General features: G+C 36.3%; 51 protein-coding genes (2 of these 51 running past the window's edge). 8 read left to right on the top strand and 43 right to left on the bottom strand.

All coding sequences use genetic code 11. The features are described 5' to 3' along the window. The 6 genes from I6J02_RS08325 to I6J02_RS08300 form a co-directional block, all read left to right on the top strand. Positions 1-521, top strand: the 3' portion of a protein-coding gene (locus tag I6J02_RS08325) for a helix-turn-helix domain-containing protein (RefSeq protein ID WP_236582363.1). The gene continues 346 nt to the left of window position 1, outside the view; the window shows 521 of its 867 coding nt (coding positions 347-867); its start codon lies beyond the left edge, outside the window; the stop codon is at positions 519-521. A 164-nt stretch (positions 522-685) separates the two neighbouring features. Then, positions 686-1,162, top strand: a complete 477-nt coding sequence (locus I6J02_RS08320; RefSeq protein ID WP_236582362.1) for a hypothetical protein — start codon at positions 686-688, stop codon at positions 1,160-1,162. A 172-nt stretch (positions 1,163-1,334) separates the two neighbouring features. Beyond that, positions 1,335-1,862 carry a hypothetical protein gene (locus I6J02_RS08315; protein ID WP_002997970.1) on the top strand — a complete coding sequence of 176 codons (528 nt, stop codon included), beginning with the start codon at positions 1,335-1,337 and terminating at the stop codon, positions 1,860-1,862. 86 nt (positions 1,863-1,948) lie between these two features. Beyond that, a complete protein-coding gene (locus tag I6J02_RS08310; RefSeq protein ID WP_201681262.1) occupies positions 1,949-2,758 on the top strand; it encodes a molecular chaperone in 810 nt (269 codons plus the stop codon). Next, the gene (locus I6J02_RS08305; protein ID WP_201681261.1) at positions 2,742-3,821 is read left to right on the top strand and encodes a hypothetical protein; all 1,080 of its coding nucleotides are present in this window, start codon (positions 2,742-2,744) and stop codon (positions 3,819-3,821) included. Before I6J02_RS08310 ends, I6J02_RS08305 begins: the two co-directional genes overlap by 17 nt. 59 nt (positions 3,822-3,880) lie before the next feature. Continuing rightward, positions 3,881-6,646, top strand: coding sequence for a hypothetical protein (locus I6J02_RS08300; protein WP_236582361.1), 2,766 nt, complete (start codon positions 3,881-3,883; stop codon positions 6,644-6,646). Between the two features lie 149 nt (positions 6,647-6,795). Here I6J02_RS08300 and I6J02_RS08295 read toward each other — a convergent pair whose 3' ends face one another. The 9 genes from I6J02_RS08295 to I6J02_RS08255 all read right to left on the bottom strand — a co-directional run bounded on the left by I6J02_RS08295 (position 6,796) and on the right by I6J02_RS08255 (position 21,990). Then, on the bottom strand, positions 6,796-9,105 hold the full coding sequence (locus I6J02_RS08295; protein WP_201681259.1) for a GH92 family glycosyl hydrolase: 2,310 nt from the start codon (positions 9,103-9,105) through the stop codon (positions 6,796-6,798). 5 nt (positions 9,106-9,110) lie between these two features. After that, entirely contained in the window at positions 9,111-9,836 is a 726-nt protein-coding gene (locus tag I6J02_RS08290) for a basic secretory protein-like protein (protein WP_201681258.1), read from the bottom strand. Beyond that, the gene (locus I6J02_RS08285; protein WP_201681257.1) at positions 9,833-12,187 is read right to left on the bottom strand and encodes a GH92 family glycosyl hydrolase; all 2,355 of its coding nucleotides are present in this window, start codon (positions 12,185-12,187) and stop codon (positions 9,833-9,835) included. The genes I6J02_RS08290 and I6J02_RS08285 overlap by 4 nt, the downstream gene beginning before the upstream one ends. 139 nt (positions 12,188-12,326) lie before the next feature. After that, entirely contained in the window at positions 12,327-14,135 is a 1,809-nt protein-coding gene (locus I6J02_RS08280; protein WP_201681256.1) for a RagB/SusD family nutrient uptake outer membrane protein, read from the bottom strand. Between the two features lie 22 nt (positions 14,136-14,157). Then, positions 14,158-17,262: a SusC/RagA family TonB-linked outer membrane protein gene (locus tag I6J02_RS08275; protein WP_201681255.1), complete on the bottom strand. Its 3,105-nt coding sequence runs from the start codon at positions 17,260-17,262 to the stop codon at positions 14,158-14,160. 38 nt (positions 17,263-17,300) lie between these two features. Then, positions 17,301-17,861 (bottom strand): ATP/GTP-binding protein, encoded by a 561-nt coding sequence (locus tag I6J02_RS08270; protein ID WP_201681254.1) that lies wholly within the window; start codon positions 17,859-17,861, stop codon positions 17,301-17,303. 95 nt (positions 17,862-17,956) lie between these two features. Then, positions 17,957-18,640, bottom strand: coding sequence for a response regulator transcription factor (locus I6J02_RS08265; RefSeq protein ID WP_201681253.1), 684 nt, complete (start codon positions 18,638-18,640; stop codon positions 17,957-17,959). 10 nt (positions 18,641-18,650) lie between these two features. Continuing rightward, complete coding sequence (locus I6J02_RS08260) at positions 18,651-20,066, bottom strand: sensor histidine kinase (RefSeq protein WP_201681252.1); 1,416 nt, start codon at positions 20,064-20,066, stop codon at positions 18,651-18,653. A gap of 130 nt (positions 20,067-20,196) precedes the next feature. After that, positions 20,197-21,990, bottom strand: coding sequence for a polysaccharide biosynthesis protein (locus I6J02_RS08255; protein WP_236582360.1), 1,794 nt, complete (start codon positions 21,988-21,990; stop codon positions 20,197-20,199). Between the two features lie 549 nt (positions 21,991-22,539). Here I6J02_RS08255 and I6J02_RS08250 point away from each other — a divergent pair. Next, entirely contained in the window at positions 22,540-23,331 is a 792-nt protein-coding gene (locus tag I6J02_RS08250) for a tyrosine-protein phosphatase (protein WP_201681250.1), read from the top strand. Between the two features lie 237 nt (positions 23,332-23,568). Continuing rightward, a complete protein-coding gene (locus tag I6J02_RS08245) occupies positions 23,569-26,115 on the top strand; it encodes a prolyl oligopeptidase family serine peptidase (RefSeq protein WP_201681249.1) in 2,547 nt (848 codons plus the stop codon). Positions 26,116-26,338: 223 nt separating this feature from the next. On the opposite strand, the gene I6J02_RS08240 is transcribed toward I6J02_RS08245, so the two are convergent. The 34 genes from I6J02_RS08240 to I6J02_RS08075 form a co-directional block, all read right to left on the bottom strand. Continuing rightward, entirely contained in the window at positions 26,339-26,779 is a 441-nt protein-coding gene (locus I6J02_RS08240) for a hypothetical protein (protein ID WP_201681248.1), read from the bottom strand. 139 nt (positions 26,780-26,918) lie between these two features. Continuing rightward, the gene (locus tag I6J02_RS08235; protein ID WP_201681247.1) at positions 26,919-27,344 is read right to left on the bottom strand and encodes a WxcM-like domain-containing protein; all 426 of its coding nucleotides are present in this window, start codon (positions 27,342-27,344) and stop codon (positions 26,919-26,921) included. A 12-nt stretch (positions 27,345-27,356) separates the two neighbouring features. Continuing rightward, the gene (locus I6J02_RS08230; protein WP_201681246.1) at positions 27,357-28,316 is read right to left on the bottom strand and encodes a UDP-GlcNAc--UDP-phosphate GlcNAc-1-phosphate transferase; all 960 of its coding nucleotides are present in this window, start codon (positions 28,314-28,316) and stop codon (positions 27,357-27,359) included. Positions 28,317-28,336: 20 nt separating this feature from the next. Then, positions 28,337-29,248: an NAD-dependent epimerase/dehydratase family protein gene (locus I6J02_RS08225; protein ID WP_201681245.1), complete on the bottom strand. Its 912-nt coding sequence runs from the start codon at positions 29,246-29,248 to the stop codon at positions 28,337-28,339. Further along, positions 29,245-30,051 (bottom strand): glycosyltransferase, encoded by an 807-nt coding sequence (locus I6J02_RS08220; RefSeq protein ID WP_201681244.1) that lies wholly within the window; start codon positions 30,049-30,051, stop codon positions 29,245-29,247. Before I6J02_RS08220 ends, I6J02_RS08225 begins: the two co-directional genes overlap by 4 nt. A 59-nt stretch (positions 30,052-30,110) precedes the next feature. Next, positions 30,111-31,139, bottom strand: coding sequence for a glycosyltransferase (locus I6J02_RS08215; RefSeq protein ID WP_201681243.1), 1,029 nt, complete (start codon positions 31,137-31,139; stop codon positions 30,111-30,113). Beyond that, complete coding sequence (locus I6J02_RS08210) at positions 31,126-32,916, bottom strand: glycosyl hydrolase family 28-related protein (protein WP_201681242.1); 1,791 nt, start codon at positions 32,914-32,916, stop codon at positions 31,126-31,128. The genes I6J02_RS08215 and I6J02_RS08210 overlap by 14 nt, the downstream gene beginning before the upstream one ends. 132 nt (positions 32,917-33,048) lie before the next feature. After that, the gene (locus tag I6J02_RS08205; RefSeq protein ID WP_201681241.1) at positions 33,049-34,134 is read right to left on the bottom strand and encodes a hypothetical protein; all 1,086 of its coding nucleotides are present in this window, start codon (positions 34,132-34,134) and stop codon (positions 33,049-33,051) included. A 112-nt stretch (positions 34,135-34,246) separates the two neighbouring features. Continuing rightward, positions 34,247-34,993 (bottom strand): hypothetical protein, encoded by a 747-nt coding sequence (locus tag I6J02_RS08200; RefSeq protein ID WP_201681240.1) that lies wholly within the window; start codon positions 34,991-34,993, stop codon positions 34,247-34,249. Positions 34,994-35,223: 230 nt separating this feature from the next. Then, a complete protein-coding gene (locus I6J02_RS08195; protein WP_201681239.1) occupies positions 35,224-36,357 on the bottom strand; it encodes an NAD-dependent epimerase/dehydratase family protein in 1,134 nt (377 codons plus the stop codon). An 8-nt stretch (positions 36,358-36,365) separates the two neighbouring features. Next, complete coding sequence (locus I6J02_RS21890) at positions 36,366-36,965, bottom strand: acyltransferase (RefSeq protein WP_201681238.1); 600 nt, start codon at positions 36,963-36,965, stop codon at positions 36,366-36,368. Then, the gene (locus I6J02_RS08185; RefSeq protein ID WP_236582359.1) at positions 36,966-37,601 is read right to left on the bottom strand and encodes a CatB-related O-acetyltransferase; all 636 of its coding nucleotides are present in this window, start codon (positions 37,599-37,601) and stop codon (positions 36,966-36,968) included. Beyond that, positions 37,591-38,817 (bottom strand): lipopolysaccharide biosynthesis protein, encoded by a 1,227-nt coding sequence (locus I6J02_RS08180; protein WP_201681237.1) that lies wholly within the window; start codon positions 38,815-38,817, stop codon positions 37,591-37,593. The genes I6J02_RS08185 and I6J02_RS08180 overlap by 11 nt, the downstream gene beginning before the upstream one ends. A gap of 1 nt (position 38,818) precedes the next feature. Further along, positions 38,819-40,279 (bottom strand): hypothetical protein, encoded by a 1,461-nt coding sequence (locus tag I6J02_RS08175; RefSeq protein WP_201681236.1) that lies wholly within the window; start codon positions 40,277-40,279, stop codon positions 38,819-38,821. Positions 40,280-40,286: 7 nt separating this feature from the next. Next, a complete protein-coding gene (locus tag I6J02_RS08170; RefSeq protein ID WP_201681235.1) occupies positions 40,287-41,516 on the bottom strand; it encodes an N-acetyl sugar amidotransferase in 1,230 nt (409 codons plus the stop codon). Continuing rightward, positions 41,516-42,175 (bottom strand): imidazole glycerol phosphate synthase subunit HisH, encoded by a 660-nt coding sequence (gene hisH, locus I6J02_RS08165; RefSeq protein ID WP_201681234.1) that lies wholly within the window; start codon positions 42,173-42,175, stop codon positions 41,516-41,518. The genes I6J02_RS08170 and hisH overlap by 1 nt, the downstream gene beginning before the upstream one ends. A gap of 2 nt (positions 42,176-42,177) precedes the next feature. Then, entirely contained in the window at positions 42,178-43,026 is an 849-nt protein-coding gene (gene hisF, locus I6J02_RS08160) for an imidazole glycerol phosphate synthase subunit HisF (protein ID WP_201681233.1), read from the bottom strand. Between the two features lie 5 nt (positions 43,027-43,031). Then, positions 43,032-44,141 carry an N-acetyl sugar amidotransferase gene (locus tag I6J02_RS08155; protein ID WP_201681232.1) on the bottom strand — a complete coding sequence of 370 codons (1,110 nt, stop codon included), beginning with the start codon at positions 44,139-44,141 and terminating at the stop codon, positions 43,032-43,034. Between the two features lie 2 nt (positions 44,142-44,143). Then, positions 44,144-44,842: a cytidylyltransferase domain-containing protein gene (locus I6J02_RS08150; protein WP_201681231.1), complete on the bottom strand. Its 699-nt coding sequence runs from the start codon at positions 44,840-44,842 to the stop codon at positions 44,144-44,146. Continuing rightward, positions 44,839-45,891: a nucleotidyltransferase family protein gene (locus tag I6J02_RS08145; RefSeq protein ID WP_201681230.1), complete on the bottom strand. Its 1,053-nt coding sequence runs from the start codon at positions 45,889-45,891 to the stop codon at positions 44,839-44,841. The genes I6J02_RS08150 and I6J02_RS08145 overlap by 4 nt, the downstream gene beginning before the upstream one ends. Next, complete coding sequence (gene neuC / locus I6J02_RS08140; protein ID WP_201681229.1) at positions 45,888-47,039, bottom strand: UDP-N-acetylglucosamine 2-epimerase; 1,152 nt, start codon at positions 47,037-47,039, stop codon at positions 45,888-45,890. The genes I6J02_RS08145 and neuC overlap by 4 nt, the downstream gene beginning before the upstream one ends. Further along, positions 47,040-48,044, bottom strand: coding sequence for an N-acetylneuraminate synthase (gene neuB, locus I6J02_RS08135; protein WP_201681228.1), 1,005 nt, complete (start codon positions 48,042-48,044; stop codon positions 47,040-47,042). Continuing rightward, entirely contained in the window at positions 48,041-48,664 is a 624-nt protein-coding gene (locus I6J02_RS08130) for an acetyltransferase (protein ID WP_201681227.1), read from the bottom strand. Before I6J02_RS08130 ends, neuB begins: the two co-directional genes overlap by 4 nt. Positions 48,665-48,668: 4 nt before the next feature. Continuing rightward, a complete protein-coding gene (locus I6J02_RS08125; protein ID WP_201681226.1) occupies positions 48,669-49,811 on the bottom strand; it encodes a LegC family aminotransferase in 1,143 nt (380 codons plus the stop codon). A gap of 2 nt (positions 49,812-49,813) precedes the next feature. Next, on the bottom strand, positions 49,814-51,001 hold the full coding sequence (locus tag I6J02_RS08120; RefSeq protein WP_201681225.1) for a UDP-N-acetylglucosamine 4,6-dehydratase: 1,188 nt from the start codon (positions 50,999-51,001) through the stop codon (positions 49,814-49,816). 1 nt (position 51,002) lies between these two features. Next, positions 51,003-51,863, bottom strand: coding sequence for a glucose-1-phosphate thymidylyltransferase RfbA (gene rfbA, locus I6J02_RS08115; RefSeq protein WP_201681224.1), 861 nt, complete (start codon positions 51,861-51,863; stop codon positions 51,003-51,005). Positions 51,864-51,868: 5 nt separating this feature from the next. Beyond that, positions 51,869-52,732 carry a dTDP-4-dehydrorhamnose reductase gene (gene rfbD / locus I6J02_RS08110; protein ID WP_201681223.1) on the bottom strand — a complete coding sequence of 288 codons (864 nt, stop codon included), beginning with the start codon at positions 52,730-52,732 and terminating at the stop codon, positions 51,869-51,871. Further along, a complete protein-coding gene (rfbC, locus tag I6J02_RS08105) occupies positions 52,729-53,277 on the bottom strand; it encodes a dTDP-4-dehydrorhamnose 3,5-epimerase (RefSeq protein ID WP_201681222.1) in 549 nt (182 codons plus the stop codon). The genes rfbD and rfbC overlap by 4 nt, the downstream gene beginning before the upstream one ends. 34 nt (positions 53,278-53,311) lie before the next feature. Further along, on the bottom strand, positions 53,312-53,680 hold the full coding sequence (locus I6J02_RS08100; protein WP_201681221.1) for a four helix bundle protein: 369 nt from the start codon (positions 53,678-53,680) through the stop codon (positions 53,312-53,314). Between the two features lie 58 nt (positions 53,681-53,738). After that, a complete protein-coding gene (gene rfbB, locus I6J02_RS08095) occupies positions 53,739-54,788 on the bottom strand; it encodes a dTDP-glucose 4,6-dehydratase (RefSeq protein WP_201681220.1) in 1,050 nt (349 codons plus the stop codon). A gap of 73 nt (positions 54,789-54,861) precedes the next feature. Beyond that, positions 54,862-55,377, bottom strand: coding sequence for an ArsR family transcriptional regulator (locus tag I6J02_RS08090; RefSeq protein ID WP_201681219.1), 516 nt, complete (start codon positions 55,375-55,377; stop codon positions 54,862-54,864). A gap of 84 nt (positions 55,378-55,461) precedes the next feature. Then, positions 55,462-56,460 (bottom strand): mannose-1-phosphate guanylyltransferase, encoded by a 999-nt coding sequence (locus I6J02_RS08085; RefSeq protein WP_201681218.1) that lies wholly within the window; start codon positions 56,458-56,460, stop codon positions 55,462-55,464. 232 nt (positions 56,461-56,692) lie between these two features. Then, positions 56,693-57,112: an adenylyltransferase/cytidyltransferase family protein gene (locus I6J02_RS08080; RefSeq protein WP_201681217.1), complete on the bottom strand. Its 420-nt coding sequence runs from the start codon at positions 57,110-57,112 to the stop codon at positions 56,693-56,695. An 81-nt stretch (positions 57,113-57,193) separates the two neighbouring features. Then, positions 57,194-57,671, bottom strand: partial view of a nucleotide sugar dehydrogenase gene (locus tag I6J02_RS08075; RefSeq protein ID WP_236582358.1) — the end only. Its footprint extends 806 nt past the window's final position; only the last 478 of its 1,284 coding nucleotides appear in the window; its start codon lies beyond the right edge, outside the window; its stop codon occupies positions 57,194-57,196.

Here is a 57,671-nt window from a genome sequence, read left to right as displayed (position 1 = left end):
TATTTCAGTTGTCTGAGGAAGGAATTTTATATTCTACAAATCTGATTAATCTGCTATATAATATAAGAGATAAATACAAAGAGAAGATATATCAGGATCTTCTGCACAATCTGTTAGAACAGATACTGCTATTGGGGATGATCTATAATCCGCATCATATCGAATATATTCACAGCGAAAATTCTGAAGAATTTCTAAGCAGATATTTCGGGAAATTATTGGAACAACATCTTGCAACAGAGAAATCTGTCAAATTTTATGCGGATCTATTGCAGGTTAGCTCCCGTAAACTTACAGCTGCCACAAGACAGGTCCTGGGTAAAACACCAAAAGAGATTATTCTCGAACATATTACACAGGAAGCGAAGCGTAAATTAACAAACACACATAAAAGTATTAAAGAGATCGCTTATGCACTTGGATATAAAGACGAGAACAATTTCAGTTCTTTGTTTACCAAAGAAGTGGGTTGCTCTCCAAAAATATACCGTCGCCGAAATCAATACCCGCCTAAAGACTAAGATTACTTAAATTAATGATCGTACTCATTAACATATAATTTCACAAGAAATTAATCGGATATTAAAATTCGATTTGTTAAATTTACAATATCACCTATTGAGGAGGCCCTATGAAATGGTTAGTACTTCTGTTCATAATTATAAGTTTAGCAAATACAGAAACTGTGTTTGCACAAGCCCCCAGACCTGTGCAATTAAATATTATCCTTCATGAAGTACAGCACCTATCCGTCAATCCTGAACAATCTACTACTAACCTTGAATATAAAACAGTAAAAGATTATCAGGAGGGTGTTTCCAAAACACAAAACAATCACCTGACAGTACTGAGTACTACTCCTTATATTATAAAAGTACAGGTCATGGAAAATGAGCAACAGGCAGGTAATTCTGCATCTGCATCCTCTCCTTCTCTTGCGCTTTTTGCACAACCTACTAATTCTACATTTCCTGTTCATACCGAGCTGCAGCAACTCAGTACTAAAGATGCTTCTTTAATCAGTAGTGACCACCCAAGTACAGGTACATATTACGATGTAATCTACAAAAGTACAGGACAACAATCTGCTATAGATTTCATCAAAAATAACGAGAAAACCACCTACTCCAACACCATTCTCTACAGCATCGAAAGTAAGTAAATATTCTTTTGTAGAGACCCGTCTACAAATATAGGTGTTACAACAGTTTTTCATATTTCTTTGTTCCTTTTTCATCTTTTTGGATCCATTATTCCATAGTAATTTTGTCATGTCAAAGAAATACAAATAGTTTATTTTCAGAGACATAGCAAATTTTAAACAACAAACGAAAATGAAAAAATTCTTATTGGCACTTGTAGTTACAGGAGCTATGGTAACAGCAGCAAAAGCACAAACAGCAGCAGTAAAAGTTAATGTTATCCTTAACCCAATACAATCTATTTCTCTTGGAGAAGGTGCTTCAAACGACGTTGTAAATTTAGAGTACAAAACGGTTGAAGATTACAAAAACGGAGTATCCAAAACAGTTAACAATCAACTATACGTTACTTCCATCGGTGGAGGTTATAAGATAAAAGCTAAATCATCCGTTAACAATCCAGTAGCGACTACTGCAGCTGAAAAAAACATTGACGGTAGCACTGTAACGGTTAAGATTGAAGGAAAAGGAACAACATATACAAACAATATCCGTGATCTTGTTGCAGGTAAAGATGCTTACCAGTCAACAGCGACCTCAGGAGAGTCATTGAATGTAACATACGCAGCTGCAGGAAACAATGCTTATGTTGACAAAGTTTTAAACAAACAAAAAACTACATACACCGTAAATGTTGTGTATGAAATCACAGCAGAGTAATCTCAGAACATTTATAAATACAAAAAACTACATCTTATTTGGTGTAGTTTTTTGTATTTTAGGGCATTCTATAACATCCTACCACTATGAAAAATCTGCTCATTAGTATACTGCTATTGGTATCTGCGTCATCTGTATTTGCTCAGACAGGTATTACGGTAGGCCCTCCGCGAACTTATTTTGTAGCCGGTCCCGGCCAACAGCAAACACAGCGTATTTCTATCAGCAATCCGAGTAAAGATTATACAATGGAACTGGCCGTTTCTTTTGAAGACTGGCAGTATAGTACATATGGAGACAATCAGACTTTTCCTAAGGGAACATTAGCGACATCATGCGCTGCATGGCTTTCTACACCGGAGATCTACTTTTCACTGAAACCTGAAGAGACTAAAATGATCAATGTCAATATCTCCGTACCGAAGGATTATATAGCGTTAGATACAGTACCTGTACGTACTGCCATGATGTTTGTAACACAGATGAACCCTAAAACCGGTGTTAACAAAGAAGGAGCAAATATTCGTATAGCCCTTCGTTCCGGAATTAAACTTTATCAAGCTTTGCCAGGTAAAAACAATGCGGATATCGAGATTGAAGGACTTAAATACAACAAAGGAGAATTACAGACGCTTGAACTTAACTTCAGCAATACAGGAAATATTTGGGCAGACGGACAAATCGCAGTGGAATTACTTAATCAGGAAAATGGAAAAAAAACGGAGTTACCTTCGTCAAATTTCTTTACCATGCCACGGGATAAGCGCATCTTCCCTATCCCTTTGCCTAAAGAACTCGAAAACGGAACCTATCTTGCTTCAGTGCTTATTAGCTATGGAGAGAAAGATGCTGTAAAAATCGGAGAACTTGAATTCAATTATGAAAAATCAAATTAATTTTCGGTTCGCTCTTATCATGCTTGTTTTCTTTGGTAACATCCCATTCCAAAGTAAGGCACAGCTTCGCTTTGATGTTTACAGTATACAATATCACAATGTAACTTCTTATAACGGATATGACAGCGGAGTAGGAAGTCATACTTTTCATTTTTCGTATAACGGCACAAGCATCAATATCCCAAACTGGTCTGTAACTGCCCGCGTGAAAGCTCCTATTGTTCCGGAAAGTGGGAATAATGTATCCGGCCAACCTTTTCCGGCAGATAAGATCGGATTCAGGTTTACACATGACGATGCACAGTCTGTAAATCTATCCAGCATCGGAGCTAATACTGCCCTTATTCCTTTACAGCAAAGCAATGAGGTTTTTATGATTCGCAATTCCAAAGCGCCGATCTTTTTTCAAAGCCAATATCCCGGATATATGCAATTTCGGCTTAATTACACCCTTCAGATTGCAGGCGGAGATTATCTGGATCTCTTGAAAAATAAAGATCCCTATAATATTATTGTTTACGGACTTCCTGTCCAGTACACTGTTTATAATGAAAAAGGAGAAGCAATATTAAGCAGAGATGTCTATTACAGGATTCAGATCAATAATACCCTTACGGGAGGATCTACAGAACCGGATTACAGTATTTCCATTATGGAGAATGCTAAAAACGGAGTGCTGGAATTTATCTCCTATGCGGATTATAAGAGAGGAGTAACAGCACAATACCCGGATGGCCTCCGCATCAATTCCATCACGGACTTTGAAGTCAATATCAAGGCTTTAGATCCTGAATTTAAAAATGCAGCCAACAATACACTGGATCTTTCAGTTTTGAATATACAATTGCAGCCCTCTACCGATGCCTCCAAAACATACAGCAACCCTATACTCCCCATAAGTACTTCTGCACAAACTTATCTTATAGGGACAGCAAATAAAAGCAAGAAAAAACCACAGTATTTTAATATTCAGTACAATGCATCTTTTGATCAGCAAAAACTTTCTACCATTAAGTCCGGAGCCTACCAAACTTCTATAATATATGTTCTGACTCCAAGATAGTCAGTTGATCTGCCATGAAGCATTTTCTATTTCTCATATCGATTGTATTACTGGGCTGTATGTTTCATTCAGAAGCAAAAGCTCAGCCTCACTACGATATTCAGATTAATACTGCTTCATCGCTGCATGTAGAAGAAGGTGTGGTCCAGCTTTCTGTAGAAGTTATAAATACAGGCTCATCCATTTTCAAAGGTTCCTTAAAAGTCGATGCTCCCGTCAATCTTTCTTTATTGAGTCAGAATACCGTTGAAATTGCCGCAGGCAAAAAAAAATATCTATCCTTTAAATTCAAATGTTCTGGCTTAGCAAAGCTAAATGGCAAAACAATACAGATTACAGCGTATCAACAGGGAAATATAGTTTCGGATCCGGTTCGAATAAAATTAGATGTTGCAGAAAAACGTGCTGTCACGCTGCACAATATGACGGATGTCCAGTTGTTACAACGCGTGGGAGATCTTATTTACGTCAAAGCGCTCCTACGGAATGAAGGAACATCAGACGAAAAGATCAACTTAGTATTTTCATCTCCGGACAGAATAGGCAGCCGTTCATTTCAAACCATTTCCATGGATTTGCCTTCAGGGAAAGATACATTGATTACCTACAGCTTTACCGTTGAAAAGTACATGATGCAATTACCACGGTACAATCTCAATATTAACGGGCTATATCCTTCCAATGATATCTTTGGCAACCTTTCCCTTGTATTTAACAATGTATCTTCTGTGCGAAATTATGACAAGATGTTTCGTCAGGATCCGGATATAAATACCTACTCTCGGAATAATATAGAATGGATAGCTAACAATATAGGTGAGCTTAACAGTATGTATTATCTCCGTTCTGTGGGTGAATATGAACTTTCAAAAGCGAAGTATCTCCGATATAACCTGTACGCTACAACATATGGAAAAATAACCGAAAGACCACAGATTACAAATACCTGGATCAACTTAGAAAAAGATAACAAAGGTATTGTCGTCGGCAATCTGCAGGAAAGCTATGATATGTTTTTTTATGGTCGTGGTGTTAAATTTTATACTGCAGATTCTGCTAAAAACAATTCTTTCGAAGCCGCTGTAGCAGAGAAATCATTTGATCTGTTGGCCAATAAAACCACGGATCAGGGTTATTCGGCCTATGTCCGAACTGTATTAGGCGATCAGCTTCCTGATAAAAAATACTATTCGGGAACTTTATTCTACGATCATTCACCTTATGATAGTACGGAAAGTTTTCTGTTCAGTAATACTTTTGGCTTCTTCAAACAGGCACAAAGGGACAAAATACGACTTGACGCTGATATTGGCGTCGGATTAACCAACCGGCTGCATCCGTTAGTGGGAATGTCAGATGATTCCAGAACTTCTGCAGCTCTGGGACTACGCCTCTTCACAAGACAAAAAGGATTCACGTATTCCAGTGACAATTATATCAGTACAGCTTATTATCCCGGAAACAGAAGAGGAAGCATTCAACTCAATCAGTATATTAACCGGAAACTGGGGAATGTAAGTATTACCGCAGGATACCTTTTTAATAAATACAATCCTAAATATCTAAACCGGAACTTGTTGTTCGATATGGAAGCAATAAATTCGCGTGCAAATATAGACTTTACGATGGCAGTCAATGACCTGCTCACTTACTCTGTCCAACCGAATTATACAACTGAAAGCGGGAATAGCTTTATTAACAACAGCTACCCTACATTAAGTATTAAAAGCTGGACATTAAATAATATTTTCTATGTACGTTCCAGAAATTATAAACATACTTTTTATATATCGTTCGAAACTGGTGTGAGCCGGTTAAAAAATATAGAAAATAATGCATGGATTTACAGGGGAAATTTTTCATACAACTATGATGCGTTCAATCTGTACGGAAATTTTCAAAAAGGTAATTTCCATATTTACGATGCTCTTCCTAATTTATCCGGTGTTGATGACCAAAACTACAGAGTATCGATAAGCCCTTCTTATCAAAAACAGTTTTGGAATAAAAAAATGTCTGCTACAGTAGGAGCAATACTAAATATCAGTAGTTATTCCGGAGAGAATTATATAGGCAATGCCTCTCTGCAATATAGGGTATTGAAGAACACCATTGTAAGCAGTTCATATTACTACTATTATCTCAACAGCAAGAGCAATTTTACAAATGGATACGGCAATATCCAGGTTGGTGTGCGACAGAACCTTCCGTCAGGTGTGTCCTCCACTCTGCAAACTAAAAATGGGGATCTTGAAGTCTTCTGTTTTTATGACAATAATAATAATGGCATTTTTGATACAGGAGACAGCAAAGCTGTTAACTATACTTTATTGATTAATGATCTGATGCTCACTACTGACAGGCAAGGACAGGTCGCCTTCAAAAATATCCCATATGGAGAATTAGCTGTTGTATTCCCTCCGAAAGAAGGTTTTCAGGCAAATAATCAAAAAATTCTGATCAACAGTAGCAAAACAAAGCTATCGGTACCACTTCAGCAAAGTGTACAAATCGAAGGTACTATTCAGCTTGCTTATGATCCGGTACGCAGTATCGCTGTAGATACCGACCTGTTGGGCTATAAAGTTTATGCAAAAGATAACTATGGGCATGTATTTGAGTCCCAAACCGACACCAAAGGATCTTACTCGCTTTTATTGCCTGAGGGGGAATATATCTTCTTTATGGATGAGGCAACTTTTCCTGAAAATATCTATCTGGATCAGAACTCCTATACGATGAAGGTGACAATAGGACAGAAAACAATAGCTCCCGCATTTAACTTACAGATCAAAGCAAAAAATATACAGATAAAGCGATTTTAAAAAATAAAGCGCAGTTGCCTGCGCTCTATTCCGGAATCTACTAAATGAATTAGCTTCATAAATCCCGGATCACCTTATCAATCACCAATTGATTATTTTTCAGCTACAGAACCAAATAGCTGCCTGTGTTCCTCCTTTCACTGCAAGATCTACCATTTAACCGGTTTGTTACTCATCTCGAAAAGAAGTTCACCCCCATTTTTTATGCTTTCATAGGACAGTACAAAATCTTTAATCACAACACCATTAAAAGATACCTTTTTGATATATACATTGTTATCCGATTGGTTTTGTGTGTTAATAACTAATGTTTTCCCATTTTCCAGATTTAACTTAGCGGATTTGACAAGAGGACTGCCAATCCAGTAATTATTATCACCGGGTGATACCGGATAGAAGCCCAATGAACTGAAAATATACCAGGCACTCATCTGACCGCAATCGTCATTACCACCTAATCCCGCTTCTCCGTTTTGATATTGATGACGGATAATCTCCCGTACACGTTTCTGTGTTTTCCAGGGATTTTTTGTAAGATTGTAGAGATAGGCAACATGATGAGAAGGTTCATTACCATGTACATAATTTCCGATGATCCCCTCTCGTGTAATATCTTCTGTCTGTGCAAAATAGTGATCAGGAAGGTGCATGGTAAACAGGGAATCCAGATACGTTTCTATCTTTTGAGTTCCGCCCATTACAGTTATCATTTCCTTTGGCTGATGTGGTACATACAGACTGTAGTTCCATGAATTACCTTCTATAAAACCCTGTCCATGGGTATCCAGAACATCAAATTTGCTTCTGAAGTTTCCTTTGGAATCTTTAGGACGCATAAAGCCTATTGACTTATCGTACAGGTTCCGCCAGGATCCGGCACGTTTCATAAACGTTTCATAAACCTCTTTATTACCCAGTTTATTAGCCAATTGAGCTATACACCAGTCATCATAAGCATATTCTAATGTATTGGATACGGAAGTTCCTGAGACATCATCCGGTACATACCCGAGGTCAATATAAGCTCCGATTCCTTCATATCTTCTGGTATTAGCCGTCTGTACACAGGCTGCTAAAGCTGCCTGTGCATCACCTTTGTATACACCTTTCATTATTGCATCTACAATCACCGATACGGAATGATATCCGCTCATGCACCAATTATCATTGGCATAATGCGACCATATGGGCAACATCTTTAATACACTTTGATCATAGTGTGCCATCATAGAGGCTACCATATCCGAATTGCGGGAAGGATTGATCAGATTCATTAAAGGATGAAATGCCCTGAATGTATCCCATAAAGAGAATGAAGTATAATTAGTGAAGCCTTCTGCTTTATGTATTTCCTGATCAAGACCTTTATATTCACCATTGCTATCCATGTAGACAGTCGGCATCAGGCTGGCATGGTACATCGCTGTATAGAAATTAACAAGATCTTCCTTATTGAGCATATCGACCTCGATTTTTGCGAGTTCCTTTTCCCATTGGTGCTGTCCTTTCTGAACAAGTTGTTCAAAATCCCAGTCCGGAGTTTCTTCGTCCATATTCGCTAAAGCATTCTTCATACTTACCGGGCTTAAAGCGACTTTCATTATGACCTGTTCATTATCATCTGTATCAAAATCCAGATGCATACGAATATTATGTGCTGCCAGATCCGGGAAATTATCCTGTTGATTAAATTTTCTCCAGAATCCGTTATAGACCGGCTTCCCGTCCAGATAACGTGCACCATAGTTTTTGAATGGTTTAGATGTTTTTATAGCAAAGTAAACTGTTCGTGTACGGGCCCATCCATTAGTTTGCCGGTATCCTGTAATGAGGGAATCATTATGTACTTTAACTACTGTCCATACATTCTTGCCTTCATAATTATAAATACCTGCTGTCAGATCAAGGACAAGATGTGATGCATCCGATTTAGGAAAAGTATAGCGATGTACACCTACACGCTCAGTAGTGGTCATCTCAGCCCGGATGCCATGTTTATCCAGCAGTACACTGTAATAATTTGGTTGAGCAATTTCATTCTGATGACTGTAAGGCGAGCGGTATCCGTCCTGAGGCCGTTGTGCAGTCCCGGGATTGAGCTGTAATTTACCTTGTGTTGGCATAACTAATACATCCCCCAGATCAGAATGCCCGGTTCCACTAAAATGTGTATGACTGAAACCGACAATTGTCGGATCATCGTATTGATAGCCGGCACAATATTTATACACATCCCCATTGTATTTCCCGTTTACTGCATAAGGAATTGTATCTGTATCCGGACTGAGCTGTACAGCTCCAAAGGGCACGGTTGCACCGGGAAAAGTATGTCCCATTTTGGCCGTTCCAATCAATGGATTGACATATTGGATAAGGTTTTGCTGTTGTGCCTGACTAACGAATGGAATATGCGCCAAAAGAACAAGAGATAAAAAAGAGACTGTTAACTTTACATTCATAGTGATTAGTTTAATGAGGGATCAGCAGCATAGCGGTCCCAGAGCTGATCCAGATCCTGACCAGTCTGTTGCTTCCAGAAGCTGTCGTTATATTTCTTTGTTCGCATTTTCTGATCCAGTGTTTTAATAATATTCTTCTTTACTCTTCTGTCCAGCCAGTAAAAGAAACGGGCTGTAATGCGATAAGAGTCTGTATATTTCTGTTTTTCATTAAAGTCAGGCAGCTTCCAGTTTGCGGAAGCATTATCAATTCCTTCTGTAAATCTCACATAGTCTGCAATGCCTTCCGTGATCCACCACGGGCCGGCACCATTTGGATACCCCTGTACAATATGCATCACTTCATGTGTCACGACGTCAATATCATTGGGATTTTTCTTAAACCATCCCGGACTATAGCGAACAATGCCTCCGGCAGTAGCCGCTACGCCATTGTAACCCGGATCGATCACAAAAGAAACCTGCTTCCGTGTATGCTTATTATATTTCTTTGCTAATTTCGGATAATTAACAAAATAAGTATCAATAAGTTTTTGTTTTAAGGCCGGATCAAAATCTGCCTGCTTGTTGATCCATATCAGAGAAAATTTCCCTTTATTGAGTGTATCTACTTCAAAAGCCTCTTTCCGGTCATCATCTGTGTGCTGCCAGTTGTTCTGTGCATATACCGTAACATGTCCCGTTCCCATCATTAATAGCAGGCAACACCAGATTCGTTTCATTTTTTTCATTTTTTATTTTTGGTTGATTTCTTTGTTATTGTTTTCCATTCCTCACTCATTGAATACGGAGCGGCAGATGCATCTGTTCCTCTCGAAAGATTAGGTGTAGTACTCATATCAAAATTCAATACTCCGCCCTGTATTAAACCTTGATGACTCAGCCAGTTTTTATTATAAGATTGTCCGTTCAACTCCAGATTATTAATATAAATATGCTGATCAGACGCATTCTTCGCAACAATCTCTACTTTATGCCCATTTTCAAAATGAAGCACAGCCTTTGGGAACAAAGGGGCACCTATTACATATTGATCAGTAGCGGGACATACGGGATAGAATCCTAGTGCTGAAAAGACATACCAGGCTGAGGTCTGGCCGTTATCCTCATCACCACAGTATCCGTCTGGAGTAGCCCTGTACATCCGGTCAAGAACCTGCCTGACCCAATATTGTGCTTTCCAGGGTTGCCCGGCATAATTATACAGATAGATCATATGCTGAATGGGCTGATTGCCATGCGCATACTGTCCCATATCGGCAATCTGCATTTCCCGGATTTCATGAATTGTCCCTCCATAATAGCTGTCATCAAATACAGGTGGTTGTGTGAAAACACTATCCAGCATCTGTACAAAAGTTGCCTTCCCTCCCATCAGATCGATGAGACCTTTGACATCATGAAATACACTCCAGGAGTAATGCCAGCTATTTCCTTCGGTAAAGGCATCTCCCCATTTCAACGGGTTAAAAGGGGATTGAAACTTCCCGTCCTTATTTTTTCCCCGCATCAGATTCGTAGATGGATCAAACAGATTACGATAATTCTGTGCACGATTTGCATACAGATCTATTTCTTTCTGTGGCCGTTTTAATGCTTTTGCGAGTTGATAAATAGCAAAATCATCGTAAGCATATTCCAGAGTCCTTGCTGCATTTTCATTGATTCCCACATCATACGGAACATAGCCCAGCTCATTATAATAGCCCACACCCTTACGACCGACTGCTGTCACCGGACCTTCATTGTTTGCCCCATGCAAAAGCGCTTCATAAAGCGTATTTATATCATATCCCCTCAATCCCTTCATATAGGCATCAGAAACTACAGAAGCTGAGTTGTTTCCAATCATAATGTCTGCATATCCGGGACTACTCCATTCCGGCAGAAAACCACCCTCCAGATAAGCATTTTTCAATCCTTCCTGCATTTCAATATTTATAGAAGGGTACATGAGATTAAGGAACGGATACAATGCCCGGAATGTATCCCAAAATCCTGTTCCGCCATAGAGATAACCCGGCAAAACTTTTCCGTTATAAGGACTGTAATGTATAACTTCCCCCTCCCGGGATATTTCATAGAGCTTATTCGGAAAAAATAAAGTACGGTATAAGGTCGAATAAAAGGTTCGCATCTGATCCATATTCTCTCCTTCTACTGCAATACGGCCAAGTTTCGCATTCCATATATTTCGTCCGTCAGATACCAGCTGATCAAATGACCTGTTGCCCAATTCTTCCAGATTAACCAGGGCCTGCTCTGCGCTGATAAAGGACGATGCGACTTTGACATGAACAGTTTTGGAATGATCCTTAATTTTAAATCCAACAATAGCGCCTGTCTGGTTTGCTGTTGATTTTGTTTTTCCATTGAATCTTGATTTGTCTTCCCAGGTCGAAAAATTATCAAAAGGCTGATCAAACACTAAGACAAAATAGTTTTTAAAATTTGGGAGTTTCCCTCTTGAATATCTAGATGAATATCCGATAATCATATTCTTTTCTGGAATAATTTGTACTTCAGAGCCTCTGTCAAAGGCATCCAACACGACAAATGCACTATCTGTAGGCTGGAAAGTAAATCTAAACATTGCTGCCCGCTCAGTAGGTGTTACTTCTGCTTTGACATTATGATCAGCGAGATATACGGAATAATGATACGGTTTGGCTGACTCCGACTTATGAGAAAACCAGCTTGCTCTTCCTTCCTGATCAAAAACACCCTTTCCGGTTACAGGCATAATGGAAAATTGTCCGTAATCATTCATCCATGGAGAGGGCTGGTGTGTTTGCTTAAGCCCTCTTATTTTATCCGCAGCATATACATACTGCCATCCATCGCCATTTTTACCCGTCTGCGGAGTCCACATATTCATACCCCAGGGCAATCCTATAGCCGGATAAGTATTTCCATTGGAAAGTGATGGTTTCGAATCCGTACCCATCAAAGGGTTTACCAGATCTACGGGCTCTATTGAACGTCCATGGATCTTCTGTGCTACTGCAGGAATCGGATTTAGGCATCCAATTGTCAGAAATATGCCTATGCTTAAACCTGATAGTTTATTCTTTATTTTCATCGGTATATATTAGTCTCGTCATCAATATATCAGAGCAGTATTCCGGCTCTGTAAGGAGATCTTGTCCTATGTCGGTTTATACAAGATCTCCATTCGTAAGTTATGCGTCTAGCTTTCTGCTGTTCAGGTTTAATACCTGTTACCAGCCGGTATTTTGCACCATTTTTTCATTCTTTAAGATTTCTATATTAGGTATCGGAAAAAGGTAATCTCTTTCCTTTTTAAATACTCTTGTTTCAATAAGAGTTTTTGTATAGAAGGCATCTCCGTCTGCATTCAGATTTAATCCGTATACAGCACCTCCATCTGTGTCTTCAGCAATTTTCCATCTTCTCGTATCGAAAAATCTTACATTCTCAAACGCCAGTTCGACCTGTCTTTCTCGGCGTATTGCTTCCCGCATAGCTCCCTGAGAGACCGGAACAGGAATATTAACAGAACCATAGACAGGTACTCCGGCACGCTCCCTGATCAGATTAAGATATTTGAGAATATCCGCATTTGCCGGATCAGATTCATTTAGTGCCTCTGCATAATCCAGGTAAATATTAGCCAATCGGATCAGAAGGGCTCCACGGCTGTTTCCATTTGCAGACACATTCTTCCGAACGGTATATCCTGTTGGTGTTACATCTGAAGTACTTTGCGACCTTCCCGAATTACCGCTATAATTGAATTGAGAAAGTACTGCCGTGCTACTATTTGCCTGATTTAGCCAGTAACTTCCATTGTATGTAATACCAACATAAAATCGCGGCTCTCTGTTTACATAGGCTCCGAATGTAGTTCGGGATGCCACATCATAAGGGGCTTTAAAACTGACAAATCCATCTTTTGTATAGCCGGAAGTTTCATCCGTTATAGATTTTCCGTTATTCATAAAATAAGCATCTACAATTGTTTGAGTTGCTCCCAAAGCTCCTCCCCCCTGTGCACCGGAAGGAAATCCGACATGCTTGGGCGTACGGTCATACTGTGCATTATTACTGCTGTTGGAACGGGCAAAAATCCATTCCTGATTCCAGTCTGTTGTCATTACATTGCGACAGGACAGATATGCAGCAACAAAAGGATCTGCATTGCTCACCTTATAAAGCTGATAGTAATTAGGTACAAATTCGTCAATAAAAGCTTTAGCTGCTGCAGCTGCATCTCTCCACTTTTCCGGATTTGCAGCTGCACTGAACAGCGGAGTACCGTCTGTATTTTTTACTCCGGAAAAAGCGGCATTACCATTAAACAAAGGACTGGCATTCAACAATAAAGCTTCTACTTTATAGGCCTTTACCACACCTTTTGTAATACGCCCATATTCATTGTTACTGGGTTCGTAGGGCAAATCTGTATACGCTTTATCAAGCTCTGACACGATATAAGCTATACAATCATCAAATGGCGTACGAGCCAGCTTCAGATCGGAAATAGGCTTGTTGATATCCAATATCTCCTCTCCCAGGATCGGCACAGGCCCATAAGCTCTTACCAGATAGTAATAATACAAGGCGCGCAATGCTCTTGCTTCTGCCTTGTAAGTCGTCTTCATCAGATCGTTTACTTCTACAGGATTCGCTCCGTCTATATTTTGAATAAAGTAAGACGCATTCCGGATACCCCGGTAGTAATTGTTCCAGAAACTTTCTATGGTCCCATCCGTATTACTCCATACCGATCTGATCATATTGTTACTGTAATTAAAATCCCAGGTATATTTGGCTTCATCCGAAGATGCCGTCCACGGACCAGAATTCTGAGTAGCCACAAACCGCTGAACCATTTCATTTGGAATAACGGAATAGATATTGGCCAAAAACTTATCGGTATTAGCTTTGGACTTAAAAATATCTTCTACGGTAATGACATCGTCCGGCACCTGATCCAGATACTTATTACAGCCACTAAAGCACGACATGGTCAACAGTGCAAATAAGATATATATTGATTTTTTCATGATCTTTGATTTAATAGATGAGTTAAAAACTGGCCTGAACACCTAATGTTACTGTACGGACATTCGGGTATCGGGTACCGTTACTGGTATTGAGTTCAGGATCCCATAACTTAAATTTACTCCAGTACAGCAGATTGACTCCCTGAATATATATCCGGGCATTTTTCATCCCAATACTTTGAAAAGTTCCCTTTTTAAAATTATACCCCAGATCGATGGTTTTTAACCTCAGGAAATCAATGTCTTTGACCCACCATGTAGAACTGACAGCATTATTTTTATTTGCGGCATTTCCATAAGCCAACCGGGGATAGAAAGCATTGGGATTAGGGTTTTCTTCTGTCCAACGATCTTCAGCAACAGCAAATAAGTTACTTCTCTCCGCTCCGGTACTGTTATTAAATGGAATGATACCATCTCCCGAAATCTGTCTGTCGGCACCTGAAATTCCCTGAAAAAATGCCCCTACATAAAACTGCTTATACGTGACATTGAATCCGAAACCGTAAATCGTATTCGGCACATCTCCGTTACCGATGCGTGTTACATCGTTTGCATTGATGACACCATCTCCATTCAGATCCTTGTACCGGATATCTCCTACACGTTGTGCCCCCAAAGCACTCTGGTCGGCATGTTCAGCAATCTCTTTCTGAGACTGGAATAAGCCATCTGCCACATAACCAAAGCGAGACAGATAATTTACTCCCCGTCTTTCCATATAGTCGAATGGCTGTTTTGGCTGATCATTTTCTATAACCTTATCTCTATTGTGGGTGAAGGTCGCCCGCATATCCAGATAAGCCTTACCTATAGCAACAGGAGCCAGTTCCAGAGTTGCATCTATACCTTTATTATCAAGAATTCCCAAATTACCCCAGGGAGAACTGTTCAGTCCTACATAACCCGGAAGTGCACCCCGCTGCAGGAAAACGCCTGAGCGTCTTTCTTTAAAGAAGTCTACCGTCAGTGATAATTTAGATTTTAAGGTTTTGATCTCTACCCCAAGGTTCTGTTTATGAGATTCAGCCCATTGTACATTCGTTCCATAATCTGTAATAGCCGTTCCGCCATATCCCACATTATTGGATCCATTACCGAACGTATAGCCTCCGGCATCAGTATTGACTAAAGTCAGATAGCCAAAACGTCGTACACCACTGTTAATATCCAATGCTCCGCCATCTCCGACTATACCATTGGAATAGCGTAGTTTTAAGAAATCAAAAACATCTTTTACAGGTTCATAGAATTTTTCGTTAGAAACAACCCATCCGACTCCGAAAGAAGGGAAAAACCCGAATTTCATATCCGGAGCAAAGTTTTCAGAACCGTTATATCCGAAATTTCCCTCAACAAAATATTTATCGGCGAAGGAATAAGTTAGTCTTCCGGCTAATCCCTGACTTCTGAACGGCAATGAAGAAGTTACGCTATTGGCGAATGCAAATGTTTTCTCTCTCTGATTGAACAAAAGCATAGCACTGATGGTATGATCCTCTGCAATAGTGGTATTATAGTTTAAAGATGCTTCTGTATAGAACTGTCTGTTTGCATCATTACTTTTTGAGAATGCCAGATCATCTGTTCCCTGTGATATGATATTCAATATTGGGTTTCCATTTTCATCATATGGAAACAATCTGTTGATCAGATAGGTACTTCTGTTACGGACACGATTAATAGTATGCGAATTCCAGATATCGAAGGAATATAAAGCAGAAAATGTCAATCCCGGAACCCAAAATTTCAGATCCTGAGTCAATCTTGCGTTCGTCATAATCTGATTAGAGAAGATATTCTGAAAACCTGTCTGTGTGACAAGCGCATAAGGATTGGGCTGTGCTCCGGCACTGCTGACTCCCGGTACCAGATTACCCGGGTACATCACCGGATATAGAACCGGATTGGTCTGCATAACATTGGAAAAGGCATCCTGCGGATTTACACCCGGATAGTTGATATTTGCAACATATCCCTGCATTCCCAATTCAAATTTTGTGGTAGAAGTCCAGTTCATTGATACATTGGAGGTGAAATTGTACCGTTTAAATCTTGTCGTGGCATCATAACTCTGTAATGCATCTGTACGCAGCAAACTTTCTTCATCATAATAGGCGCCTGAGACATAATAGTTGGCAAATTCAGACCCTCCTCTTGCACTGAAGTTAGCTCTGCGATTAGTCGATACACTTCTGAATAATTCATCCATCCAGTTTACATTAGGGTATAAATAAGGATCTGTACCCAGAATGGTATTGTTTATATAGTTATTTGAATATTCTTTCTCCAATCCTGTCGCTATCCGGGCCTCATTTCTAAGTTTCATATACGTCACTCCATCCGTTAATTCAGGTCTTTTAGTAAAGGAAGTCAGTCCCTGATTGTAGTTGAACATGAGGACAGGTTTCCCGCTCACTCCTCTTTTGGTCGTGATGAGAATTACTCCGTTTGCTCCTGCAACACCATATACAGCGGTAGCCGAAGCATCTTTTAATATGGTAAAGGATGAAATATCTTCCGGATCGAAGCTATTGATATCCCGTCCCTGAATACCATCTACCACCACTAAAGGGGAAGCATTATTTCCGGACTGATTAAACGTCGAGATACCTCTGATCCAAAGATCAGCTCCGTCAGATCCTGGAAGACCTGTCCGCTGTACACCAATCAGTCCGGAAATCCGTCCTGCTAATGCTGCACTCAGATTGGCTATAGGCACTTTAAGATCTTCAACTTTCACGGTAGACTGAGCACCGACCAGACTGATTTTCTTTTGCTGTCCATATCCGACCACAACGACTTCATTGATACTGTTATTAATCGCTTTCAGGATAACATTAAGGTTGATAGTTGTATTGATAACGGTTCGGTAATCTTCATAACCGATATAACGAACCACTATGGTGTCCCCTCTTGCTGCAAGAATATTAAATTGCCCTGACGGATCAGTAGCAACAGTCTTTTTAGAAGCCGTATTGACGATAGTGACACCATCAAGCGGATTATTCAGTTCGTCTTTTACTGTACCGGTAATATCCAGTTCTGACTTTGTCTGGGCAAATGCAGCAGACATACAGACTGTACCGATCAGCAGCCAAAGGCTGATGAGTAACTTTCTTTTCATATTTGGTTTAGTTTAAAAATTGATTAAATAGGATTGGCCTATTCAGGCACGTTGATAACTCTCCATTCCGCAAGCTGAAACAGTCCTGTACCACCCCGGATAGCTTTCACATTCATACGGTAATAGCGGTATTTCTCTTTATTACTGATATCAAAACGTACTTTTTGATTGCGGGACGTAAACAGATAGCCCTGTTTACTGTCTACTGATACCCACGTAGATCCGTCATTAGATCCCATCAGTTCCCAGTCTTTAGGATCACGATCCTGGGCATCATTAGCCGACGCCAGAATGTATGCACCTACAGAAATACCTCCAGGAAAAGAAAGTTGCATGTAAAGATCATCATAGTATGGATTGATCAGAAACTTGGTGCTGTAGTCCTGGTCGACTACTTTCAGAGATCCCTCATTTGCAGTTTTCCCGCCAGAGTTTTCACGGTTAACCGAAAGGTTACCATAGGCAGTGATGTCCATCTCAGGTTCCTTTTCGGATTCCAATAGGTCATATTGCCTGACTTCGGTTTTGTCGCAGCCCGTCAGACAGGCAAACAGTCCGCAAAGGACAAATGCTTGTTGAAATTTGGTTAGCTTTTTCATAAATTAAGGTAATTGTTACACTAAAACGGATTAGCATATCGAAATTACAAAGCCTTAATTAATAAAGTTGTTAACCGGTTGTTAATGACAAAAAATCAGGATTGAGGTATACGAAAAATAAAGCCCACCTTATAGACGGTTTCTAATTGAACATAAGCAGAATGCGACAACAGTTTTCTGATACGGGACACAAATACATCCAGGCTTCGGCCGAGAAAGTAATCGTTTTCTCCCCATACAGCCAGCAGAATATCTTCACGTTTGAGGACACGGTTGGGGTTCAGTGCAAAATACTTCCAGACTGCAAATTCGCGTTCGGTTAGTTTTACCTCATAATTATTCTCAAAAATCAGCATCATCTGATCCTGAATAATGCGAATATCTCCGATAGCCAGATCTGCAGATCGTCTGACCTGCTGACGATTAATAATATTGTGAATACGCCAGGAAAGTTCCTCTATATCAAACGGTTTCGTGATATAATCATCACCCCCCAGTTTTAACCCATAGATCTTGCTTTCTTTTGTGTTTCGGGCAGTCAGAAAAATAAAACGTTGCTCAGGTTGCGTTTCTAGTAGCTGATGAACCAGATCAAATCCTGTATCATCAGGCAACTGGACATCTACAATTAGTAAATCAAAAAGTTGTTTCTGACACAGCTCTTCTGCTTCACGGCTTGTTGTTGCCAGTAATGTTTCAAATCCGGAAGTTTGCAGATACTGCTGGGTCACCAAACCCAGATCAATATCATCCTCAATAATCAGAATCTTTCCCTTCATAATTAACGTATTAACTAACTTCAACCATAGGAATAAGCAAGATAAATTCGGATCCCTCTCCGACGACCGTATCTACTTTAATATCCCAGTCATGCTGTGCTACGGTCTGTTGCACATAATACAATCCCAGTCCTACCCCGTTTTTAGCAAACTCTTGCTTACCTCTGAAAAATTTTTTAAACATATGCGTCAACGTTTCTTTATCTATCCCGTTTCCGTTATCCTTTACATGAAGTTCAATTAATTGTTCCTTCGCAGTCACCCATATGTATATATGTTTATCTTTTTGATTGTTGTACTTAACCCCGTTTTCCACCAGATTATTGAGCAATGTCGTAAACATAAATCTGTTTGTGAGAATATGAAATTGCTTTTCTTCATCTTTTGGAGAATAATCAATTTCAACCTCTTTCCCATAATTAATACGCAGGTCTGTCACACTTTCATCCAGCAGCTCATGAAGATTATAGATATCTTTTTCTACATGGTGGGGACTGAACTTACTCACATTGATAGCCTGATTGATAAGCTTGTCCAGACGACCGGTTTGTCTATCAATGATATCCAGATTGATCGTAGTCATAGCTGTGCCATCTGATGGAATGTCTCTTCTTACATTTTTGCTCGCCACCTGTATGGTTGCCAGCGGAGTATTAAATTCATGGGTAATATTGTTCAGAAAATCGGTTGTCATTTCATTCATTTTCTTTTGTCTAACCCAATTATTGAAGGTTAGAAAATAAATTCCGACAACAGCCAGTAAGCAACAGCCCGATAACAGAAGTAAAGGAAGGATATTTTTGAGAACCGCTAAGGTTTTACCGTCTTTATCTGCATACAGTGAAAATTCTACCCGGTTGCTATATTTCAGATGGGAAGAAATAAATAAACTGGAAATCATCTGATGGTGCTGGACCAATTTTGGATCCCCTTGAATAATAGTCATGGTATCCTGAGATAATAATGGTCCCGAGTCTAATAAATCAATGAAATTATGCCCGTCAAAAGTAACAGAAATACCTCCCAGAACTAGGGTATACTTAAAATTAGGATCCAGATTCTCCTTTTTCAATAACTCTCCAAACAGGCTATCCATTGTAGAACCGTCCCGAAGTTTCCGGACGATCTCATCATAAATCTCAGCACTGCTTTTTTTGAATAATTCAGGATTTTTTTGATATAAACTATCCAGTGTTGACATTTTTGGCAGCAATACGGAATCAATTATAGCTTGTCCTCCCGGAAACAGCTTATCATTGATGATGGCTCTTTCATAGGCTACCTTAAGCTTACTTTTCTCCTTTTTGAAAAGGTCATTGCTTTTGATTTTATAGGTACCGGATATCAATTGATATTGCAGAATCATCAAAACAATAAAACTGGCAATAGCGATAAGTTTATAAATTCTTTCGGTATTCAGGTACATAAATCAGCGATTGGGTATTCGCAAATTTGGTAATTATATAGCAAAGAGTCCAATTTAATTTTATTACACAACTTATCTCCTCCAGATAAATCCTTCAATTTCTCTTCTTAAAGAAGGGAACGCGGACCTTTTATCCTCTGTTTATTTCTATGCTCGGTTGAATGTCCAACTGTTCATATATCGAGTTCTGAGAGACAAATTCGGGTACAATATTTTTTAGAATTCTGACTAATTCTATTGGCTTTATAGCTCCTGAATGGCTATCCAGTATTTGCTCACAAAGCTTATCCAACAGAACCTTTTTCTCATTCAGATCTTCACTGTTGATTTTGGCAATCATTATTTTTTCGTGATGTGTTCTGATTGTATTTTCATTATTTGCCAGCAGTTCTTCATATATCTTTTCTCCAGGGCGTAATCCCGTTATCTTGATATCAATATCTTCGGGGTAGCGGTAGCCTTTGAGCCGGATCATACGTTTAGCAAGTTCTATGATCTTTACAGACTTGCCCATATCAAAGACAAATATTTCTCCACCTTTACCCATTACTCCTGCTTCCTGAACGAGTTGACAAGCCTCAGGAATAGTCATAAAATAGCGTGTAATATCCGGATGCGTTAGTGTCAAAGGTCCGCCGGTTTCCATTTGTCTTTCAAACAATGGGATAACAGATCCGTTTGAACCCAATACATTACCAAAACGGGTAACAATAAAGGCAGTCTTAAATTGTTGCTGACAGCTATTTACATAGATTTCCGCAGCTCTTTTTGTCGCTCCCATCACATTCGTCGGATTAATGGCTTTATCCGTAGAAACCATGACAAATTTTTTAGCGTTGTACTTAATAGCCATATCCGCCACATTCCGGGTGCCGATAACATTTGTTAAGATAGCTTCATACGGATTTTGTTCCATTAACGGAACATGCTTATAAGCCGCGGCATGAAACACGAGGTCAGGACGAAACTGTGCAAATATCTCCTCCATAAAAAGGCGGTCTCTCACATTGCCAACAATATAATACACCCGTTCCGGATGAGTCGCAAATAGCGTTTGCTGTACATCATATATGGCCGATTCTGCCTGATCAATCAAAATTAACTGATCATAATTTTGTACCGAAATCTGCCTGGCCAGTTCGGAACCTATAGAACCTGCAGCACCTGTCACCAATATCACTTTTCCATACATCTCATGCTGTATAGCCGGATTATCAAGTTGAATAACCTTTCTGCCTAAAAGATCCTCAATTTTCAATGCACGTATCTGCCGTTGATTTCCGGCATTCAGCATGGTATTAGACGGATGCATTATTCGTATCTCCAGTTCCAGATCCTGTGCTTTTTCAGTAATACGTTCCAGTCTCTCCGGATCATTATTCTCCACAGCAATAATAATCTGCTCGATATTACACTCATGGATCAATTGTTTGTCCAGACGATCCAAGTCCAGAATTTTGAGACCAGCGAGGCGTTTCCCCACTCTTGAAGGCTTGTCTTCTACAAATGCAAAGACTGAATATTTGACCCTGACATCATCTCTCAATAATGACAGAGCCATTAACCCAGGTCTTGAAGCGCCGAAAATCAAGACATTTACCTGTTTTCTTTTTCGAAGAAAAAAGGCCTCATAAATAGTTCTGTAGAAAATACGTGCAGCGACCAGCACCACCATACTCAGAAATGCATGCATAAAGAGTACAGCGTATGACATACGCAGGTAATCGTCCAAAATCGAGTCTTCCGGAATAAAAAGGCGGAAAACAAAATTTGCAGCCATTAACGTCAGCATAGCCACCCATATGACTTTGAATACGCTTATCGCATCCCGGATACCCGTCTGTCTGACAATCCCTCTGTATGTACCATAGCCAATAAAAAAGAAAAGATAGACCAGAATAATCAGGACACCTTTTTTCAACATTAAGTCCAGTTCAAAGCTGCCCTTAAAACTATTAATAATAAAGTTGGAGAATAAATAACAGAAAAATACAATTGAGATATCAATTAATAAAATAACCCATCTGGGATTATCCTTTCTTAATCTTCGCTTTAGGTCTGTAAGGTTCCACATATCACATTTACCGTGACTACAAATATGCAAGTATTATTCCACATTCGTATCAATTCTGATAATAACTAAATTTGGACAACTTTTTGCTATAACATAACTCAGCAGATATATACTACCGTTAAAGCGTTAAAGTTTATAAAAACGGAATAGATTTATAAGTAATATTTATTATTGCTTTACGCAAGTATATTGATTAACATATATTCAAAAATATGGAAAACAAAGACAAAATCAACATTTCGTTAATTTTAGATGCATTTAAAGAAAATAAAAGTAGATGCTTTGCTACATTTTCAAATTAAATAACTTATCTTTGTTATTCATAAATATTTAATTCTGTTGTAGCAATTCGGATCAATACAACGTTATGATTAATAATCGTACAGTATAAACAAGAACATGAGCCTTCTATCAAAGTTATTCCGTAAGAAAGAAAATACACTTCATCATAATGCTCTGGCATTTATGGAGGTTGATATGCACAATCATCTATTACCAGGTATTGATGACGGAAGTAAATCAGTAGAGCAATCTGTAAAACTAATTGAAGGATTACAGGAATTAGGACTAAATAAGTTTATATGCACACCCCATATCATGGATGGTGTGTATGCCAACACCAAAGACACTATTGATGCTGCATATCAAAAACTTAAATCTACTCTTGTATCCAGAGAATCAAAAGTAGAGCTTAATTTTGCAGCGGAACATATGATTGATCAGGGGTTGGATGTCATCATAGCGGATAACAAATTGTGCGGAATGCCGAATGATTATGTACTTATAGAGATGTCCTATTTAGCAGAATCAAAGTCTTTATTTAGGACGATCATGGATATACAAGCTATGGGTTACAAACCAATATTAGCTCATCCGGAGAGATATAACTATTATCATCAGAACTTTAAGATCTTTAAACAAATAAAAGATGCAGGATGCGCTCTTCAGCTGAATCTGCTTTCAGTGTCCAGATATTATGGCAGTAATGTAAAAACTACTGCGCTGACATTGATAAAATCGGGACTATATGATTTTATAGGAACAGATATTCATCATGAAAAACATCTGGCAGCTGTAAAAGAAGTCGCTACAAAATATCCGTTGGCAGATCTTCTAAAAACTTGCCAGCTTCGCAATCATGAACTTCTCACAAGCAGCAATCCCAGCAAAGAATTTATTGCAGTAGGCTAATCTGGAGTAGAACAATATTATGAAAGCAACCTTTGAAGTGGGTTGCTTTTTTTTGTACACAGTCTTCCTATGTGATATCTACAAATCAATTGATCAGAAAAATAGTCTGTTTATTTAAGCGCTGTATTTTCTGAGGAATTTTTCCCTTAACATATATTTGTAACGATATTATCAAATTGTTTTGGTGAAAATTTCAATTTTATATGCTATTATTACGGTGCTTAAACCTTTTTGCATATGAAAAACAATCTATTCCGCTTTAAACAGAAGCATTTCTTTCTATTCTTCTCCTTTAGTCTAATATCCTTATGTGTGAGCGCTCAGAAAACGCACACCTTTACTGAAGGACTACATGTAGAGATTCCCCAGAATTATGGTCGGGAAGCACTCTATACAGATGAATTATTGTGGCAACTCTACAGCAATAAGCTAGCTACACCTTCTGTTGGTAAGACTTTAGAATTGTCATTATCCCAAAATAAATGGATAAAAGCGACTGCAGATAGTACAGGTTTCTTTAGACCCCAACGAGGAAGTGGAGGAAATCTGCAACAGCCAAATAATCCTCCCGGACCGGGGCGGATTGCGGAACAAAATACAAATCCAAGACCTGCACAACAATACCGGGGTCCCAGACCCAGCTATTTGTACCTGACCTACAATTCATCCAAAGAGCAAACTGCAATATTGAACGTGAAGGGTAATAGTGCGGTTGTTGTAAACGGAGCCCTGCATTCTGGTGATCCATATCGGATGGGCTGGATGGACATTCCGGTACACTTAAAAAAAGGACTTAATGAATTTTATGTCCGCGGAGCATATATATCAGCCAGTCTTACTTTTCCACAGCATCCTGTACAGTTTTCTACTCAGGATCTTACTCTACCGGATATTGTGCAGGGAAAAGATAACAGCAATCTCATTGTTGGAATCGTATTGTTAAATAACAGCACTCAAAACCTATCTGATCTACAGATACAAAGTATTACAAACGGTCAGAAAGTAATCAGTGCTTTACCTGTCATTAATGGAAACAGCAGCAGAAAAGTAGTTGTACGTATTGACGGATCTGCTATTCAGAAAACAGGAGACATTACCTCTCAACTTTCTTTATTAAAGAATGGAAAGGTTATTGGTAATACCCCGATCCAGTTGAGAAGTGTAGATCTAAAAACAGCTTACAGAGTTACATTTGTAAGTAATATTGATAATAGTGTACAATATTATGCGGTCAATCCTGCTACAGGAGGAGAGAAACCGCAGGATGCACTTTTCTTCTCTGTACATGGGGCAGGGGTCGAAGCTCTTGGTCAGGCACAAGCGTATCAGGCTAAAGATTGGGGAACACTGGTGGCCCCTACAAATCGTCGTCCCCGTGGATTTAACTGGGAAGACTGGGGACGCTTAGATGCTTTGGAGGTCTTAAGTTTGGCAAAGGCTCAACTGCAGCCAGATACGCAACGCGTCTACCTGACAGGACACTCAATGGGGGGACACGGCACCTGGTTTTTGGGTGCTACCTATCCGGACAAATGGGCTGCAATAGCACCATGTGCAGGGTATCCGACCCTGAAAGGTTACGGGTCTGCAGATGGATTAGTACCAGAAAAAGGACGTAATGCTCTGGAAGAAGTATTACTTAGATCGGGTAATCAGAGTGACGTCATTGCTTACGCAACGAATTACAAACCATTAGGTGTCTATATATTGCATGGGGATGCAGACCGCACCGTTTCTGTGGATTATGCAAGACAGATGCGAAATATCCTTGGTGGATTTCATCCTGACTTTAGCTATTATGAATACCCTGGCGGCTCGCATTGGTATAGCAACGAAAGTGTAGACTGGAAGCCTTTATTTGATTACTTCAAGTGGCACAAAAGAAAAACACATAACGAGGTTGATCATATCGATTTTATGACTGCTAACCCCGGAATATCTGCATCCTATTATTGGGCAACCGTTTATCAGCAGCTCAATCCATTAGATTATTCCCGTATCCTCTTAGACCGCGATATGGTAAAACGAAGTATTGTAGGACAAACAACAAATGTGCAGACACTTCGTCTGGATCTGAGAGGGTTTAATAAAACGGAACAAGTATCTATAACGTTAGATAGCTTAAATACCATTGAACACCATATAACAGATTCCAAAAGTTCTTTTGTCTATCTGAAAAAAGAAGGAACATCCTGGAAAGTAATCAACGAGCCAAGCCTTGCACATAAGGGGCCTCACAGAAACGGAACATTCAAAGAAGCATTTAACAACAGGATGGTCTATGTTTACGGAACTCAGGGAACTAAAGAAGAAAATAATTGGGCTATGGAGAAGGCAAATTATGATGCTGAAGCCTGGTACTACCGGGGTAATGGGGCATTTGATATTATCGCTGACCGGGATTTTGAAGAAACCAAATATGCCGGCCGAAATATTATTCTGATTGGTAATGCAAAAACCAACAGCGCATGGAATATTTTACTGAAAGATTGTCCGGTTAAGGTGGAGACTGGCAAGGTTAATATTGGGGAGAAAAGCTATTCCGGAGATGATTTGGGTGGATATTTTTACTGGAAGAAACCGGGATCAGATGTTTTATCTGTGGGAGTTATTACCGGCAACGGAATCGCAGGAATGCGTGCAGCAACGGCTAATCAATACTTTGCCGGAGCAAGTGGCTTTCCGGATTATATGTTTTTTAAGCTGGCTATGTTGAAAGACGGAGTGGAAGGCATTGTAGATGCCGGATTTTACAGCAATGAATGGAATGTAAAATCAAATTAGAAATAACAAAGAGCTGGATATTGCCAGCTCTTTGCTTTTACTTATTATTGCAATAACCACATCGGTTTATTGATTATTATATTAGTGATAATTACTTACATCCGGTATTAATCACTATTTCTATCGCTTGTACCCTGTTAGTATTTAATTCTATTTTTTGATATCCGATTTAACAAAAATGGCCGGAGCAAATCCTTTGTACTATATTAGTAGCTGGTCTTTACTATCTTAATGCTGGCAACAATTTATCCCAGATTTCCTGATACAATTTGGGATCATTACTTAATCCGTTATCTTCGTCATAAGCTGTTTTATTGTGGATATCACCTCCAAAGATCTTATCCACCTGATAAATATTCAATGTTACTAAAGCTTGATTAGAATTACCTGGCTGAATCAGAAAATTACATGTTCTCCATTCTCCCATTTTAGCTGAGAAAACCTTATTATACTTGATATAGGTTTGTACCTGTATAAAGCCCGATTGCCGGTCTACAGCAGTAATCCGGTATCCGTTATTATGTAAGTATCGTATGGATTTTGTAAATGTGGAGTCTGCAGTCGCATCTACATTTCGCTGCTGAAATGTATTTATCTGTTGTGCAGAAAGGCTGAGGGATAGAAAAACAAAGAGAATAACTATAAAAAATCTGAACTGCATCATAACTTACTGATATTGAAAGGTTATTTCATTATCAGCAAGTTATCGAAAATCATTAACAATGGCAAACAAAGAAACTTTTATCCGGCTGAATAAAAATGTTCCGGCTTAATTCTTTCTCTGAGGAGCTACCGATTGGCATCTAGCGGCTGATGTTAACAAAATAATCCAACGGATAGGTATGATCGTCAAGCTTTGCATTTTCGATACCATAGTCCGCAAAGACTAATAGCTCACTATCCGGTTCTAAAGCCCGGAAAGCAGTACCATATCCTACCGGTACATGCAATACTCTATGTTCTTCTGACTTTAAGATTTCTGTCTCTACAGCAAGATCTTCTGAAGGTGAATCCCAATTATCAATCTTAACCAGATCTACCGAAAATGCTCCGGACAATACATAAAACCAACGCTGTTCTATCCGATGCGCCCGCCAGCCTCTGATCAATTCGACATCTGCATTCTTAATAATATAAAACCGTTTGATCAACGACATATCAAAATCATTGACAAATCGGATCTGACCTCTATGGTCTTTCGCAATACCGCCAGTGATGAAGTTTATCATATTCTGAATCTGCTACTTGTTTACGTATTTCTTAATTATACTACTCTTTATAATCAGATATAGGATACTGAGAAAGGCTAGTAAAGACAAAGAGAAAATAATCATAACGTTAACTGTTTCGTTTGCAACTTGAATAACGACAAAACCAATTAAAAACTGTAAAGCGCCGTATAGAAAAGATACCATCAGCTTATTTACACCCGCTTCATTTCCAAGATATTGATACAAATGAGAACGGTGCGCTTTAAAGATATTTTCTCCTTTTGACAAACGCCTAATAATTGTCCAGATCGTATCAATGCCATAAACAGACAAGAAGAGGATATAGATAAGATTCTGCGATTTAATAATCAATGCCGCAATAGCAAATAGTAAGATAAACGCTATAGCAACAGATCCTACATCACCAGCAAAACATTTAGCTTTTGATCTGAAGTTGAAAAAGGCAAAAACCAGTACCGATAACATACTATAGATCAGCAAATCCCGATCAATGAAATCAATCTGATGGCTGACTAACATTAATAAACCTCCTACTGCAAGACTATAACAAGCTGTAATGCCGTTAATTCCATCCATGAAATTGTACGCATTGATAACTCCAATGACAATTACAAAAGTAATGGCCAGGTAATACCAGGGCATGTCAAACACATCCAGTTCGTAGGCCATTAACAATACCGAAAGCAAATGAACTAATAGACGGATCTTATTGGACAAGGTCATTACATCATCCGCGAAGCTAACAACTGTCATCAAGGTCAATCCGAAAAAGAAATAGGGATACTGAAAGCCGGAAATAACAAAATAAGCAAATGCCCCCAAATAAAATATAACTCCGCCCCCCCTCAATGTAACAGAGGTATGTGAACTACGTTCGTTTGGCTTATCTATAATATTAAACCGGTCTGCAATTTTAAAGTAAAGCAGCTCAGCAATAAAAAGAGTTATAAATATTATTATGTATATCATTATTTACTATTTATTTTATACTAATTCTTGCCTGCATTAAAGGATCTGATCGTTTTCACCAATCCTTCAGTTGCAGTCAATGGTAATTTCTCAATACCTAATGCAGTTTTGATCTTCTGATTGGAGACAACATAAGACTCTGTTAATTTCTTCAGTCGCTCAGAATTTAAAGGTAAAGGTAGTATATCTCCTATTTTAACAACTCCCCTTATCAATCCCACAGGAACAGACCATAACTTGGGTGACTTTCCTAACGTACGTGCAATTAAAGAGACCAAATCATTAGTAGATACTGCATCGTCATCGGCAAAGTTATAGACTCCGGACGGTAGACTTGTATTTACTATCATCTGTTCCAACAGATAGTTAAGGTTATCTATACTCAAAAATGATCGTTGATTATGAAAACCAGCCAATGGCCAAGGCAATCCTTTTTCTACTACTTTATATAGCAAATTAAGATTTCCTTTATTTCCCGGGCCATGGATCATACATGGCCGGATAATAAAAAGACGTTTTCCTAAAGGCAAAACTTTGTTTAACAGATACTGTTCCGCTTCCAATTTTGATTTACCATAAGGAGTCAAAGGTGATCCATTGACATCTTCTACCAATATATCATTCACAGTGTCAGCAACTGCTTTAACAGAGCTGAAATAGAAAAAGTCTTTAATATCAGATTGTAAAAAAAGATCAAATAACTCTATAGTCAAATCTCTGTTAACTTTAAAATATTCTTCGGGATCCGAGGTATTTGATGTATCATGGGCTTTACCAGCTAAGTGGATGACTGCTGTAGCTTCAGAGGGCATATTTAGTTGCCAATCTATATTTCTTAAAGAAAGATTCTTCACATTATACCTCTTATCCAATAGAAATTTTTGCAAATTCCTGCCCACAAAACCAGATGTGCCTATTATAACAACTTTCATTTAAACTGCTGAATTGTTTTTTTATTTATCAAACGACGTTTTCCATCAAAAATCCAACCCCATTTACTAAAATAGTATATTGCTGACCTCACAAAGATCTTAAATAATTTCATACTCTTATTTGCTCCTGATTCATACCCATGATAGATAGAAACTTCGGGATAATAGATTGTATCATAGTAGACATGCATTCTCCGGGATAAATCCCAGTCCTCAAAATACATAAAAAATTTATCATCATATACTCCAACTTTTCGTAAGGCATCTAAACGAAATAAAGTAAAACAACCTGAAATAATAGGTGCGCTATAAATCGTATGATTTGGAACCATCCTAAGCTCATAATCTATTATAAATCGCTTAAACCACCCATAACGTCTGTTCAGTATTCGCTGAATTATTGAAAGTGGTGAAGGTAACAGCTTTGGAAGGTGTTGAATTGTATCATCTTCATTTAATACCTGCGGCATAATCATCGCAACATGATCATGGGAATCCATGTAAGAAACCATCTTTTCTATCACACCGGTTGTAAACGAAACATCAGGATTGATAACAAAGTGGTACTTAGCATCACGAGCTATTGCATCCCAGATTGCTATATTGTGCGATGCACCAAACCCTGGATTAGATGGATTATGAATGTAGACTATTCTTTGATCGGACGAAACCTGCCTGAGATCATCCGAAGGAGAATTGTCTATTAGGTACAAAAATTGAATATTGCTCGACAACACACATTTAATAGTACGTTCAGCCTCTAAATGACTGGTTTTATATAAAACAATAGATGAGGTAACCAAAATTTTATTTTTTTTGATAATTAAATACAAACAAAATCACAATCCACTCTGTAATTTGATTAGCGAAGAATATCGATCAATTTATTCATTTGATCTGACACTTTGACAACACTATTAACTTTTACCGATAGCGAAAGTGATCTAACAATAGCTTCACAGATAGAATTAACATCACCAGGATCAAAAACATCACTTGGATGGCAGACAGCATATGTATATTCCAAGTCAGCCCCAATAATCTTACACCCCATTTCGATTCCCTCTATCAAACCCAGTCCAAAGCTTTCTGATAGTGATGGAAAGATCACGAATTCTGACTCAGAATATTCTGTAGCCAGCTTTTCTCTGTCTACAAATCCTATATTGAATATTGGATATCCTTTACTACGTGCTTCATTGATCAGCAAAAGAATCTCAGGAAAATTATTGTTCACAGTTAAAACGAGTTCCCCCTTACCAGTACTGTCATATGCCTTGCAAAACGCTGCAATAAGTCGAATATGATTTTTGTTTGCTTGTGCATTGCTTACATATAAAAACCTACCAATCTTGCGAGAAACATTACCATTCTCCACCATTATTTTAGGATAAAATGGCATAACACGAACTTCAATCGAATTTGCGATACTATTTGATAGACGATTCGAAACTATCTCACTTTGGGTAAACCAAACATCTGTGTTTTTTTTTAATGTCTTAATAACAAAAAGCTTGATATGGAAAAGAATGGTCTCAAATACACCAAACTCTTTTGGAATATTAAGAAGGATTGTATTGTGAAAATAAGTAAAAACTTTACCTCGGATCTTTATAGGCGGAGGTACGTTTCCAAGAATAAATATTTTTCCGAATCGGGTTCTATTTCGAAAATAGAACATCAATCGTTTCGAAAACGTTGAGTCTAAATATTCTATTCGATTTGTTGATTTGATCTGATAAGGTCTGTCCTCTATTCTTCTATCAAATAAATAATATATTTCCAAATCTGTTTTTTCAAGATTATCAACTAAATAATCTAAAAGAACTTTACCTCCACCATTATGTATATAGATAGCATCTATCAATAAGCTATAATTACTTCGAATCATTGTTATTTTTAATAAAAAACTCTTTCAGCTCATTGAGTGAGTCAAACTTATATATTTCATACTTTTCAAGAAGTAGTTCTACTTTTTTTCCATCGTTTGACGAAATATCTAGGAATATTTCAGAAGTACTTGGTAAGTAACCGTAAGCACCGTAATTGTGCGACTTCCCATCTAAAAAGGGGCTGAAAGAAACAAACTGCACAAGATTACGATCCCAGACAAATAACATTGGGTCACCCTGAGATATTCTTGTCTTTATAAAAATGAAATAATATCCTGGTTTAAGGGTAATTTTTGAATTTTCAACTAAAATATACTGATTCTTCTCCGAAAATGCTAATTTGACTAACTGACCTGAAAAAGTTTTATTTGATGTAGGCAAAGTCTCAGGTTTTTCTGGTAGAAATGAGCCATTGAGATTTATTGCTTTATTAAAATTTACTGAAAAATGTTCAACCATACCAGGCATCGCAAAATCATCTTGCAAAGGAAGATATCGAGTTTCGGACTTCGTTTCTGACACCTGTATCATATTATTTTTTAATGTGGGAAATCCTATCAACCTAATGCCTGATATAGACTGAAGACCTCCATCTGTACTAGGATAATATAAATTTAAAAACGATGTAGCTGCTATTGAAAATGGCGCACTAGAAACACCTTTACTATACTCTACCTTCGATGAATATGCATTAACAACAATATTTTTACCACGAATATCAATATTAGTCAATCGACCTCCAATAAAATTATATGAACAATCCTTACCATCAAAGATATAGCTTGTAGATTGATATTTCTTACTACTAAGTTTTTTATTATCAAAAACATCGACGTTAACACTCTTTGACATATCTCCTAATCTTTTTTCATCCCAGCAATTTATAAAGCTTACAGGTGTATATGTATTATTGGAATAAAAGAATCCATTTATAAGATTGAATTGAAAGATGCAATCTGTAAAACTGACTCCTCCAAACCCATCTGTCAAATTATGAAAGTATACAGCAATATCGTTAGAATCAAACTCACATGTATAAAAATATTTGTTACCAGCATGCATATTATCACCACTACCTTTGTTATCTAAACTATACACACCATAGCGATTTTGTTGAAATGAGCAGCTAAAAAAGGTACATCCTATATTCCCCCACGGGAAAGTGATAGCTTTATCGAACCCCTGAAATAAAACATTTCGGAATGTTACATTTCCACTGTACTGCCCATCTGGCTCTTGCTTGCCATTTATATCAGTACCAAATGATATACCTGTCCCTTCTTTGTTATTAGAAGATACGATCATGTTAACCATTGAACTTGAATATGTCCAAAAAGGAGCTTTCGCATTATAAATAATTATTGCACGCTTTATATCAAATGGCATCAAATATGTATTTCCTGCATCCCCTTCCAGCTCCATATGCTGATTCAAGCGCGCATTAAATTTATACTTCCCTGCTGGAAAAAACAGAGACTCTCCATAGTCAAAGGCTGCCTGAATGGCTTTGGAATCATCTGTCTTACCATCCCCCTTTGCCCCAAACCATTTCACATTAAGTTTCCCGCTATAATTTCGTTTGTAAAATTTATTTTCCTTTTTTATATAAATTACTCCATCTACCTTTTCTTTTGTCATTGGACTACCATCCCGCCAGACACTTACAGATTCATAGGATGCAGAGTTATTTCCTTGATCATTAGACCCAGTTTGTGAATACGATTCACTTACAAAAGAGAGCAAGATTAATAAGTATATTATTACTTTAATGTTCATAAATTAAATTTCATCTTTTTAAAAAGATCTTATTATAAAAGCATAAGTATCATACAAGAATCTATTATGTAAACCACTTGTCATTTCGTTTCTCTTATTTTAGATAAGATAGTTTAAAAGTATCTGTACGTCTCAATTATTAATATAGTTTGAGTCATATTCGCTATAATTAGATTTTCTTAAAAGAACCTTTGATTGGAAATTATTGAATACATATAAAAAAACAAAGAAATACATTTCGGGAGAAAAATAATGTCCTTCTCTAAAAAGTTTTGCAAAGAAATAAATCAAAATACCCTTACTTATTATAGAGTTTTGATACAAAATATTTTCTTTATCATTTTTCACATAAAAATGATAAAGAAAATATCCAAATAGTATTAGTCCTAATAATCCTGTTTCAGAAAGCAATCGAATAAACAAGGAACCAGCATCTTGCGCATTTAAATTATCCATTCCCATTTCTTCAAAAACACTTATCCCTTTAACACCACCTAAATATAATTCTCTAGAAGTAAGATGAGAGCCTATACCGTTACCAAATATCGGATTTGATTCGAAACTTTTAAGAGCTACAAACAGATTTGATAATAATGCATATGAGCTCAGGTTAGCTTGGGTCAGATCTTTGGTAATAAAAGAATTCATTGTATCATCAACTCTAAGTTTAAAAGAAGGATAAAAATTATACACCAAAATGCCAATTAAAAAAGATAGAGAGGCGCCAATCATAACCTTAATGATAGATATTCTTTTGAATGATAAAATCAAACACAACCCCAAACAAATTATTGCAAGACTTGATCCACTCAAAATAATGCTTAACAAAATTAATTTCCAATAATATCTAGGATATTCAATAGATTTCAATGTTATAAAAAATGCAGGCAAAACAATAGCAGCATAATGTGCAGGTTCCAACATTATACTGCGAAACCAATAATTATTCATAGTCAAATCTATTGGAAACCTAATAAAGCCTATTATTACTAAAAACAATACTAAGCGACAATACAATCTAACTATTTCATTGATTTTAAATTCAAAGTATTTAAAAAAAGAAAAATAATATATAGGTATAATAAGTAATGCTACAAACTGTACCATAAAATATCCTATAGAATTATATCCAAAAACTATAGATATAAATCCGTTTAATAACAATAAAATGTGAAATACAAATAAGCCTCTTGCATAGGAAACTTTATTAGCTAACATGAAGAAAGCCAGATTTACCAGAATTACTAAATAAAATAATTTGAAATCAAAACCGATATTGTATCGAAACGATTCAGTAAAAATAGACAGCAATGTAGTATAAAGAATTAACTTATTTACCTTCATAATGAAAAATATGATTTATCCAATTATCTATATAAAGATCATCAGAGGGCATTGATTTCTTTGAACCAAAAGAAGAAATCTCAATATCATCTACATCAAAAAGGTTTACCCAATCAGAATTATAAATTGGATTCATAAAAACAGATTTATTTGTCGTTAAAATTCTTTTTCCCGCTCCATATGCTTCGATTACTCTCATTGAAAGTCCTGTTTGCGTGGAATGACTTAAATCTACAATTATGTCAGAAATCTCAAGATTATATAAATATTCCTTTCTGGGCATAGGCCTAAATGATAAGAAACTTTTATTTAAATTGACTCCTTTAAAGATTTTCATTTTAACATAGGTTGTCCAAGGAATATAGCAAAACATTTTAGCCTTTAACCCATTTTGTTTGCAATATGATTGAAATTTTAACATTGCATTGTACCTCGAAATAGTAAAGGAATTAAAACAAAAAAAATCAAATATCAAATCCTTTCTACTATTTTGAATCTGTTTAATTTCTTCTGTATAAAAAAGTTGTAAAAATTCTAACCCAGTAATATTTTGAAAATCACCATAGTCAAATGTAAATACTCGATCAAAATATTTTAACAACCTCGTATAGTGATTATTTTGAGACGAATCCCATTGGTACATTAAACATATAATATTTGGATATTTTTTTCGCACTTTTTTTAAAAAATATTCCGGCATCTTATAACCTCGGATAACAAATAGATGACTCATATCTTTAACATTCCGTATTTTAAAAAGAATATATAAAAAATATATATTCTGGTAGATATTTATTAATCTCGCATTAACTGTATTGAGTATACTAAATAACTTACCGTCTATTTTTTCTGAAAAAAAAACAACCTCGTTATATTCAGCTAGCTTGGAGTGAATCAAGACGTGATAGTCATAAAATCTAGGTGCAATGAATAATATTTTTTTCCCGTCGACTGTTATCATAATTATTTTAACAAACCTTTAGATTTCATTTCCGATATTGAATCTTCGTATTTACTAACTTCTATCTCCTGTAAATTAACCCAATCCGTAAAAGACTTAATTCCTCTTTCAAACGTAACTTTAGGTTCAAAACCCAATAATCTTCTAATTTTTGTTAAGTCAGCATAATTATGACGAATATCTCCTACACGATAGTTACCAGAGATTGTAACAGCGACATCAACACCGTAATTTTTCTTAAGTTCATTTGCTACAGTTAACACGTCTGTCGCCATACCGGTTCCCACATTGAACGCTTCATTATTAGCTTCGTCTTTCTCTAATCCTAATATTGTAGCATCAACTACATCATCTATGTATACAAAATCACGAGTTTCCCTTCCATCTTCGAAAATATTAATACCATTTCCATTTTTAATTTGAGTAGAAAAAATAGACAAAATTCCAGTGTATGGATTTTTAAGAGATTGACCAGGTCCATAAACATTCTGATAACGAAATGCAACACCCGCAATTCCAATAGTAGGGCAAACAGTTAGTATCATTTGTTCCTGATTTTGCTTTGTTATACCATAAACCGATGAAGGGTGAATTTTAGACTCTTCATCAGTACCAACCAGAGTTAATGCACTTGATCCTGAATATTTTACTTCAAAATCGCCTGCATCCATAAACTCACTTTCTCTTTGCTTTGGATAAACCGCCCCCAACTCTTTACTAATATATTTTCCTTCTCCATAAATTGAACGAGAAGAAGCAACAATTACCTTTTTAACAGTATGTTGTGTATTTACTAATAAATCCAATAATAAAGCAGTACCATTGATGTTAACATCAATGTATTTTTTTATCTCATACATTGACTGTCCAGTACCTGTCTCAGCAGCATAATGTACTATAGCATCCTGACCCTCAATCGCTTTTACCCAATCTTGCTCCGAAGTTACTGTCCCCAAAATAAACTTCACTTTATCTTTAATGCTTATATATAAAGGGGAGGTTTCTCTAGGATTCTCACCATGTATCTGGGGTGAAAGATTATCTAATACAGTAATATTATATCCTTTATCTATTAACTTAAGTGCTAAGTTTGAACCTATGAAGCCTGCTCCACCAGTAATTAAAATGTTTTTCATTTACCTTTTTAATTTATAAATTCTCCATAAATATTAGTTCTTTTCCAAACTAATGTCTCTATACAATATCTTTTGATAATTCTTGCTGGTGCACCAACGACTACACAATAATCAGGAATATCTTTTGTTACAACAGAATTTGCACCAATAACACAATTCCTACCAATATTTGCACCAATAATACAAACGTTTTCTCCTATCCAGGTACCTTCACCAATAATTACTGGATTACATTGTTTTATTGGTTGATCTAAAATTGATACACTCACATCTTCATATGAATGTAAATTATCAGATATATAAACTTTATCTGCGGTTAATACACTTTTACCAAGAGTAATGGAAGATGTGGCATATATATGATTAAAATGTCCTATTCTACTTCCCTTTCCAATTGTAATCTGACATGTTCTTCCAGTAAGTGGCAAAGCACCTAACCAAACATGTTTAGCAATTATAACACTATCTTCAATCGATATATTCTTTCCACCATCTATTTTAAGAGGCTTTTGAATAAACGAACCACTTCCAAAACTCTTAAAGTGAGATTTTAACAAAAAAGTAAAAATCCTAGTGCTAATTCTATTCCAAAAATTGTAAATACTCATTTAACTTTTATTAACTTCAATAAACCTCTCTATATCATAAAATATATCAGCATTATCTCGAATTTTACTCTCTTCCCAGTCCCACCATTTTATTTTCAATAATTCCTCAATTTGATCTTCTTTAAATCGGAATTTAATATGCTTAGCAGGGATCCCACCAGCAATAGAATAAGGCAATATATCAGATGTTACCACTGAGCCAGCCGCAATAACTGCTCCATCACCAATCTTTACACCTCTCATCACAATTGTGTTCATCCCAATCCAAACATCATTACCTATAATTGGACAATCTTTTTGAGGCTCAGCAACGGACCTGTCCACAATACCATAATCGGGACTAGTGATTATCGGACTAGTAGTTATCCATTCATAATTATGTCCAGAGACACCTATTACCACTTGCCGTGCAATAGAACAATATTTTCCAATAATAGCCTCCTCAACGTAACTTCGTGGACCACTTATGTAGGAATAATCTCCTATTTCGACATAAGATATTTCTCCTCCCCCTCTAATCATAACATTTTTACCAATCTTAGACCGTGATGATAGTGACTTATCAAAAATCTTGGTGCCTGTTTTAATATTTCTATAAGTCCAATATAAATAAAGTGCAAGTCGTCTAAACATCATAATTGTTTTTAACTTTAGTGTACACCGCAAATAAATACAATAATTTGCATAAAAAATACAAATTAAAACAGTAAATAAAACTATTTAAATTAATGTCTACAAATACTTTAAAAAATACAATACTTAAAATATATACGACAATAGACACAAAATCACTCCAGAAAATTGGTTTTAAATTGACAATACTATTAAAAAACAATGCTAATGGATCCGTAAGTGCCTTCATAACAAGCCCTGGTATTGCCAAATATACAAGACTTACATAAGGCAAATGTTGAGGGAAAAGAGCTCCAACCATTATCTTTAAAAATAAGAGAATCATAACAATAGAAAAGACCAAATATCCCAAAACGGCAATTAAGTCACTCCTTAAAACATTCCTAAACTCTTCCATTTCACCATTCGAATAAGCTTTTATTGCTTTTGGAAAGAAAATATTCAAAATTGAACTTGGAATTAGAGTCCAAAGATTTAGAATTAAAAAAAATAAATACAGGCTACCTAAAGCTTCCTTACCTAGGAGAGAGTTTATACTCCAACGTTCAATTTGCATATAAGACAAATAAAAAATTCCTGAAACATAAGGTATGAAACCAAAACCTAATATATATCTTAGGTACTTTATATCTAAATCAAATTTTGTGGGAAAAGTATTTTTATTTAAATTTAAAACAATAAAAATAACAGGCTGTACCAATAATGCGATTAATGCTCCAGTAAGCCCCAAGGATGGAATAAGTACAAGACTAAAAAACCCTAATATTGAACTTATCAGATTTGTTAAATTGAGTTTTTTTAACTTTTTACTGGCAATCAAACAATTGGTTAGCCAATTATTAAATAACAACAAAACACCCAATAAAACACTTATTATAATCAATTGAAAAGAAGAAATTTCACACCACCAAAACACTAATCCAAGGAAAGAAACAATTAGAGATATAGTTCCCAGATAACTATAAATAACATTATTGGTTTTTACATTTGATTCGATTTCACCCAAAGCGATTATTCTATATCCACCATTAATAGTTCCTATTTGGAAAAACGTGATTAACATAGATGCTGTATTCACCATAGTAATTACTCCTAAGTCCCCGAAACCAAAGAACTTTATAAATGCAAATGACCTAGCAAATCCTAGAAATGCAACCAAAATATTTACAATAATATAAACAAATGACTCATTACCCAAGTATTTTAATACCTTCTCCACATTAAATGTTATTAATCCATTTCTTTAAAGAGTTCGCTACTATTTTACCATTTTCTAAAACATTAATTCCAACCTTTTTATGCATTGCTCCGTAAAAATCAGTAAACCCCTCATTATGAGAGCTTAAGTATGCTAATACAAATCTTCTTAATTCATAATCATCTTCATACTTAACATTTCTCAACTTATACAATAACGGTTGTAGTTCAAAAACATTTTCTAAATTAAATACTCTATTACATCCTTGGTAAAAACTCGATCCAAATGTAATAACATGCTTGTTCATCAACAAAGCCTCAAATCCACCAGTACCATTTATTGTTATTACACCAATACTATTTGAAATAACCTCCTTACCAGACAATTTAGTATTTAATAACCTGATATTAGGGACTGCTTGAAGTCTCTCATAATCTTCAATGCTTCTATAGCCCGGTGAATGCGGATGATCCTTAACATATAGGAATACATCTGGAGGTAACTGGCTTGCAATATTTTCAATCAGCTTTATTTGATTAGAATACTTATTATTGGCCCAATACAACACAACAGCCTCTGGTTCTAGATGCATTGGGTAAAAATAATATTTTTTGTTAGGGTCGTAATCGTCATATTTCAATATTGAACGATACTTGTTTAAATTTTTAACTCTGCGTCCTAATAAATCATCTTTTTCAATAAATACTTCTATATTGTCAACAATAGGTTTGAGATTTGACTTTTTAATCTTACGGATCAATTTAGACGCTATGTTTTTAAAAAATAATTTATAGTATTCTAAATTCGAAACATCGCCAGTGCCAAGTTGAGAGAAGAAAACCTTAAAACCAGATCGAAATTCTTCAATAAAAGAAGATATTCGGACATAATTTGTTTCAACATCATCATAAGTAATACTTGCAATTCTCTTATTTATAGAAGTTGGATATCCTTGGTACCCGTCCACCATAATAAAGGTGAATTTATTCTCATCTTCGCCTTTTACAAGAATATGAGTTGAATAAATGGCATTAACTTTTTTACAAAAACTCGCTGCAATTTGATTCATTAAAAGCGAAACGGGTTCATGAATAAAAAATGAGATAGAGTTTTCATTAAAGATTTTTTCCCAAGCTAAATAGTAAGTTTTCGCAAGCTCAATATTATTGTCGTATGATAAATACTGGCTTGATCTATTCGCTTGAAAAGAAGCATTTAAATTAAAGCTATTCTCCGTCGTATTAATAAAAAAACTATCTAGCTGTTCTAACGAAAGATCATCTATTAAATCGTCATTAACTTGCTCGAATATTTCTTTCAAAACATAGTCAGCATTAATATCAAATTCATTTTTTAATACCTCTTGCTCAAGATAACTATAAGCTACATGGATAACCTTAAATTCGTCCTCTATCTCTCTCTGCACACTACCATACAAATATGTTAGTTCACTTCTACTAAAAAATACAATAGTTTTTTTCATGAAACTATTATTCATCGTCTAATCCACTCCCCATTACATTATGCCTCAACTTCCAAATTCCACTTTCATCCTTTCCCCATAAATGTGGTGATCGGAATTTATCAGCTAACTCTCCTTTAAAATATTCTGGATTAATATCAAGATATTCCATAATCTCATTAAAGTAACGATCTGGAAATTCTCCATCGAACCGGTTTACTAATGCGACTCCATCTTCACGTGTTAAATGTTTATTTCTAATTTCCTGAGAAGCGTCATAAGTTGTACGTCCAATACCAAATTTGATATAAGTTGTGTAATAATGTAAGTCGTCGATTTTATCATCAATACTATTATACTTGCTATATGTTCCTTGAGTACGGAATGGTCTAGCTTTAAATCCGGTATTTTCTGCTGCGTAGTAGTAAACTTCTTGGGGAGTCCATTTTAGATAGTAACCTAAATAGTGTACTTCAATTTTAGATTTTTCTAACTCATCTGCGTCTGCAGGTAAAAATGAAAGCAAATCATTTAATTGAATATTATATTCCTCGGTTAACTCTTTTATTGAAACTCCTCCAAGAAAGACTTCGTCTAAGTTATTATAACTATAATATGATTTGTCTCTAAGCGATGTCGCGTTATCAGCTATTGGATTACCATATTCTGCTTCATTTTCACCATAGAAAATCAATGGTATTCCATACTTGGCAGCAATTTTCGGAGCTAAATTCTTCTGTCCTAAAATAAATGTTTGAAAAGGATGAAATAGATTTTCTATTGAAAGCTTGGTGAGAAGCTTCATCGTTTTCCCATTCCTATTAAATGAAATATTGTCAAATCCACTATCTATCCAGTTTTTCCAATTTTTGTAACCATAATCAGTATAAAGAATTGGAGGCCAAGTAACTGTTAAAGGATTCATACCATATTTGTATTTCAAAATATGTGCTTGGTAAGCACTATCTTTACCGCCACTTCCGGGAACTAAACAATCGTAACTTCCGTCTTTACTTCTATATTTATTTAATAAGTCAACAAGCTCTTGTTCTCTTCTTTCCCAATCAATTCTTTCCTTCTGTTCAGCTGTTCTACATGCATCACAAATCTCTTCACTATCAAAATGCATTGTTGTCTTTTTACTATCCTTTGTGTGTTTAAACTCAACTGTTGAAGCTGGCCGTTGGTTTGACATAACACATCGTTTACAGAATTTAACCTCGCTAGGCAATCCATAATAAGTTTCTAGTGTTTTCATTAAATTAATTTATTTAGTTGTATCCATTTTCTATATATATCTAATCCTCTTTCTCCACTTTTTTCTGGATGGAATTGACAGGCAAAAATATTATCCTTCAAAATACTAGAACAATATTCAATTCCTCCATAGCTTGTTGTCGATAAAATAACATCCTGATCTAAAGGCTTCACATAATAGGAATGAACAAAATACATATCGGTTTCATTCTTAATCATCTCCAATGGAGTATCCTTCCAGGACCTATTACTGGGATAACTAATGGTATTCCATGAAATTTGAGGAACTTTAACTTTAGAAAAATCTAATATATTTTGATTATTAAACCGTTCAACTGTACCCGAAATAAAATCCAATCCCTTATGGTTACCAAATTCTTTACTTGCTGTAAAAAGGAGCTGCAATCCCAAACAAATTCCCAAAAAAGGTCTTTTTTCAATATTTACTTTTTGATGTAAGACATCAATTAAATCTAAATCATGCAAGTTTCGCATCGCATCGCTAAAAGCTCCTACCCCAGGTAATACAATTGCATCCGCACTACGTATTGCTTCTTTATCAGAACTGATAAGAACATTCGCTCCAACATTTAATAATGCTTGATTTACGCTAAAAAGATTTCCAAGTTGGTAATCAACTATTACTATTCTCTTTCTCATAACTATAACCTGACAGGGATTTTATTTTTAAATAGACTATCTTTAATATCACTTATATTACATGGTGATATCTTCGAGAAACTAGCTCCACTTTTTAAGAAATTAGTGTTTCCCTCAACTGCAAACTCTTCATTTACGGATTGTTTCTGTACAAAATCATAATGCAAGATCGATGCTATAGCAACACCATCAACCTTACAGTTTTCAAAAACATCTACAACATTTTCAGGAGATTTACAGCCACCGTGAGCTATGACAGGAATATCAACTAAATCAACAACCCTTTTGATTAACTCTTCATCAAAACCCTCACCTGTCCCTTCCCTATCAACTGATGTGATTACAATTTCTCCAGCTCCTAAATCTTGTACTTGTTTTACCCAATCAAAAACTCTAATACCGGAATATTCTCTTCCGTTATCGGTATAAGCAAAATACTCTCCGTTTGACTCTTTTATTGCTTCAATTGAAACAACTATGGTCGAAGAACCAAATTTTTTAGACGCAGTTTTTATTAAATCAGGATTTTTAATAGCAGCGGTATTGACCGCTACTTTGTCTGCACCTGCCAATAATGCCTGTCGTATATCCTCTAAGTTTCGAATGCCTCCACCAACCGTTAAAGGAATAAAAATCTTCTTTGCTGTTTTACTTATTATATCTTGAAGATTGTTTCTTTCATAAAGACTGGCAACTGTATCTTGAAAAAAAAGTTCGTCAGCTCCACTTTCATAATAATATTCAGCAAATGATTCAGGCTTCCCAAGGACTCTTAAGCCTTCGAGATGAATCCCTTTAACTAAGTTTGGCCCTTTTATATCAAGCCTTGGGATAATTCTTACTTTATGCATAACTTTTAACTAAGTGGATCTATTAATTTCCATCTTGATAACTTATCCTTTTGGAAAATACTTGTGTTATAATGACTATCTATGATGTTCCAAAATTCCCTTTCAGAATAGTCTAAAAATTCACAAAACTCAACAATACTCCTTGGATCTAAAGCATGATCCTTTTCATTTACCAATTTAATAGCTTCCTCCCTATTCAATAAACCATATCTAATCATTCTAGCTGTATAGTCTGTGGCAGATGCATGTCCAAATTTAGGATATTTCATCCAAGAGTGGACAAGATATGCCGGGCTATCAATTTGGTCAAAATTTTCAACATGGTGAGTTCTATCCCATTCATGTGTCAAATCGTGAAAACCTTTTGTTTTAGCAAGTTCATAGTTTTTAAAACTATTCCATTCTACAAAATAACTTAAATAGATTGGTTCTAATTTTTCAATTTCCGCTTCTGACGGTGGATTAAAAAAGTTTAAGTCTTTGAGTGAGATTCCGTCAACTAATAATTCCCCAACCTCAATTCCTGCTGCGACACCATTTGTAATTTGATCTTTAGCAGAATATGTTTCAATGGCATTAGAACCACCGTATTCATAGCTCACATTTTCTCCATAAACTAATAACGGGGTATTAAACTTAACCGCCATATGTAATGGATAAGTATAGATGTACCTATCTACAAAATAAGTAGGCTTCCCGTGCTTTTCAAAGGTGTATTTCATCATCGCTTTCTGAGCTTTGATATTTGGCTTCATTGAGATTAAGTCACAACCAAAAGATTCTGAAATATTTTTCAAATTATGAACGCCTGCTTTTGTCATCTTAAAGTTATCTTCTACAGAAACCAATAAAGGGTTCATTCCTAACAACTCCTTGAACACATAAACTTGATAGTGACTATCCTTTCCTCCACTAACAGCAATCATACAGTCATACCCATTCGGACCATTCATACCTCTGAATTTATCACAAAGAGCTACTAACTCTTCCCAACGATCTTCGTAATTTACCAAATTACGTCTTTCATAAGCTTGACATGCTGAACAGACACCCTCATGATCAAAAGTAATCCCTGGTCTTGTTTGTGGCATTACACATTTAATACAATATTTCATATCTATTTCTTTTTTATTAACAATTCTGCTCTCTCCCAGTCATCTGGCGTATCAATGTCAATATTATATACTGATTCATTATTGACTACTTTATGTATTTTTTGAAAGTCTCTCATCTCATTATCTTTTAGACTACGAGTGTCAATCAAATAAAAAGCACCGTTATATTCGTAAACATTTGGACAATCTTGCCTTCTTACATAATTGCTCGATTTAGACAGCCTTAACAACCCTTTATCATCTTCTTCAAACAAATTGAAATACGGATTTGCCTTAGATTCCTTGACGCTAACAATCATATCAAAATCACTTATTCGCGATTTTAAATCCATTATAGTATTAAATGTATTAAAATCTCGAAATGGGGTTGTAGGTTGTAATAACAATATATACTTATAGTGGACTCCCTTTTGTTGAAAAAAATCTAAACCATGTAATAAAACCTCTCTAGTTCCTGCATAATCAGTAGCTAACTCCATTGGTCTAAGAAAAGGCACTCTAAAATCCAAATTCTCTACAACAGCTTTAATTTCTTCAGAATCTGTTGAAACACAAATATCCTCTTTAGAAAAAAATTGATTCGCAAATTCTAATGTATATTCAATCAACGGCCTTCCAGAAAACAATTTAATATTTTTTTTGGGGACACCTTTAGAACCTCCTCTAGCAGGAATTAATACCAATATATCTTTAGTTATCATAATCGAATATGCTTAATATCTTCTTGCGCCTTTTGAAAGTCTTCATGTTTACCAATATCTAACCAATATCCGTTTATTGGGTAGGTAATTAGCTTAAGATTCATCTCCAATACACGTTCCATCAAATCTGTAATATTATAAAATTGATTATTAGGTATCATTGATAAAAGATTTCTTCTTAATAGATAAATACCAGCATTAGAGTAATAGGTATAGCGAGGTTTTTCTTTCAGAGATTTAACCGCAGAACCATCTCCCATCTCTAAAACTCCATAGGGAACATCCACATGATAAGAAGTTGCTGCGACTGCCATATCAGCATCAGATTCTTTAAAAGATTTATAAAAATCGGCAAAGTCAATATTTGTCAATAAATCTGAATTCATGACAATAATATCTTCATGCATGAATTTATCAACAAGCAAAACTGATCCTATTGTACCTAAAGGCTTTTCTTCCTTAACATATTTAATATTTAAAGATTTATTTGAACCATCGCCAAAATAGTCAATTAATTGATCGCCCAAATAATTAATGCTTAAGTGTATATTTTTAATCCCGACACTTTTTAATCTATCAATATTGTATTCAATTATCGGTTTATCTCCAACTTTTAGTAAAGGTTTTGGGGTAGTTTCTGTTAAAGGTCTTAATCTTTTTCCCTCACCACCTGCCATAATAATTGCATCAGCTGGTAATAAGGTTTTACTTACGCTAAAATCCAAAATATCAACTATAGACTTATTGGCATCCACAATGGGAATTATTTTTAACAAATCTTCTCTATATTTTTCCAACTGATCCATGTCGTATTCATTTTCCTTAATAAATACCGGATTGGACTGGACAAATTCAAGGATTTCATTTTCAAATCCAAGCCCTTTAATAAATCCTCGTCGAAGATCTCCATCAGTTAACGATCCTAATAGTTTTCTATCCGCATCAACAACAAATAATATAGATGAAGGGGCAATTAAATCTAATTTAATTAATGCATCTCTTACAGATTCTTCTTTATAGATTATATGCTTGTTTACAAACGTACTCATACAATAGTATTAAAATGTTTTTCTATTGAAATATTATGTTCAAGAATTACTTTCAGTATATTTTTTGCTGCTTCCCCTTTAAAATAAGGATTAGAAACGAAGTCAAGATTATTTTGAAGATTTACATCTTTAACTTCCTCAAATCCATTTAAAATCTCATTTGGTTCACAGGATACATTGACAACCGAGTCAGCCTGTACCCTCCCCCTTTGTCTATCACCAATATTCAATGTTGCTGTGTATAAAGAAGGCGCCTCTAATATACCACTTGAACTATTGCCCACAATTGCTGTACATTCTTTGACTACAGATAAAAAGCGTAAAGAGCCTAATGATGTAAAAGCTTTTGCTTTTTCAGGATTCTTAGCCACATAATTGTCTATCATCTGGTTAATAATTCTACCATCTGTATCAGCATTCGCTTTTGTAAATATAAAGAAGCTGTCTTTTTGCTTATCGATAGCGTCCAACAGAGTTTGAAATTGCTCCATAGAACTTAATCCTCCTAATGTCTCTGGATGAAAAGTAACCTGATAATTATATTTTAAGAATTTAATCTCTAAATCCTTTTCAAGCTCTTCTTTAGTCAAAAGTTTAAGATTCCGAATATTATCTAAACCTATAGCACCAACATTAAACACTCGATTAGGATCTTCCCCCATCTGAATAATTCGATTTCTATATTCTTCGGTTGAAGCAAAATGAAGATGGCTCAACTTCGTTATTGCGTGTCTAATAGCATCGTCATAGGCCCCTTCCGTGATCTCACCTCCATGGAGATGTGCTATCGGAACCTTAAAAATTGTTGTTGCAGAAGCTATTGCCAACATCTCATAACGGTCTCCTAATATAATCAATAAATCAGGCGATAATCTAGGTAAGACATCAGCCATACCATTCATAGCAAGCCCCATTGTCTTAACAATACTGCCCGATGTATCTGACGACAACAAAATCTCTATTTTTTCATTGATTTCAAAACCATCAGCTTCAATTTGCAAATAAGTCAAGCCAAATTCAGGAGATAAATGTGCTCCAGTAGCAATAATTTGTAATTCCAACTCCGCTGACTGCTGGATCAAATCCATTAATGGCTTTAATAAACCATACTCCGCTCTTGTCGCTGTAACTACACAAATCTTTCTCATCTACAACACAATTAGTTCATCTTCGTTAAAATCCTGAATGGCAACCTTCCCGACAACATTATCCCATTCCATTGGCGAAATCCCATTGCCTGGTCTTTTGACAGTTAGGTTATCTTCCGTAAAAATTTCTCCTTTTTTTATATTTTGAGAGGCTACTAAACTTTTACGCGCTATTGCCATGTTCTTTTTCTCTGACTCACTAGGTTCTTTAATTCCAGAACCTGAAATAGCTTCTTCTATATTTCGGATAGCGCTAACCATAGCTTTCAACTCTATTGGTTCTAAAGAGGCAGCATGATCCGGCCCCTCCATTGTATTATCTAATGTAAAGTGTTTTTCTATGATTTTCGCACCTAGAGCTACCGCAGCAACAGGAACTTCAATTCCTAAAGTATGGTCAGAGTATCCAATATTTACTTTAAACTCATCTGCAATGCTTAACATAGCTTTTAGGTTCACATCTCTCATTGGTGTTGGATATTCAGTATTGCAATGTAAAATCGAAATATTAGAAACACCTTCATTAACAAACACCCTTTTTGCAGATCTTATGTCCTCCATAGTAGACATTCCGGTGGATAAAATCACTTTTGAGAACAACTTTGCCGCTTTACGAAGGTATGGTAAATTTGTAATTTCACCGGAAGGTATCTTAACTAAATCCAACCCAATATCTTTCAAATATTGTAAAGAATCTAAGTCAAATGCGGTAGAGAAAAACCGAACACCTTTTTCTTTACAATAAGCAATTATCTTTTCATGGTCTATGTGTGATAATTCCAACTGCTTAAGCATCTCTAATTGTGAGTCTTCACTATTACCTGTATTCGTAATCTGATAATCTGCCTTTTTCGCATTTTTAGAAACAAGCTTATCCGCTTTAAAAGTTTGGAACTTCACATAGTCAACTCCTGCTTCAGCAGCTGCATCAACCAACTTAAAAGCATTGTCCAGTGAACCATTATGATTTACCCCTGCTTCGGCTATTATTAATACTCTACTCATTGTATTATTTTTCTAACTGGATTTCCAACCCAAGTCTCGTTATCTTCAATATCTTTAATAACTACTGATCCCGCTCCTACTACAACATTCTCTCCAATAGTTATCCCTTGCTTAATTACCGCATTTGCTCCAATAAATGTTCCTGCACCGATCGTAACACTTCCTGCTAAAACAGCTCCTGGTGCAATATGAACTGAATCGCCTAATACACATTCGTGCTCTATAATAGCTCCGGTATTGATTATGCAATTTTGACCAACAGTTGCTAACGTATTCACAACACAATTACTGGATAGGAAACTTCCTTTACCGATGTGAACAAAATCGTTAATTACTGCGGTGGGATGTATAACTGTAACAACCTCTTTGCCCACTTCTATAATCCGCTCAGCCACCCGTCTGCGGATATTATTATCTCCTATTCCCAGCACAAACTTATCGACCTCATTCCAATCAAAGGATTCGCTACTCTCATCACCTAAAAATGTTAGTTGATAAGGATTTTTGTGTTTTATCTTAGATCGATCACAATAAAAATGAACGGGTATTCCCATTTTCTTACATGCATCCAATACCACAAATGCATGTCCAGAATATCCTATTATTGCAACACTATCCATCTTTCTATCTTACACTACTAGGAATGTTCACAATTCGTTCTTCTAAAAACTCCGCATTTTGTTGAGCATCTCGCTGACAATGTTCATACATAGGCAGGCGATACATAAGATTCCAAATTGGCCTTGTCATTACCCCATTCTGATTTGTATGCTTTAGAAAATTTTCCCTATCCGTCTTATTATTCAATTCAACACACATTAACCAATAATTAGCTTTCGTGTCTGGAGTTTCTTTTCTGAATTTTATTCCTAAATCAGTAAACAATGCAGCATATTCATGTGCCATCTGCCTTTTATCCTCTAAGAAACTTTCTAAGACCTCCATTTGAGCACAAGCTAACGCAGCATTCAGATTCGGCATTCTAAAGTTATATCCGAGTTCATCATGGAAAAATTCATAAGGATGTGGTCGTTTAGCTGTTGTTGTTAAGTACTTGGCATGTTTTCCTAGCTCTAAATCATTGGTAATTAAAGCACCACCACCACCACAAGTAATCGTTTTATTGCCATTAAAAGAAAATCCGGATACTAATCCAAGGGTACCGGTATGTTTCCCCTTATAATAGCTACCCAAAGATTCCGCAGCATCTTCTACCAATGGAATATTCCATTTATCGCAAACCGCTAATAATTCATCTAGATGTACAGGAAAACCAAAGGTATGCATCGGCATACAAGCAGCAATGCGATGTCCGGTAGATTTATTATAACAACCATCTTCGCGAAGCTCTCCAAACTCTTCTAAAAAGGATGATAAAGCCTTTGGAGATAACCCCATAGTATCTAAATCTACATCTACAAAAATCGGCGTTGCATGATTATAAACAATGGCATTAGCTGTTGCAATAAAAGTTAACGCTTGGGTTATCACTTCATCACCAGCTTTCACACCTGCCAATCTTAAAGCTACCTGAAGAGATGCTGTACCGTTTACAACAGCTACAGCCTTTTCAACTCCTGTATAAGTTTGCATCATTTCCTCAAACTTATCTACATAAGCTCCAACAGACGAAACAAATGTAGAATCTATAGTATCCAGAACATATTTTTTCTCATTACCTCGGAACCGCGGTTCATGAAGAGGAATAAACTTATCAGTTTTATATTGATCTCTAATAAAAGAGATTATATTATCTATATTCTGCATAATTACATTTTAGCGTCGAGATATTTCCCTGTTTCTTTATGCCCAAAGTCCGGAATCATTTGAAAAAATAAATCAACAATTTGTTCTTTGTCCCACTTTTTATTCGATTTCATATTCTGAATAGCAGATTTAAACAACTGTAGTTTATCTTCTTCAATCTTCAATTCATTCTTAATTACACCTAAATTTTCAAATCGATTCATATCAAGAGTTTCGTGTTCTGTAAAAAACTCTTCAAAATCTTTCTCGCCAGTAGTGTCACTTCCTGTAAATAGGCAAGGCCATTTCCCTTCTTGAGGTAAAGTATGGACTAACGCTCTAGCTTCATTTTCATCTGCACACAAATAAGGCTCATACCCCATTTCTTTCAAATATTTTTCGGCAATCTCTGCAAAAGTAATTAAGTGCAAATTCTCACTTAATTTAGGGAAAAAGATATCCCTATTTTCACCAAATATACAAGACATTAAACATAATTCGCCAGACTCTTTCGGGATGACGAAATAACGTTTAATATCATTAGGTGCAACAATAGGTTGTCTCTTCTCAATACGCTTATTAAATCCATGCAGTAAAGAACCATCCGAAAAAGCAACATTTGCAAAACGAGCTGTAGAGATAGTAATTTCTTTACTACGGCGCATAAGAAACATTTCCATAATACGCTTAGAGGCTCCCATCATATTCACAGGATTTGCAGCCTTATCCGTAGATACGCAGAAGTATTTTTTTACACCTTTGTCAATAGCTTGTTGCAAAGTTTTGTCTGTGTTGAAGACATTGACATCGATCATACGCATCAAGGTATAGGGGTCCTTTTCGCTACGTACATGTTTTAATGCTGAAAGATTTAAAACATAATCGTAATCACCATCTGCTTCCCAAAATGCATCATATTCTACAGAACCAATATCTAGAGCAAAGGTCTGAAAGTCTCCTTCGATATATCCAAAAGAACTTCTGATATCGCGAACTAGTTCTACCATATTATTCTCAGAAATATCTACAACATGTAATTTCTTAGGATTTCTTTTAAAAATCTCCTTTGTTGTTGCCTGGCCAATAGAACCGGCTCCGCCAATAACTAAGAATTTTGAATTGGAAATAATAGCTTCTAGCTCCTCTTTATGTTTTTTTATATCTTCATTAAAGAGCTCTTCCTTTCGACCTATAAGATTTAAAATATTCATATTACCTTACAATATTCAATAAATATTCACCGTATCCAGATTTTCTTAACGGTTCAGCAATCTGCAATAACTGTTCTTTATTAATATATCCCATACGATATGCTATCTCTTCAATAGCGGCAATTTTCATTCCTTGACGCTCCTCTATCACCTGAACAAACTGACCCGCCTGCATAAGCGAATTAATCGTACCGGTATCTAACCAGGCTGTACCTCTGTTAAAAACACCAACTTGTAGTTTACCTCTTCGCAAGTATTCTGCATTAATATCGGTAATCTCCAATTCTCCTCGGGGAGAGGGCTTAATGTTTTTTGCAATTTCTACAACATCATTATCATAAAAATAAAGTCCAGGAACAGCATAATTAGATTTTGGTTCTTTCGGTTTTTCTTCAATAGAAACAACTTTATTATCCTTATCAAATTCAACCACACCATACCGCTCCGGATCTGAAACCTGATAAGCAAATACCACTCCACCATTTGGATCTGCTGAATCCTGTAGTAATTTAGACATTCCTGATGCGTAAAAAATATTATCTCCCAGGATCAAAGCAACTTTATCCTTACCAATAAAATCTTCCCCCAAAATAAAAGCCTGAGCCAATCCATCAGGACTTGGTTGCTCCTTATAGGAAAACTTACATCCAATTTGAGCACCATCTCCAAGCAACTTTTGGAAATTAGGAAGATCTTGGGGAGTTGAAATAATTAATATCTCATTTATACCCGCCAACATTAACGTAGACAACGGATAATAAATCATAGGTTTATCATACACTGGCATTAACTGTTTTGAAACAGCTAATGTCAAGGGGTGTAAACGTGTACCTGAACCGCCTGCTAATATTATTCCTTTCATTTTTTTTAGTTTTCGATTTCTATATTCCTAGCAATCATCACCTTAAGGCTATCTTTCCAATTGGGAGTTTCAACCTTAAATACCTGCTTTATCTTTGATTTATCTAATAATGAGTATCTTGGTCGTTTAGCCGGTGTAGGATACTGCGTAGTTGGAATTGGATTTATTTTACAATCTAAGCCTTTAATTTCACGAATGGCTAACGCAAAATCATACCAGGATAACTCTCCTTCATTACTATAATTAAAAACACCTTCATGCCATGTGTCAGAGTCAATAATATATACAATTGCCTTTGCCAGATCATGTGCATAGGTCGGCGAACCAATCTGATCATTGATTACTGAAATCTCCTCCCGCTCGGACATCAAGCGAACCATAGTTTTTACAAAATTATTTCCATAAACTGAATAAACCCATGAGGTACGGATAATAATTCCATCAGGAAGCCATTTTTGGATAGCATGCTCGCCTTTCAACTTTGTCAATCCATATATATTGATAGGATCTACTGGAGCGTCCTCTTTCAAAGGGATATTGGAATTGCCGTCGAAAACATAATCTGTAGAAATGGCTATAAGCTTAGTTCCATGAATACGGCAGTATTGAGCAATTTCCGATGTTGCCAGATGATTAATCTGATCAGCTAACTCTTGTTCTGATTCCGCCTTATCTACAGCAGTATAGGCTGCTGCATGAATAATGACATCAGGTTGGTATTGTGCTAAAAGATCTTGAATGATCAATGTCTGATCTAAAGGCAAGTGTTTACGGTCTAAGAAATGACATTCCTTCTCGGCATCATTTCTTAGTATATCTTTAAGTTCAGATCCTAATTGTCCGTTTGCTCCTGTAATTACTATTCTCATATTCCAAAAATTTCCTTAAAACTGGGAGCGGCTTTGTCTTTATCAGATAACAACATTTCTTCTAAAGGAATTTGCCAGTCTACAGCCAGATCTTTATCCAGCGGATGCACACCACATTCTGATTCTTTATTATAGAAATTATCACATTTATAAAAAAAAGTAGCAGTCTCACTTAACACGACAAATCCATGTAAAAATCCTCGCGGAACAAATAGCTGCAGATTATTCTCAGCAGATAGTCTGACAGCAACGTGTTGGCCAAACGTAGATGATCCGGTACGCACATCTACAGCAATATCAATTACCTCCCCTTCTAAAACCCGAACCAGTTTAGCTTGTGCATAATCTCCAGCTTGAGCGTGCAATCCTCGCAACACCCCTCTTGTGGAATAAGACTGGTTATCCTGAACAAAATGCGTGTTAGTTCCAGTAAGATCATTAAAGGTTTTTTCATTGAAACTCTCCATGAAATAACCGCGCGAATCGCCATACTTAGCTGGCTCTAACACAAAACAACCGGAAAGTTTTGTTTCTGTAGCTTTCATATTTAATTGTTGATATAGTTATAATGATAAATGGTTAAAGGGGATTAGCATCTTTATTATTTAAACTCGTGATAAGTTTAGCAATCATATTTTTAATAAAATGTATTCGCTTAAAGATATCTTCATTCTTTTGCATAAATCCTAAGCGGACAGAAATTTCCAATTGTGTTTCGAGTTCACTTATCGACCCTAAGGCAATATAAAGAAACCGGATAAATTCGGCTTTTCCTTTTCTTCCAGCCCCTTCAGCAATATTAGAAGGAATTGAAACTACTGATCTTTTAATCTGACTAGTCAGACCAAACATTTCCTCTTTAGGAAAGTCTACAGTAATTTTATAAACATCCTCAACAAGTATCATACTCTCTTGCCACAGCTTTAAATCCTTATGCGAAGTAACCATAGACTTATCCCCTCTAACTTTATAACCTCTTAACCGTTTCAGTTTATAACCCTTTTAACTATCTATACTGCTCCTCATAATACTTTTGATAATCACCAGAAGTAACATGGTCCAACCACTCCTGATTATTGAGGAACCAATCGATAGTTATAGAAAGCCCTTCTTCAAAAGTAACTGATGGCTGATAACCAAGTTCCTGATTTATTTTTGTTGCATCAATAGCATAACGGAGATCATGCCCGGGACGATCTTTCACATAAGTAATTAACTGATCGGCAGTTCCTGCAGGGCGTCCCAATTTCTCATCCATCTGTTTACACAATTCTTTAACCAGATCAATATTTTGCCATTCGTTAAATCCGCCTACATTATAACTTTCACCATTTTTCCCCTGATGATAGACCAGATCAATAGCCTTAGCATGATCAATTACAAAAAGCCAATCCCGTGTATATTTTCCATCACCATAAATAGGCAATGGCTTATTATTTAATATATTATGTATACACAAAGGAATGAGCTTTTCCGGAAAATGGTTAGGACCATAATTATTCGAACAATTGGTCAAAACAATTGGCAAACCATACGTATCATGATATGCTCTTACAAAATGATCCGAAGAAGCTTTGGATGCCGAATAAGGCGAATGTGGATCGTACTTAGTTTCCTCGGTGAATAATCCGGTAGCACCGAGTGCTCCAAAAACCTCATCCGTGGAGACATGGTGGAAGCGTTTTCCCTCAAAGTTATCCTTCCATATTTCTTTAACTGCATTCAACAAGTTAACAGTTCCTATAACATTAGTCATAACAAAAGCTGTAGGATCGGTAATAGACCGATCGACATGTGATTCTGCAGCTAAATGTATAACTCCATCTGGTTTATACTGGCGGAATATATCCAGAATTAGCGCAGCATCCGTAATATCAGCTTTAATAAATTGATAATTTGGTTTATCCTGAATATCTTTTAAATTTTCCAAATTGCCCGCATAAGTCAATGCATCTAAATTGACAATATGATATTCCGGATATTTTGTAACAAATTCACGAACCACATGGGAGCCAATAAATCCGGCTCCGCCGGTAATGATAATCGTTTTGTTCATATATTTCAAATGCTATTCTTAAAATTTTATTTTCACAGAATTACTGATGTAATACAATCTTTTTTTCAGCAATCTATTCCTGAGAGCTTCTTCGGTATAAGCTAATTTTTTGTTCTTCAAAAGGTTGGTTAAAATAAACTTCTACCTTTTTATCCAAACGTGAGCCTACCTTGTCCGCTAACTGCAATAAATATGCCTGATTTATTGTATTACCTAAAATAAGTACCTCAATAACACCACTATCTAACCCCTTTGCATAGTTCCCAATTAAACTAACCTCCTGAACATCGCCTGCTTGTTCTAATACGTGATCAACAAACTGGTCAATTCCCAAAAAAGTATGAATCAAATTTTGAATGGGCTTAAATAAGGAATGTTTAGTATTAGCTCTATAGAGTATTCTGTTTTTCTCTGTTTCTTTATCCAGATACCCTGCGTCTGAAAGTTGGTTGAGTTCTTTTCGGATTGCATTTGTAGACTCCTGAAATTCTTCTGCCAAACCTCGCAAATGGCTCTTATTACTTGCTGAAACAAAAAATTTAATTAGCAATTTAAGTCTGGTTTTTGAAGTAATTATAGATTCTAACATTGGACAAAGTAACTGAGTAACAAAAGTACTCACAATGATTTATATTAACAAATTTTTCGGGTTTAGCGTTTTATTTTTTGTTAGTTAATCTATCAACTTCGACTGATGCCGTTCCAAGGTATTGTAAATCTTCTTGACGTCCTGCGATTTTTCCTTCTGTAAAATCAGAAAAGCATCTTTAGTATATACCAGTATAGTATTCTTCAATCCTACAAAAGCAGTATAGGTATCTGTACCGATAACCATATTGCCATTTTCATCTACCGGATGACCCGTCTGTTTTAGATAATCATACATTGATTCAAAAGATCCCAGATCCGACCAGTTGAAATGAGTCGCCACAACCCGAATCTTCTTCGACCGTTCCATTACCGCATAATCTATACTAATAGCAGGGATTTCCTTAGACAACTGTTCATCTAATACATTATCTTTCCGGTGTTTCCATGCAGCTAAGGCTGTAGCATATACTTTTGGTTCAAACTGTTGTAATTCTTGAAGAAAGGTATCCGCTCTGAAACAGAACATCCCTGAGTTCCACAAAAAGTTGCCTCGCTCAATAAAATCTTCTGCGGTATCCTGATTTGGCTTTTCTCTAAAGGAGATAACCTGATCCTCTTGGTATTCGATGTAGCCATAGCCCGTTTCAGGGCGTGTAGCCTGTATACCAAAGGTGACGATATATCCTTTAGAGGCCTTTTCGATTCCTTTCTTCATCGATTCTTCATAGGCCTGTTCGCCCACAATCACGTGATCCGAAGGGGTTACGATCAGAATATCATCTGATTTAGCAGCAAAGGCAGCAAAAGCAATTGCCGCAGCCGTATTTCGGGGAGTGGATTCAACTATATCTATATATTGTATGCCATTATTTTCCATCACTTCGCGACTAAGCTGATGGTTATCTCTGTTACCTACAACAATAACCTGATCAGCCAAAGTCTGATTACGGTTGACCGTCATTTCAAACAATGAGCCTTCTTTGAAAAGACTCAGGTATTGTTTGGGATAACTCTTACGTGACAAAGGCCACAAACGGCTTCCGACTCCGCCAGAGAGAATAACATGTATTATATTGCTCATTTTTATGTTGTTACTATATTTTAATTAAATTTTATGATGTTTTCAAAGTTATATTGGCTGAAAACAAATCAATCATGAATAGCTTATATTACAGACAATTCTTGCAGTTATATCGTTGTAGTGGACACAAGAAACCTTAATCTTTTTCAACCTCTCTCCCGATAAATCGGGATCTCTCCTTAAAAAGGAGAGAATTGCTATTACTGCAAATACTCTAAAGTCAACTATACCTCTATTTATCCGATTCTTTCTCGGCTACTACTCTTCTTAATCCGCTACTGGAAAACCGGTGTGTCCGTTTATTATAATAGATCTCAATACCTTTATCCACACAATATTGACGTCCGGTAAAATCCTTATCCCGATATTCTTCTCCGATAATCCTTATGTCGATAGGCATTCCCTGGATAATGTCTGCCAGATCCTGCTCACTGGTGTAAGGAACAATTTCGTCCACATAACGACAGCCCTCCAATTGAATAAAGCGCTCAACAATAGTCTGTGTCGGTTTATTTTTCTCCGGAAAGACCTCTGAAGGATCCGTATTCAATCCAACAATCAGGTAATCACAATTTCTCTTAGCTTCTTCCAGCATCATAATATGGCCGGCATGAAGCAAATCAAAAACACCGAATGTAATTCCTATTTTCATATGTAAATTGTATTAGTAAAAATTAAAACAACACTCCTGTCAAAAAACACAATTTGATTCCCTTCTTCTACTATAATAAAATTAAAGTCGGGCATCTACTGATTGCTTATCCCAAAAACCTTTTGCATCAAATATTACTCCATTTTCTTTGACCAGAGACCTGGGTTCAATCTGTCCAAACTGATGATGAGCAACAGCTAATACCGCTCCATCATAAAAAACAGCAGAAGGCAGTTCCTTTAAAATACGGATACTATATTCGTTTTCAAACGCCTCTTCATCTACCCAGGGATCATAGACATCTACAGTAAGTCCAAAATCCTGCAACTCCCTGATAATATCCATTACTTTAGTATTCCGGTAATCTGCACAATTCTCCTTAAATGTAACGCCCAATATCAAGACTCTGGCACCCATTAAAGCGGTTTCTCTGGAGATCATAAGCTTTATTAGCTTTTTGGCGATAAAAGTCGCTATCATATTATTCACCTGGCGACCCGATAAGATTACCTGGGGATGATAGCCTAGACGCGTTGCCTTGTAGGTCAGGTAATAGGGA

Source organism: Sphingobacterium spiritivorum, assembly GCF_016725325.1.
Classification (GTDB): domain Bacteria; phylum Bacteroidota; class Bacteroidia; order Sphingobacteriales; family Sphingobacteriaceae; genus Sphingobacterium.
This window is presented reverse-complemented; position numbering and strand designations above follow the sequence as displayed.

Excerpts from the sequence above, each read along its gene's own strand:
- I6J02_RS08315 (WP_002997970.1), top strand. The coding sequence starts at position 1,335 with ATGAAAAAATTCTTATTGGCACTTGTAGTTACAGGAGCTATGGTAACA.
- I6J02_RS08310 (WP_201681262.1), top strand. The coding sequence starts at position 1,949 with ATGAAAAATCTGCTCATTAGTATACTGCTATTGGTATCTGCGTCATCT.
- I6J02_RS08305 (WP_201681261.1), top strand. The coding sequence starts at position 2,742 with ATGAAAAATCAAATTAATTTTCGGTTCGCTCTTATCATGCTTGTTTTC.
- I6J02_RS08300 (WP_236582361.1), top strand. The coding sequence starts at position 3,881 with ATGTTTCATTCAGAAGCAAAAGCTCAGCCTCACTACGATATTCAGATT.
- I6J02_RS08295 (WP_201681259.1), bottom strand. The coding sequence starts at position 9,105 with ATGAATGTAAAGTTAACAGTCTCTTTTTTATCTCTTGTTCTTTTGGCG.
- I6J02_RS08290 (WP_201681258.1), bottom strand. The coding sequence starts at position 9,836 with ATGAAAAAAATGAAACGAATCTGGTGTTGCCTGCTATTAATGATGGGA.
- I6J02_RS08285 (WP_201681257.1), bottom strand. The coding sequence starts at position 12,187 with ATGAAAATAAAGAATAAACTATCAGGTTTAAGCATAGGCATATTTCTG.
- I6J02_RS08280 (WP_201681256.1), bottom strand. The coding sequence starts at position 14,135 with ATGAAAAAATCAATATATATCTTATTTGCACTGTTGACCATGTCGTGC.
- I6J02_RS08275 (WP_201681255.1), bottom strand. The coding sequence starts at position 17,262 with ATGAAAAGAAAGTTACTCATCAGCCTTTGGCTGCTGATCGGTACAGTC.
- I6J02_RS08270 (WP_201681254.1), bottom strand. The coding sequence starts at position 17,861 with ATGAAAAAGCTAACCAAATTTCAACAAGCATTTGTCCTTTGCGGACTG.
- I6J02_RS08265 (WP_201681253.1), bottom strand. The coding sequence starts at position 18,640 with ATGAAGGGAAAGATTCTGATTATTGAGGATGATATTGATCTGGGTTTG.
- I6J02_RS08260 (WP_201681252.1), bottom strand. The coding sequence starts at position 20,066 with ATGTACCTGAATACCGAAAGAATTTATAAACTTATCGCTATTGCCAGT.
- I6J02_RS08255 (WP_236582360.1), bottom strand. The coding sequence starts at position 21,990 with ATGTTGAAAAAAGGTGTCCTGATTATTCTGGTCTATCTTTTCTTTTTT.
- I6J02_RS08250 (WP_201681250.1), top strand. The coding sequence starts at position 22,540 with ATGAGCCTTCTATCAAAGTTATTCCGTAAGAAAGAAAATACACTTCAT.
- I6J02_RS08245 (WP_201681249.1), top strand. The coding sequence starts at position 23,569 with ATGAAAAACAATCTATTCCGCTTTAAACAGAAGCATTTCTTTCTATTC.
- I6J02_RS08240 (WP_201681248.1), bottom strand. The coding sequence starts at position 26,779 with ATGATGCAGTTCAGATTTTTTATAGTTATTCTCTTTGTTTTTCTATCC.
- I6J02_RS08235 (WP_201681247.1), bottom strand. The coding sequence starts at position 27,344 with ATGATAAACTTCATCACTGGCGGTATTGCGAAAGACCATAGAGGTCAG.
- I6J02_RS08230 (WP_201681246.1), bottom strand. The coding sequence starts at position 28,316 with ATGATATACATAATAATATTTATAACTCTTTTTATTGCTGAGCTGCTT.
- I6J02_RS08225 (WP_201681245.1), bottom strand. The coding sequence starts at position 29,248 with ATGAAAGTTGTTATAATAGGCACATCTGGTTTTGTGGGCAGGAATTTG.
- I6J02_RS08215 (WP_201681243.1), bottom strand. The coding sequence starts at position 31,139 with ATGATTCGAAGTAATTATAGCTTATTGATAGATGCTATCTATATACAT.
- I6J02_RS08210 (WP_201681242.1), bottom strand. The coding sequence starts at position 32,916 with ATGAACATTAAAGTAATAATATACTTATTAATCTTGCTCTCTTTTGTA.
- I6J02_RS08205 (WP_201681241.1), bottom strand. The coding sequence starts at position 34,134 with ATGTTAGCTAATAAAGTTTCCTATGCAAGAGGCTTATTTGTATTTCAC.
- I6J02_RS08200 (WP_201681240.1), bottom strand. The coding sequence starts at position 34,993 with ATGAGTCATCTATTTGTTATCCGAGGTTATAAGATGCCGGAATATTTT.
- I6J02_RS08195 (WP_201681239.1), bottom strand. The coding sequence starts at position 36,357 with ATGAAAAACATTTTAATTACTGGTGGAGCAGGCTTCATAGGTTCAAAC.
- I6J02_RS21890 (WP_201681238.1), bottom strand. The coding sequence starts at position 36,965 with ATGAGTATTTACAATTTTTGGAATAGAATTAGCACTAGGATTTTTACT.
- I6J02_RS08185 (WP_236582359.1), bottom strand. The coding sequence starts at position 37,601 with ATGATGTTTAGACGACTTGCACTTTATTTATATTGGACTTATAGAAAT.
- I6J02_RS08175 (WP_201681236.1), bottom strand. The coding sequence starts at position 40,279 with ATGAAAAAAACTATTGTATTTTTTAGTAGAAGTGAACTAACATATTTG.
- I6J02_RS08170 (WP_201681235.1), bottom strand. The coding sequence starts at position 41,516 with ATGAAAACACTAGAAACTTATTATGGATTGCCTAGCGAGGTTAAATTC.
- hisH (WP_201681234.1), bottom strand. The coding sequence starts at position 42,175 with ATGAGAAAGAGAATAGTAATAGTTGATTACCAACTTGGAAATCTTTTT.
- hisF (WP_201681233.1), bottom strand. The coding sequence starts at position 43,026 with ATGCATAAAGTAAGAATTATCCCAAGGCTTGATATAAAAGGGCCAAAC.
- I6J02_RS08155 (WP_201681232.1), bottom strand. The coding sequence starts at position 44,141 with ATGAAATATTGTATTAAATGTGTAATGCCACAAACAAGACCAGGGATT.
- I6J02_RS08150 (WP_201681231.1), bottom strand. The coding sequence starts at position 44,842 with ATGATAACTAAAGATATATTGGTATTAATTCCTGCTAGAGGAGGTTCT.
- I6J02_RS08145 (WP_201681230.1), bottom strand. The coding sequence starts at position 45,891 with ATGAGTACGTTTGTAAACAAGCATATAATCTATAAAGAAGAATCTGTA.
- neuC (WP_201681229.1), bottom strand. The coding sequence starts at position 47,039 with ATGAGAAAGATTTGTGTAGTTACAGCGACAAGAGCGGAGTATGGTTTA.
- neuB (WP_201681228.1), bottom strand. The coding sequence starts at position 48,044 with ATGAGTAGAGTATTAATAATAGCCGAAGCAGGGGTAAATCATAATGGT.
- I6J02_RS08130 (WP_201681227.1), bottom strand. The coding sequence starts at position 48,664 with ATGGATAGTGTTGCAATAATAGGATATTCTGGACATGCATTTGTGGTA.
- I6J02_RS08125 (WP_201681226.1), bottom strand. The coding sequence starts at position 49,811 with ATGCAGAATATAGATAATATAATCTCTTTTATTAGAGATCAATATAAA.
- I6J02_RS08120 (WP_201681225.1), bottom strand. The coding sequence starts at position 51,001 with ATGAATATTTTAAATCTTATAGGTCGAAAGGAAGAGCTCTTTAATGAA.
- rfbA (WP_201681224.1), bottom strand. The coding sequence starts at position 51,863 with ATGAAAGGAATAATATTAGCAGGCGGTTCAGGTACACGTTTACACCCC.
- rfbD (WP_201681223.1), bottom strand. The coding sequence starts at position 52,732 with ATGAGAATAGTAATTACAGGAGCAAACGGACAATTAGGATCTGAACTT.
- rfbC (WP_201681222.1), bottom strand. The coding sequence starts at position 53,277 with ATGAAAGCTACAGAAACAAAACTTTCCGGTTGTTTTGTGTTAGAGCCA.
- I6J02_RS08100 (WP_201681221.1), bottom strand. The coding sequence starts at position 53,680 with ATGGTTACTTCGCATAAGGATTTAAAGCTGTGGCAAGAGAGTATGATA.
- rfbB (WP_201681220.1), bottom strand. The coding sequence starts at position 54,788 with ATGAACAAAACGATTATCATTACCGGCGGAGCCGGATTTATTGGCTCC.
- I6J02_RS08090 (WP_201681219.1), bottom strand. The coding sequence starts at position 55,377 with ATGTTAGAATCTATAATTACTTCAAAAACCAGACTTAAATTGCTAATT.
- I6J02_RS08085 (WP_201681218.1), bottom strand. The coding sequence starts at position 56,460 with ATGAGCAATATAATACATGTTATTCTCTCTGGCGGAGTCGGAAGCCGT.
- I6J02_RS08080 (WP_201681217.1), bottom strand. The coding sequence starts at position 57,112 with ATGAAAATAGGAATTACATTCGGTGTTTTTGATTTGCTTCATGCCGGC.